Genomic DNA, 57671 nt, shown 5'->3' with positions numbered 1-57671 from the left:
CGGACCAGAAGCTGCTCAAGGGCGAGAGTACCGTCTTCCCCGTGGTCATCGACCCGGTCACGAAGACCACCACGCGCAGCGCGTGGACCGGTGTGATGTCCGGGAAGCCGAACGAGCAGGACTGGAAATTCTCCAAGGAGACGGGCGTCGGCAAGTGCCCCACGGACTACAGTCCGGCCTCCTGCAACGGTGTTGACGTCCGGCGTCTGCTCTTCACGATGTCGACCTCGTTCTACAAGGACAAGCAGATAGTCAGCACGACCTTCTCCGCCAGGGTCGCCCATATCTACAGCGCCACCCCGACCCCTGAGCCCATCCGGCTCTACCGGATCGGCGGCAAGAACCACTCGATCACCTCCTCGACCAACTGGTCGAACACCGCGAACCTTTGGGACAGCCACCTTCAGACGGTCGACAAGGCGATCTCGCCGACATCCTGCTCCAGCTCCGGTTCGGCCAACCTCCACTTCGAGGGCGGTAAGAGCGGCGCACTGACCAACCAGATGAAGACGGCGGCGGCCGAGGGCTGGTCATCGCTGACGCTGGGACTGCGCGCTTCCGACGAGAGCCGCTTCGCCGAGTGGAAGCGCATCTGCGGCAACGCCTACTTGTCGGTGGAGTACAACAACCTGCCCCGGCAGATCAAGACCTCGGACATGTCCATGAACCCCGGCGGTGTCTGCACCTGGGGCGCCGACCGTCCCTACGCCGAGGTCCGCCCGCAGCTTCAGGTCGTCGTGAGCGACCCGGACCATGGCAACGGCCGCACCGAAAAAGTCCGCGTCGAGTTCAAGGTGGAGTGGACGGAGAAGAACGGCCAGCCCGGGGGGTACTCGGAGACGACCAAGATCGCCCAGTCGCCGTCCCCCGGAACCAGGATCACTCACTCGGTGAGGTCGATTCCGGAGAACGTCACCGTCTACTGGAGTGCCCGCGCCACCGACGGCTACGGCTGGGGTCCCTGGAGCAATGAGGGCTCCGCCCAGCGCTGTGAGTTCATCTACGACAAATCCAAGCCCGGCGCGCCGAACGTGCTCTCCAAGGAGTACCCCGCCAACTCGGTTTACCACGAGGGTGTGGGCAAGTACGGAACGTTCACCTTCTCGCCCAACACGAACGACTCGATCTACGACGGCGATGTGGTGAAGTACCTCTACGCCTTCGACGGCACCGCCGGCCCGCCGAAGTCCGTCGCCGCCGCCCATCCCGGCGGCCCGGCCTCGGTGACCTGGATGCCGACCACACCCGGACGTCACTGGGTCGAGGTCGTCGCCGTGGACAAGGTCGAGAACCCCAGCACCAAGATGTACTACAGCTTCCTGATCGCCGAGGGCGCCCCGGTGACCGCTCAGTGGGACCTCGCCGACAAACCAGGATCGCCGATCGGCCATGACAGGGTCGTCCGTGGCGAGGACGAGGGCGATTTCTCGGCCGACGCCGGACCGGGCGTGACCTTCGGCGTGCAGGGCCCCGGGGGCAAGGCCGACTACGCCGCGCGCCTCGACGGCACCAAGGACGCCCATCTGGACGTCGGCGAAACCGTCATCGACACGTCGAAGAGCTTCAGTGTGAGCGCCTGGGTCCGACCGGCCGATCTGACCCGGGACATGGCTGTGGTGAGCCAGGACGGCACCGGCGAGCCCGGTTTCACCTTGGGCTATGACGCCGCCGCCAAGACCTGGGCGTTCTCCGCCCCAGTCACGGATGTCGAGACCCTCGGCAGCTGGAAGGCCGTCGCCTCCGGAATCACCGTGGTCAAGGACCAGTGGGTGATGCTCACCGGCGTCTATGACGCTCACACCACCGAGATGCGCCTCTACGTCAACGCCACGGCGAAGACGCCCGTCAAGCGAGCCTCGGTCTGGCGGTCCTACGGCGCGTTCCAGATCGGCCGAACCACCGCGAAGAGCGGCTACCGCGACCACTTCGCCGGTGACCTCGCCGAGATCCGGGTCTTCGACCGGGTGGTGCCCGCAGGCGAGGTGGCCGACATGATCACGGTCAAGCCCGAGCGCAAGGGTTACTGGCAGCTCGACCAGGCCCCCAACGGCGTCTCGCCCGAAACCGGGGGCGGCGCTCCGCTGACCCTCGCGGGTGGCGCGGCCATCCATGTCCAGAACGACGACCCGCTGTCCCAGCTCCCGCCCGCCCTGGTCGGCTCCGGCCACCTGGAACTCAAGGGCGACGGAGGCTACGCGGCCACCGCCTCGGCACCCGTCACCGGCGGCACGAGCTTCACCGTGGCCGCCCGGGTCCAACTGACCTCGCTGGACCCGACCAAGGCCCAGACCGTTCTCTCTCTGCCCGGCGCCATGGCGAATCGATTCTCCATCCGTTACGCGCCCGCGGTCGGAGAGCTGACCGTAGGCCGATGGGAACTCGCGGTCGCGGGCTCCGACACGGCCAATGCCAAGGTGAAGCGTTTCACCGACCATCAGGCACTGCCCACCACGGACGGTTCCAGTCAGCACCTCGCGGTCGTCTACGACGCCTTCGCCAATGAGATCCGGCTCTACGTCAACGGCGAGTTCGCCGAGGCACGTGGAACGGACAACACTCTGTGGCCCACCAAGAACGGTCTCCAAGTCGGCCGCTCCCTGCTCGGCGCCGACAAGGAGTACTTCGCCGGCGCGGTGGACGAGGTCCGCGTCTACCAAGGCGCGGCCGACCACACCGCTGTCGGCCAGATGGCGGTGACGCCTGCGATGCCTGAGCTGTAGCGGCACTCGGGTGTGTGTTCCGGCCCGGCCAGTTCCGGTCCGGAACACACCCCTGTTCTCCCTGTTCCACCCCCTCCCCTTCGACACACGGAGTCGTGATGTCTCGAAGCGACCGGCCGAGAAGCCGGCGCCTTCCAGGACTGCTGCTGAGATCAACAGTCCTGGGGCTCTCCCTCACCCTCGCGGGCACCTCTGTACAGGCGGTCGCCTTCGCGGTCGACCGGGGCAGCGGAAGGCCCGATGTCCAGAACTTCGGCGACCCCGCCGACGGACACGACGGCGAAGCCCTGCCCCGCCCCGCCGACCGGATGAAGAAGAACGCGGTCACCCGGCTCGACAAGGCGCTCTGGCCGACGGGCGGCAGCGCCGAACTCACGGTGGCCGCCGGCAAGACGGCCGCCGAGAAGACCGTCGGCGGACTCCCCATCACCGTCACCAAGGCCGCGAAACCGGCACCGGCACCGGCCTCCGCGCGGAGCGCCCGTGCGGCGGGCACCGCCGCCGCGCCGGGCACCGTGCGAGTCGACGTCCTGTCCCCGAAGCGGGCCGCCGACCTCGGCGCGGGCGCCGTTCTGCGGGTCCAGCGCACCGATGGCGTCGCCAACGCGGCCAAGGTGAAGCTCACCGTGGACTACGCCAAGTTCGCCGAGGGCTTCGGCGGCTCGTACGGCGCCCGCCTCAACCTCGTACAGTTGCCCGCCTGCGCGGCGATCGCCAAGCCCGGCAGCAAGAAGTGCCCGGCCCTGCCCACCCCGCTGCGCACGGTCAACGACCCTGTGGCGAAGACGGCGAGCGCCGACGTCGTCGCCGCAGCGCCTCTCTCGGGCACCCGGCCCGCCGCCGCCACGAGCGCCCCGCTGGTCGCCCTGGCGGCCGGGGCCTCCTCCCAGCAGGGCACCTTCACCTCCACGGCACTCGCCCCTTCGGCGAAGTGGAGCGTCGCCCAGTCGACCGGCGGTTTCAGCTGGTCGTATCCGATGCGCACGATCCCGGTGGCCGGTGCCCTGATGCCTCAGGTCGGGCTCGGGTACTCCTCGCAGTCGACCGACGGCCGCACCTCCACCACCAACAACCAGGGGTCCTGGATAGGCGAGGGCTTCACCTACGAGCCCGGCTACATCGAGCGCCGGTACAAGCCGTGCGCCGAGGACGGCCACAAGGGTTCGGCCGAGCAGTGCTGGGCCTTCGAGAACGCCACGGTCATGCTCAACGGCAGCTCGTCCCAGATAATCAAGGACGACGTCTCCGGCAAGTGGCGGCTCTCCGACCCCAACGGCTCCAAAATCGAGAAGTTCGAGGGCGACAAGGGATCCGTCAACGGTGACGAAAGCCGCGAGTACTGGAAGATCACGACCTCCGACGGCACCCAGTACTCCTTCGGTCTGAACCGGCTGCCGGGCTGGACCGCGGGAAAGGAGGAGACCAACTCCACCTGGACCGCCCCGGTCTTCAGCGACGACTCCGGCGAGCCCTGCTACAACTCCACGTTCAGCAAGGCGCACTGCAAGGAAGCCTGGCGATGGAACCTGGACTACGTCAAGGACCCGCACGGCAATGTGATGTCGTACTTCTACGGGAAGGAGACCAATCACTACGCGCTGAACGGCAAGACGGATGTCGACGGCACCGAGTACGACCGCGCCGGCTATCTGAAGCGGATCGACTACGGCCAGCGTGACGGGAAGGTCTACGAGGCCAAGGCCCCGGCGCGGGTCAGCTTCAACATCACGGAACGCTGTCTTCCCACCTCCGGCTTCAACTGCGCGCCGGACAAGCGGACCAAGGCGAACGCGGCCCACTGGCCGGACGTCCCGGTCGACCGGGAGTGCAAGGCCAAGACCAAGTGCGCCTCGGACCAGCTGGCGCAGACCTTCTTCACCACCAAGCTGCTGACGTCCGTCGTCACCCAGATGCGCAAGGACGCCACTGCCTACCAGGACGTAGACGCCTGGTCGTTCACTCACCGCTTCCTCGACAACGGTGACGACTCCCAGTCCCTGTGGCTCTGGAAGATCGACCACGAGGGCCGGGTCGGCACCCCCGAGAAGATGCCGTCGCTGGAACTCTCCGCCATGCAGATGGAGAACCGGGTAGACAAGGTCGGCGACAACATCGCGCCGTTCAAACGGCACCGGCTGGCCCTGGTGCTGAGCGAGACCGGCAGCCAGCTCGATGTGAACTACGCCCCCACCCAGTGCACCGTCCCCACGCTGCCCAGGCCCGGGGAGTCGACCCAACGCTGCTACCCGGTCAAGTGGGCCGCACCAGGGCATCTGGAGCCGATCGACGACTGGTTCCACAAGTACGTGGTGGAAACGATCGTCCAAACGGACCGCACCGGCGGCAGCGACAAAATGGTCACCCGCTACGCCTACGAGGGCCCGGCCGGCTGGCGGCACTCCAAGCCCGACGGCATCACCCCGGAGAAGTTCCTGACCTGGGGCGACTGGCAGGGCTACGGCAAGGTCAAGGTCACCACAGGCTCGGACACCGAGCAGAGGACCCGGGTCGACCACACCTACTTCCAGGGCCTGAACGGCGATAAGCAGCCCGATGGAAGCGGTACCCGCTCAGTCAAGATCAAGGACTCCACCGGGGCCGAGCACACGGACGACGAGGACTTCATCGGCTTCGAGCTGGAGTCCGCCGTGTACAACAACGGCACCGTCGACAGCAAGGTGATCAACAAGCCGTGGAAGCACCACACGGCGACCCAGACCAGGGACGGGATCACGACCCGGGCGACCCTGGTGGCTCCCGAGTCCACCCGCGGCTTCACCGCCCTCGCCCCCGGCGACTGGCGCGAGACCAAGTCGTCCTTCGTCTACGACACCGCATCGGGCACGGGCCGGATCGTCCGGAGCGAGGACCTCGGGCATGTGGTGCCCGCTTCCGCGACGCAGGAGGCCAAGGACGCGGCCGCCAAGGACGACACCTGCACCCGTACCTACTACGCGGACAACACCACGGGCACCTACAACTTCCTCGCGAGCATGGAGCGCGAGGAGAAGGTGGAAGGCGCCTGCACCGCCACTCCCGACCGTAAGACGCAGGTCATCTCCGATGTTCGCAACTCCTTCGACGGCAAGCCCTTCGGCACGGCTCCGACCCGTGGTCTGACCACGGCGATCGAGCGCCTGAAGTCCCACGACGGCACCACCCCCGTCTACCAGGAGACCGTCAGGAACACCTACGACGAGTACAGCCGCCCGCTGACCGCCACCATCCCGGCGACCGGCACGACGAGCACCACGTACGTCATGGCCAACGGTCTGACCGTACAGACCAGGGTGGAGAACGCGCTCAAGCACGCGGTCACCACCGACTACGAGCCCGCCTGGGGCCAGGTAAAGGGGCAGACGGACGCCAACGCCCGGCGCACCGACCTGGTCCACGACGGGCTCGGTCGCCTCGTCTCCCTCTGGAACCCGGACCGGAGCAAGAGTGGCGGCCAGACGCCGAACGTCAAGTACTCGTACCAGGTCAGCCGCGACGACGTCGTCTCGGTCAAGCGGGAGATCATCGAGACGGACGGCGCCTACACCGCCGACTACACCCTCTACGACAGCCTGCTGCGCCCCCGGCAGCGCCAGTCCGCGGCACCGAACGGCACCCGCCTGGTCGCGGACACCTTCTACAACAGCCTTGGCAAGCTGAAGACGTCCTACGACACCTACCACGCCAAGGACGCGCCGTCCGCCAGGCTGCTCAATGTGCGGCTGGGCGAAGTGCCCACTCAGACGCACCAGGAATACGACGACATGGGCCGCGACATCGCGACCGCCTTCTCCGTCGCCGGATCCGAGCAATGGCGCACCACCATCAAGTACGAGGGAGAGCGGACGCATGTCATCCCGCCGCAGGGCGGAGTGGCGAAGACCTCGCTGACGGACGCGGCCGGCCGTACCACCGAGCTGCGGCAGTACCAGAGCGGTACACCCGGATCGGCCGGGCCCGCCACGTTCACTTCCACGAAGTACACGTACACCCCCGCAGGCCAGTTGGCCACGGTCACCGATTCCGCGGCCAACGAATGGTCCTTCACCTACGACCAGCGCGGCCGCAAGACCAAGTCGGTCGACCCGGACGCCGGTACCACGGTGATGGAGTACGACGACGCGGACCGGGTCGTCCTGACCAAGCACACGGGCCGCAACACGGTCGTCAAGAACGAGTACGACAAGCTCGGCCGGCCCACCTTCACCCGTGACGAGGCCGGCAAGGCGCTCACCGAGCAGCGGTACGACCGGGCCCGTGCGCTCGGCAAGCCGTGGGCCTCGCTGCGCTGGACCAGCGCGACCGAGTACTTCGGTCAGATCGTCCAGGACTTCGACACGCTCTACCGTCCGGTGACGACCAGATATGTCGTACCGGCTTCCCAGGGGAAGCTGGCCGGCGTCTACGACTACGGCCACAGCTACAACAGAGACGGCACGCTCCAGAGCACCGGGCTCCCGGCGGCGGGCGGCCTCCCGGCCGAAGCCCTGTTCCACGGCTACGACGAGCTCCAGCGTCCCACCACTCTCACCGGCAGCACTCCCTACATCACCAGCACCATCTGGTCACCGACCAGTGAACTGCTCCAGTACGAGCAGAACACCGGCGGCAAGAAGATCTGGAACACCTTCCAGTACGAGACCGGCACCAAGCGGATCTCGCGCGCCCTGGTGGACATCGCGGGCTCGACCACCGGCCCCGCGAAGGACACCGGATACTCCTACGACCACAACGGCAACGTCCTCGCGATGGCGGAGACCGGAGGCGACCCGGCCGGCCCGGACGTCCAGTGCTTCCGCTACGACAGCAACCAGCGCCTCTCCGAGGCGTGGACCCCGCTGTCCGACGCCACCACGGCCAAGGGCTCGGGCACGGTCGGCACCACCGCTCCGGTGGACGGCTCCCGGCCGTCCGCCTGTACAGCCGCCCCCGGCGCCTCGGCGCTCGGCGGACCCGCCGCGTACTGGAAGTCCTACCGGACCGACGCCATCGGCAACCGCACGGAGGACACCACCCACGACACCGGGCTGGACTCCGCCAAGGACGTCAAGCGGACCTTCACCTACGGTGAGGGACCGGAGGCCGGTCCGCACGCCGTCACCAAAGTGACGACCACGACCCCCAACGGCGACCGGCACAACACCTACGGCTATGACACCGCGGGCAATATGACCTCGCGGAACATCGGCGGTGACACTTCCACCCTCTCCTGGGGCATCGAGGGGAAGCTGGACAAGGTCGCTCACCCCGACGACAAGACCACCCCGAACGACGAGGCGTGGGAGACGTCGTATCTCTATGACGCCGGTGGCGGCCGGATCCTGGGCAAGGACGCCAAGGGCACGACCGTCTATCTGCCCGGCATGGAACTGCACCAGCCGGCCGGCAGCACCACGGTCGAAGCCACCCGTTACTACTCGCACGCCGGCCAGACAGTCGCCGTCCGGAAGAACGACCAGAAGGTCACCTTCCTCTCGTCCGACCACCACGGCACCGGCGACCTGGCCGTCGACGCGGTGACGGGAACAGCGACCAAGCGCCGCTTCGACCCGTACGGCAATGCCCGGGGCGCCGACCCTGCCACGGCATGGCCCGGCACCAAGGGATTCGTCGGCGGCACGATGGACAAATCCACCAGCCTGACCCATCTGGGGGCGCGGGAGTACGATCCGGCACTCGGAAAGTTCATCTCCGTCGACCCGCTCATCGACTACGCCAACGCGCAGCAGATGAACGGCTACGCCTACGGCAATAATTCGCCGGTCACCTTCTCCGACCCACTGGGTCTGGCCCCCGCGGAGTGCGGCCTGGGGGAGATCTCCTGCACGCCGAACGGCAAGGGTGGCTTCGACACACGGGCGAAGGACAACAACAGCAAGAAGTCGCATAACCCCTCGCCGGCACAGCGTCGAGTCCATATGGCCCAGGCCAACGCGACCATCGCGGAGTCCGCCCCCGCCGAGGTCGTCGAGGAAATCGTCGAGCTGGTCAAGGACATCGCCGGAATCAGTGCGGTGGAGGACTGCCTCTCCAATCCAGGCATAGGTACCTGCGGCATGGCTGCCGCAGAGCTTGCCGTCACACTCGCCGGAGCGGCCGCCAAGGCCTTTTGGAAAGCCAACAAGATCTTCAAGGCGATAGATCTTCTGCCTGACCTCTGGGATGCCATCGGCAAGGGCAAACAGGCCAAGAGGGAACTCAAAAAGGCCGAGGACGCACTGGCCGAGGAAGTTTCTTCCTGCCCGAAGAAACACAGTTTCCTGCCAGGCACCATGGTCCTGCTGGCCGGTGGCGGTAAAAAGAAGATCGAAGACGTCGAGCTGGGCGACAAGATCCTGACGACCGACCCGGAGACGGGCGAGAACGTCGTCCGCGAGGTCGTCGGCACAATCGTCACCGAGGACGACAAGGAATTCGTCGACCTCACAGTCACCACCACCAAGGGCGCCTCCTCCCTCGTGTCCACGGTCAACCACCCGTTCTGGGTGGAGTCCGAGCAGAAGTGGATCGGCGCCGGCGACCTCCGCCCAGGTATGGAGCTCCACACCCCGCAGGGGGAGCGGGTCGAACTGACGGGGCAGCGCTTCTTCGAGAAGCAGCAGCGTACGCATGACCTGACTATTTCGGGTGTGCACGCGTACTATGTGCTGGCTGGGGCCACTCCGGTCCTCGTTCACAATTGTAGTAGCGCGAACGGCGGGAAATACGGAAACCTGCAACCTGCAGGGGCAGGAAACGAGATCAATCACATTCCTGCCAATTCGTCCAGTCCTCTCAGCAAGTACAGTGGGCCGTCGATTCGGATGGATTATGCTGACCATCGTGCCGTTTACAGCACAGGATCCTCTCTTGAGTCGCAGGCGTGGCGCATGAGGCAGAAGGAGCTGATAGATGGCGGCGACTTCCGGGGCGCTATGCAGATGGACGTGGATGATATTCGCTCCCGGTTCGGCAATAAGTATGACGAGGCGATCACGGAAATGTGGATGAGTCTTAGTCAGAACAAGGCCCTTCGGAAGTGGGCGTCAGGGCAAAACCCCTAGCTAGGAAATCGTACGGAACGAAATGGGACTCGCGTGTCGTCAGACTGGAAAGTAGAGATTGTGGAGTGCGGTGACCTAGTGCAAGACGATGACGAGGTCACCCCGCCCGGAGAAGCTGAGCGCCGCTGGAATCGGTACGTCGAGCTGGCCGATTCAGTGACTGGAAGTGAAGGTCCCTCTGGTGTCGCTGCGATCGTTTCTTCCTTGAAGGCTGAGGAGGATTACGGGGCCTACCAGGCGGCGCACGCCGCTTTGGGTCGCTTCCCTCATTCGGTCCTCGGTCAGGGAGTGGCCGATGCGTCCAGGGAACTTCTTTCCATCCCTCAGGATCAGAGTGGGAACGTCCTGCTGATCCTGACCCATGCTGGTCCTGCGGCAGTAAATTCCTTCAATGAAGCTATTCGGGCTGCCGATCCGGACGTTCGGGTCTCGGTTCGTGAACTTGTGGAGTTCCACGAATCCGAGGAATGGCTCTCAGAAGGTGGCGCCCAGAACGTTCTTCTGATTCCACGGGCATAGCCTAGAAGTGTGAACTCAAAAGCCCTACCGGCAATGGCGTCGGTGGGGCTTTTGGGTGTCTTGACGGCAACATCAGCGGACTACGACTGCGGCGGGTGGGTCGTCAGGGTCATCGTTCCCGCTGCCGAGGGCATCCCCCAGGGTGTCGATGGCTTGACGCTGGAGGCGGAGCCGGACGTGGGCGTAGACGCCTGTGGTGACGCCGTCGGCGGGCACACCCGGTGACCCGTCGTCGGCGGCGTGTCGGTCAGGAGTCCTGAGAACCTGCGGGACGCTGTCCGGGCACACGGCCCGTTGTAGAGTATGGGGACCGCACTTGACCTGCTAGAACGCAGGCAGGGAGCCTAGATCACAGGAGTACCGCCGTGCTGCGCACCATGTTCAAGTCGAAGATCCACCGTGCCACCGTGACCCAGGCCGATCTGCACTACGTCGGCTCGGTCACCATCGACGCGGAGCTGATGGAGGCGGCGGACCTGCTGCCGGGTGAGCTGGTGCACATCGTGGACATCACCAATGGCGCACGGCTGGAGACCTATGTCATCGAGGGCGAGCGCGGCTCCGGTGTCATTGGGATCAACGGGGCGGCGGCGCACCTCGTACACCCCGGGGATCTGGTGATCCTGATCAGCTACGCGCAGGTCGACGACGCCGAGGCACGGTCGCTGGTGCCCCGTGCCGTTCATGTCGACGCCGGCAACCGGATCGTCGCGCTCGGCTCCGACGCGTCCGAGCCCGTGCCCGGGAGCGACACCCTGCGCAGTCCGCACGCCGTGGTCTGACCGGGCAGGGCGAGCGCTCGGCGGCGGATCGGGGGAGGATGCCGTCATGCCAGACATCTCAGCGTTCGACATCCGAGACGACCGGGCGAAGGGTCTGCTGGAGGCGTACGAGGGCGGGGAGGTCACCGGGCGGATCGCCTACTTCGTCCTGGACTCCGAGCCCGCGGCCCTGGTCGCCGTGCACACGGTGGTGGAGGCGGAGCACGAGGGGAAGGGCATCGCCGGCTCCCTGGTGCGCGAGTTCTACCGGATCGCCGCGGGCGAGGGCGTCCCGGTGGTGCCGCTCTGCCCGTACGCGGCGGCCTGGGCCGAGCGGCATCCGGCGGAGGCTCCCGCGGCGCCCGCCGGGCTGGTCGAGGAGGCGAAGCGGCGGCTGAGGGCCGAACCGCACCTGTGGTGACCGGGGTCCGCGCGCGGGGGAGCGCGGACGGCGGGAGAGTGGGAGTGCACGCCCGTGAACCCTGGAGGTCAGGGATGACTCAGCCGCTCCCCGTGCCGCCCGCGCCCCCGCCGGGGCCCGGGCAGCCGGTTCCCCCGCCCGGGCCGCTGCCCGGTCCGGTGCCGACCCCGTCGCCGCCGCCCGTGCCGCCGGACCCGGTGCCGACGCCGCCGGACCCCGGGCCGGGGCCCTCGCCGGAGCCGGAGCCCGTCCCGGGCCCGGTCTGAGCCTGAGCGGGGAGGACCCGGACCCGGTCAGCCGGTGGAGACCTCCGAGCGGTCACCGCCCCAGAGGGTGTGGAACGAGCCCTCCCGGTCGGTCCGCCGGTAGGTGTGCGCGCCGAAGAAGTCCCGCTGCCCCTGGGTGAGCGCCGCGGGCAGCCGCTCCGCGCGCAGGGCGTCGTAGTACGCGAGGGAGGCCGCGAAGCCCGGCGTGGGCACACCCTGCCGGGCGGCGGTGGCGACCACCTCGCGCCAGTCGTCCTGGGCCGCCCCGATCTCGTCCGCGAAACCCTTGTCCGAGAGCAGGCTCGGCAGCTCGGGCCGGGCGTCGTACGCACCCCTGATCCGGTCCAGGAAGGCGGCCCGGATGATGCAGCCCGCCCGCCAGAGCGAGGCCACCGAGCCGAGGTCGACGTCCCAGCCGTACTCCTCGCTGCCCGCCTGGATCTGGTGGAAGCCCTGGGTGTACGACACGATCTTGGAGGCGTAGAGCGCCTGCTCCACCCGGGCGGCGAACCGCTCGGCCTCCGCCTCGTCCAGAGCCGCCGGAACCGGCCCCGGCAGCCCGCGCGAGGCGGCGCGCAGCTCCTCGTGGCCGGAGACCGAACGGGCGAAGACCGCCTCCGCGATGCCGGAGACCGGTACTCCGAGGTCGAGCGCGATCTGCACGGTCCAGCGGCCCGTGCCCTTCTGCTCCGCCTGGTCGGTGACGATGTCCACGAACGGCTTGCCGGTCGCGGCGTCCGTGTGGGCCAGCACCTCCGCGGTGATCTCGATCAGATACGAGTCGAGCCGGCCGGTGTTCCAGGTGCGGAAGGTCTCCGCGATCCGCGCGGGCGAGTACCCGGCGACCGAGCGCAGCAGGTGGTACGCCTCGGCGATCAGCTGCATATCGGCGTACTCGATGCCGTTGTGCACCATCTTCACGAAGTGGCCCGCGCCGTCCGGGCCGATGTGGGCCACGGTGGGAGTGCCGTCGGGGGCCTTCGCCGCGATCTTCTCCAGCAGCGGTCCGAGCGATTCGTACGACTGGGACGAACCACCCGGCATGATGCTCGGGCCGTGCAGCGCGCCCTCCTCGCCGCCCGAGATGCCCACGCCCACGAAGTGGATGCCGCGCTCGCGCAGCTCCTTCTCCCGGCGGCGGGTGTCGGCGAAGTGGGCGTTGCCGCCGTCGATGATGACGTCGCCCTCCTCCAGCAGCGGCGCGAACTCCTCGATCACCGCGTCCGTCGGCTCTCCCGCCTTGACCATGATCACCAGTCGGCGGGGGCGCTCCAGCGCGGCCACGAACTCCTCGGCCGACTCGGCCGCCACGAAGGATCCCTCCGAGCCGAATTCCTCCACCAGCGCCCGGGTGCGGGCCGCGGTCCTGTTGTGCACGGCGACGGTGAAGCCGTTGCGAGCGAAGTTGCGGGCGAGGTTGCGGCCCATCACCGCGAGTCCGGTGACACCGATCTGGGCTGTTCCACTCATCATGTGCTCCTGGCTGTGTGTTGCGAGTTCGTTTCCTTCAATGATCTTCAAGTGCCGTGCGCCCGCGTGCATTCCGGAATCCTGGAACTCGTCCTGATGGGTCAAGGGGACGGCGATTCCCGGCCTGGCCGGAAGCCCCGCACCGCCACCTCGGGCGACGGCGTGTCGCGGCGCGGGCACGGCGTGTCGCGGGCGTGTCGGGCGATCGCATATGCCGCAGTGCGCCCGCGATGAGCCCTTGTCACCGCCTAATTCGAGCACTTAGGTTGACCGCTGGACGTGACCTATTCGTCATGTAACAAGACTGTTCCGTGGGGGAGACTCACATGACCGCAACCGGTCGGCACCGCAAGTACCAGCCGAGCCGTTTCAATCGTGCCTCTCTCACCCTCACCGCGGGCGGCGCGGGCATAGCCCTGCCGCTCGTCGGGGCGGGCTCGGCGAACGCGGCCTCGTCGGACGCCTGGGAGAAGGTCGCGGCCTGCGAATCCACCAGCCAGTGGAAGATCAATACGGGTAACGGCTACTTCGGCGGACTCCAGTTCAGCCAGTCCACCTGGGAGGCGTACGGCGGCCGGGAGTACGCCCCGCGCGCCGATCTCGCCAGCCGCGACCAGCAGATAGCCATCGCCGAGCGGGTCCTTGAGGGCCAGGGCCCGGACGCCTGGCCCAACTGCTCGGCCGGCGCCGGTCTCACGCGCGGCGAGGACCGGGCCGATCGGCGGGCGGACACGGACCGCGCCGGCGGCCAGCGCGCCCAGGGCGAGCGCCGGGGGCCCGCGACGACGGCCCCGGCCCGGTCCGCCCCGCAGAAGGCGGCGTCGCCCACCTCGGTCCCCACCCAGCGCGAGGGGTACACGGTCGCCGCGGGCGACTCCCTCTCCAAGATCGCCGCCAAGAAGGACGTCCGGGGCGGCTGGCCGAAGCTGTACGCGCAGAACCGTACGACGGTCGGCTCCGACCCCGATCTGATCCACCCGGGCCAGCGGCTCGTCATCCGGATGGACGCCCCCAGGGCGGACGCCAGGACGCCCGCGCCGACGAAGGCCCGGGAGACGCCCAAGCCCTCGAAGAAGCGGACCCCTCCGCCGAGCCCGCCCGCGGGCACCGACCTCAAGAAGCCCGACCCGAAGCAGGAGACCCCCCGGGGCGGGCCGGGGCTCAAGCAGCAGGCCCCGAAGAAGCAGGCCGCCGCCGCGCCCGCGAAGCAGCAGACCGAGCGGCAGGCGAAACCGCAGCCGAGGCAGCAGGCCAAGCAGCAGGCCAAGCCGCAGCCCAGACAGCAGGCCAAGCCCGAGACCAAGCGCGTCAGCGACAACCGGGCCACCGGCCGCACGGCACGCATGAGCGCCCCCGTCGACGGCTCCACCGGCACCGCGTACCGCCAGACCGGCTCCTCCTGGTCCAGCGGCTACCACACGGGGGTCGACTTCCCCGTACCCACCGGCACCTCCGTCAAGGCGGTGGCCTCCGGCCGCATCGTCTCGGCCGGCTGGGCGGGCGCGTACGGCTACCAGATCGTCGTCCGGCACACCGACGGAAGGTACAGCCAGTACGCGCATCTGTCGGCCCTCACCGTCCGCGCCGGGCAGCAGGTCGCCGCCGGCCAGCGGATAGGCCGCTCAGGATCCACCGGCAACAGCTCGGGACCGCATCTCCACTTCGAGGTCCGCACCGGTCCGGGGTACGGATCCGACGTCGACCCCCTCGCCTATCTCCGCGCGGGCGGCGTCTCCATCTGAGACCGGCGGCCGGGCCTCCGCCAGGAGGTCCGGCCCGATCCGCTCCCCGATCCGCTCCCCTGACCGCGCCTCCGGCGGACCCGCCGGGGCCGGAACGCCGCCGATCGGAGCCGGTGCGGCGCCCGACGCCGGACCCGGGGGCACCGGCACCGGCTCCGGCATCGCGTCCGCCGCCGCGCCCCGGGCCTCTGACACCGCCGTGCCCGCCCCCGTACCGCCCGAAGCGGCCAGCCGCTCCGTCGTGAGGAGGACGAGCCCGGTCGCCGCCAGCGCGCCGAAGCCGAGCGCCAGCATCCCGCCCAGCACCCCGTACCGGAAACTCTCGCCGAACATGGTGATGCCGACCACCGCCGCCACGACCGGGTTGACCACCGTCACCGTCGCCAGCGGAGCCGCCAGCCCGGCACCCCGGTAGGACGCCTGGGAGAGCATCAGCCCGCCGAGCGCGAGCACTCCTATCACCACCAGGCTCGTCCCCTGCGCCACCGGCTGGGACCACTCCCAGTCCATCGCCACGTTCTTGGTGAACACCGAGCCCATGCCGAAGGCGATGCCCGCCGCCGACGCCAGCAGCACACTCCGCAGCACCGGCCGGCCGACCGTCTGCGCGACCAGGAAGACCAGCGCCACCGTGCCGAGGGTGACCGCCGTCAGCACCCCGCGCTGCCCGGTGCCCAGGGTGTGCGAGCCGGTGTCCCCGGCCACCGCCAGCAGACCGGCCAGCCCCACCGTCGCCAGCGTCGCCCCGCGCCACGCCCCGCGACCCGCCCGCCGCCCCACGAAGAGCGCCGCCATCGGCAGCGCGAACACGATCGTCAGCGCGCCGAGGGGCTGCACCACACTCAGCGGGCCGTACGCCAGCGCCACCACGTGCAGGACCGCGCCCACCCCGTTCAGCGAGACGGCCAGCCACCACCCGGCGTGATTCAGCGGGGCGTACGGACGGGCGGGGGAAGCCGCGGCGACATGCTCCTGCACGATCGCCCCGGCCGCGTAGGCGACCGCGGAGACCAACGACAGGACCACTGCCAGCACAAGGGAACTCATAGAGACCACGATCTCCCGTGTTCGGCTGTCACGTCGTCGTCCCTGAGCAGGCAATTGGACGTACTGCCGACGGAGTACGAGCGTAGGCCAAAAGTCCACCCACCGACTCTTGAGCAGCTCAGAGGGGGTGGCGGCGAATTCGGGCATGACTAGTGTGGTCACCGGCAATCACGAACGGGTGACGGACGGGAGCGAGCGGCGTGGATCTTCGGGAGCTGGGCTCGATCGGCGGATTCTTCGCCCTGCGGACCTCCGCCGACACCCCGCGGCCCGGGCCCGGCGCGGTGCCGCTGGCCCAGGTGTACGCGGGGGACCTCGCCCCCCTCACCCGGCGTGTCGACATCGTCGCCGAACGCCACACGCCCCCCGAGCGCCGGGTCGCCGCCTCCATCGCCCAGCTGGGACTGGCCGCCCGGCTGTGGTCCGTCGCCCTGGGCGCGGCCGTCCTCACCGGAGAACTCCCCGACCTCGACCCCGCCCGGCTCCACTGGTCCCCCGACCGGACGTCCCCCGACGACCTCTGGCTCGATCTGAGCGCCGCCCCCGACACCCCCCGGACCCGGCCCGCCACCGTGGACGCCCTCCACGACACCGTCCAGCTCACCCATCTCACACCGCTCGCCGAGGCCCTGCGCCACGACACCCCCGTCTCCCGCCGGCTGCTCCAGGGCAACGCCGGATCCGCGCTCGCCGGAGCCGTACGGCAGATCGACGACTGGGCGCGCGGCGCGGACCGCCCCGAGTCCGCCGCCCGGGCGGCGGCCCTCGCCGAGGGACTCCTCCGCCGCCCCGAACTGGCGGGCACCGTCCACGGCCCCCGGATGCGGCGCAGCAGCTGCTGTCTCTACTACCGGGCCCCGCGCGGCGGACTCTGCGGCGACTGCGTCTTCGACCGTCCGCCGCGCCGGGCCGAGCGCTGACGGTCCCGGCGGCCGTCTTCCCCGTACGCCCCCGGTGAGTGACCATCAGGGGGTGAAGGTGGGACTGCTCACTCGTGAATACCCCCCGGACGTCACCGGGGGAGCCGGAGCCCATGTCGAGTTCCTCGCCCGGGAGTTACGGGCCCTGACCGATCTGGAGGTCCACTGCTGGGGCGACGGAGAGGCCGAGGGCGTACTCCGCCACCGGCCCGCCGCCTCCCTCGCCGGAGCCGACCCCGCGCTCGGCGCGCTCTCCGTCGACCTGGCCATGGCCGCCGAACTGGCGGGCCGGGAGCTGGTCCACTCCCACACCTGGTACGCCTCGCTCGCGGGCCATCTCGCCAAACTCCTGTACGGGGTGCCCCATGTGATCACCGCGCACTCCCTGGCCCCGGCACACCCCCGGCCCCCCGGCGGCGACACCTTCGCGGGCTGGGCCGAGCGCACCGCGATCGGGACGGCGGACGCGGTCGTCACCGTCTCCCGGCGGATGCGGCAGGACATCCTCGCCGCCCACCCCGCCCTCGACCCCGACCGGGTACGGGTCATCCCCGGCGGCGTCGACACCCTCCTCTTCCGCCCCGACCACGAGACCGACGCACTGGAGCGCACCGGCGTCGACCCGACCCGCCCCTACGCGCTCTTCGTCGGCCGCCTCACCGGCCGCAAGGGCCTGCCGCACCTGCTGCGCGCGGCCCACGCCCTCGACCCCGAGGCACAGCTCGTCCTCTGCACCGGCCCGCCCGGCGACACCCCGGCCGACGCCGAGGCACGCGCGCTGATCGCGGAGCTGGACCGGGTGCGCGACGGCGTGCACTGGATACCCGGCACGCTGCCGCGCCCCCGGCTCGTCCAGCTGCTCAGCCACGCGACCGTGCTCGTCTGCCCCTCCGTCCACGAACCGCTCGGCATGATCAACCTGGAGGCCATGGCCTGCGGCACCGCGGTGGTCGCCTCCGCCGTCGGCGGCATCCCCGAGGTGGTCGACGACGGCACCACCGGACTGCTGGTGCCCTACGACGCCCGGCACCCCGAAGCCTTCGAGTCGGGGCTGACCCAGGCCGTCAACCGAGTCCTGGACGACCCCGGGGGAGCCGCCCGGATGGGCGCGGCCGGCCGCCGCCGCGTGGTGCGCGAATTCGCCTGGGACCGGGCCGCCAAACGCGTCTACGCGCTGTACGAGGAACTCCTCGCCCGGCCCTAGAATCCGGCCGCGACCGTGTCCTTCACCACACCCGGCCGGTGCCGTCACAGGCGGGGTGGGCGCTGGGGTCTGTCGCGCATTTGGCCGTCACCCTTTCGCTCAGTAAAGTTGCGCTTTTGAAACCCCGCAGCTCGTGAGTGATCGAGGAACGCCAACGCCATGACGGTGACAGAGGACAGCCCCATCCACGGCCCCGGAATCGACCCGGAGCGGTTGGCCGTCTGCCTGAGCGTGCTCGACGAGCTCGACAAGCTGGACGTCGACCACCCCGACGCGATCATGGTGCGCCGCGCCACCGCAGGCATCTACCGCACGGTCAAGCAGCGCCGCCGCCAGGAGCGCCGCGCCGCCAAGACCGCGCACGACCGGTCCGTCACCGAGGCCACCGCCACCGGCTCCGCCGAGCGGATCGACGACGAGACCGAGGGGCTGCTGCCGTCCTCCTCCGTCACCGGCGAGATCGCGGGCATACTCCAGCGCCCCCGGTCCTGCTACATCTGCAAGACCCGTTACACCGAGGTCGACGCCTTCTACCACCAGCTCTGCCAGCAGTGCGCCGCCGAGAACCGCGCCCGCCGGGACGCCCGTACCGACCTCACCGGCAAGCGCGCCCTCCTCACCGGCGGCCGGGCCAAGATCGGCATGTACATCGCGCTGCGGCTGCTGCGCGACGGCGCGCACACCACGGTCACCACCCGCTTCCCCAATGACGCCATCCGGCGGTTCAAGGCGATGCCGGACAGCGACGAGTGGATCCACCGCCTCAAGATCGTCGGAATCGATCTCCGCGACCCGGCCCAGGTCGTCGCGCTCGCCGACTCGGTCGCCGCCGAAGGCCCGCTGGACATCCTGATCAACAACGCCGCGCAGACCGTGCGCCGCTCCCCGCAGGCGTACAGCGAGCTGCTCGCCGCCGAGTCGGCCCCGCTGCCCGCCGGTGTGCTGCCGCCCGCGCAGATCATCGGCACCTTCGGCAGCGGCGCGGTCGACTCGGTCGCCGCGCTTCCCTCGGCCACCCGCGAGGGGCTGAGCGCCGAGGACGTCACCGGTCTCGCCCTGGTCTCCGGCTCGGCCACGCCCGCGCGGATCGAGGCCGGCACCGCGATCGACGCGGGCGGTCTCGTGCCCGACCTGCACGACACCAACAGCTGGATCCAGACGGTCTCCGAGGTCGACCCGGTGGAGCTGCTGGAGGTCCAGCTCTGCAACTCCACCGCCCCGTTCATCCTGATCAGCCGGCTCCGCCCGGCGATGGCCGCCGCGAAGGCCCGCCGGACCTACGTCGTCAACGTCTCCGCGATGGAGGGCGTCTTCAGCCGCGGCTACAAGGGCGCGGGCCACCCGCACACCAACATGGCCAAGGCGGCGCTGAACATGCTCACCCGCACCAGCGGCCAGGAGATGTTCGAGACCGACGGCATCCTCATGACCGCCGTCGACACCGGCTGGATCACCGACGAGCGCCCGCACCCCGACAAGATGCGCCTCGCCGCCGAGGGCTTCCACGCCCCGCTCGACCTGGTCGACGGCGCGGCCCGCGTCTACGACCCCATCGTGCGCGGCGAGGCGGGCGAGGACCTGTACGGCTGCTTCCTCAAGGACTACGCCCCCGCGAACTGGTAACCGCACCACCGCATCGCCTTCACCGATGGACGGCGGTACGGGCCCGGGCCCCGCGCCCGCGCCTCGTACCGCCGTCCATCGGCCGTTTCCGGGCGGCGCTCCGGCCAACGCCGTGTGTACGCGCTCCGCTCCGCTCCTCTGCGGGAGCTGGCGGACGCGCTCAGCCGGCTCGCCGAAAGCGCCGACCGGACGACCGACGGCCCGCGCGCGACCTACGACCGCTACGGGCTCAGCCTCCGCGCGGAGCGGCTCGCGGCCGAGGGGCCGGGGTGGGCCGACGGCCGCTCGTTCGCGTTCCGCCGGTCGGCACCGGGGCGTCCCGGACGGGGCCGTCGCGGAGGTGCCCGCGACCGTATGACCGGCCTCCGGAAGCCTGCGACGACGGCCCTGCCGGCGGCCGACGAGGCCGACCGGTTGGCGCTCACGGTCTTCCCGGTCTTCCTCGGCGGCGGGCCGCGCCTGTTCGACGACGGTCTCCCCGGGGCGCGATGGGCGCTCGTCGGTCAGAGCGCGGGCGAGCACGGCACCCTGGCCCTCGTCTACGACAGGATCCGCTGAGTCGGCCGACTCCGGTGGGCCGGAAGCGCCCGCGCCGGTCACCCGGACGGCCCAGAGCCGGGCCACTCCCTCGGCGGAGAAGCCGATTACTCCATCCGGGTTCCTCATCAGGCCGACAATACGACCACAAATCCCTTATAGGGATGGTTCGTTGGCCTGAATTAAGCGGAATATGAGGCCCCATCGAGCGATGCTCTGCTCATTTGGTTAACCTGAGGTGCACGGACGCCACCAAAGGGCCTCACGAAAGCCCCTTGGCCGTCCTGGGACACGTCTGCAACCAGGCCGCGATCCCGCCAGAGAGCCGGCGCCACCGCGACCGAACCGCCCCTGTCCCAGTTACGCGACACAGAGGAGTGCGCGGTGACAACTGAAGTCAAGAAGCACGACCATCGACCGCCGGAACGTATCCGCGAGCGGGTTCGCCGGCCCGATGAGCTGGGCAGTCTGGAAGTCTGGGCCCGATCGGCGCCGATCCGGCTCGCGGGGTACGAGGAAGACCTCGCCGAGCCGCACATCCTGCAGGGCATCGACTGAGCCCGCGCGCCACGAGACCGCCCCCGCCACCGCCATGGCGGGGGCGGTCCCGCGTCCGGCCCCTGTTCGTCTCTCCGCCTCCGCTCGCCCAGCGGCTCAGCGGCTCAGCCGGGTCGGCCGCAGGAACTCCCGTACGAAGGTGCGGTGCCACCAGGCCCCGGTGGTCCGCAGCTCCCGCCAGGTGGTGAACCGGTAGCGGTAGAGCCGGGCGCGGACATGGGTGGGCGGGGCGTCGGGGAAGGGGTTGTGCGCCAGCAGTCGCAGGGTGTCGCGGTCGTTCTCCAGGAGGCGTTGCACGAAGGGGCCGAACCAGGGGCGGGCGTAGGCGGGGGAGAGGGCGGCGAACCACATCATCCAGTCGAGCCGCAGATGGTAGGGGGCGAACTGGCGCGGCAGGCGGCGTAGATCCGTCGGTTTGCCCTTGAAGCCGTACTCCCGCCAGACCGTGCCCTCGTGCGGTCGGGTCTCGTCGGTGCCCTCCACCACCAGTTCCATGCGCATCCGCCCCACCGTGCCGAAAGCGCCGTAGGCGTTGACCAGATGGAGCGAGTCGTAGGAGCGGTTCATCTGCTGTCGCCGGGAGAGCAGATTGCGCGCCGGACGGTAACTCAGCACCAGTACGGCACCGGTGACCGCGATCACCGTGATCTCGTACCAGAGCGGGGACGGGGGAGGGTGTGCGGGCGGGGCGGCGAGGTGGGAGAGGTTCATGGCGGAGAGCGCGAGGGCGATGGTCAGCCAGTTCAGCCAGGAGAAATTGCCCGAGAGCACCAGCCACAGCTGGGTCAGCACGATGGCGGCGGCGGCGAAGGTCGCCACCGGCTGAGGGGTGAAGAGCAGTACGGGCAGGACGAGTTGGACCGTATGGCTGGCGGCGGCCTCGATCCGGTGGAGCGGCCGGGGCAGCCGGTGGAAGAACCAGCTCAGTGGGCCCGGCATCGGCTGGGTCTCGTGGTGGTAGTACAGACAGGTCAGATCGCGCCAGCAGCGGTCTCCCCGGATCTTGATCAGCCCCGCGCCGAACTCCACCCGGAACAGCACCCACCGCAGCAGGAGGAGGACGAGCACAGGGGGAGCGGTTCGCTCGTTGCCGAGGAAGACGGCGAGGAAGCCGGTCTCCAGCAGCAGCGATTCCCAGCCGAATCCATACCAGATCTGCCCCACATTGACGATGGACAGATACAGCACCCACAGCACGGCCCACCAGGCCATCGCCACCGCGAGCGGCAGCCGGTCCGCCGCGCCCGCGACCAGGGCGGCCGACAGTGCCGCCCCGGTCCAGCAGCAGAGCGCGAACAGCCGGTCGGAGTAGTAGGGCCAGAAGAGCCCGGGGGCGTCCCGAAAGCGCGTCCGGCGGACGAACTCGGGCACCGGAAGCATGCCCTTCTCCCCGATGAGCGCACGGAACTGCAACGCGGCGGTGAGGAAGGCGACCAGATACACGGCGGCCAGAGCCCGCTGGAAGACCAGTCGGCTCAGCCAGTAGTCACTGTCGGCGAACCACTCCATCACCACCAGTATCAGGGTGGGCGGCGATCCGGCGCACGGTGCGGCCGAGCCTTCGGGCGTACCACCGCTGGAACAGCGGGACGAGCGGCCCGGCCGCGCGGCTGTACCGGCGGGCCGGACGGCTGAAGGCCGTCACGGTGAACCACACCGAGCCGTCGTCCCGCAGCTCCACCACGAACGACTCCTCGCCGCACTCGGGATGGCCGGTGAGCGTGCCGTAGCCGAAACCGGCCCGCCGGTCGTCGTCCACCGCCCACACCACCTCGCACCGGCCGCCGAGCCGCAGCGGGCCCGCGCCCACGGAGAGTTCGACCCGGACGCCGGGATCGGCCCGCTCCGAGGAGGCGCGCAGCCGGATCCCGGAGAGCCGGTGCATCCGCCAGTCGAGCACGGCCGCCCCCGCCGCCTCGAAGACCGCCCGGCCGTGCCCCATCGGCGCGGTGAGACGCAGATGGGCGTAGCCGTCGGGGAGCGGGCCGGAGCGGGTGGCGCCGATCTCCCGGTAGCTGAGCGCCCGCCGGACGGGCGAGGGCCGTCCGGCGGACGGACACACGGGCCCGACGGCCGCCCCGACCCCCGAGCGAACGGCCCTTCCGATCAGGCTGACCAGCACTGACATCCCCCGTGCCCTCCAGATCTGAACGTGTTCAAGTGTTGTGGCCCCGAGCGTACGCACCCCGCCGAAGGCGTTCAAGTGGCGGGGGCGGCGGGAGTCCGGCAGAACTTGAGGGACCGAAGCAGGGTGAGAAGGCGGGAGAGGCACGTGCGTTCCAATCGTCGTCGCGACACCGCGACGCGTCGTCGCCGGTACCCGGAGCGCGGCCGGTGGCCGCGCCTGCCCGAAGCTCCGGGCCGCCGGCCCGTGGTCGTCGCGATCGCCGCCGGGATCTGTCTCGCGCCGCTGCTCGCGGGCTGTGGGACGGACCCCGCCCCCGCGCCCCCCGCCGGCGAGGAGGTGATCCTTCAGCCGGTCGCCGCCCGGGGCCCCGACCCGTACACGGAATCGACGGCCCGGTCCCTCTCGGCCCCCGAGCCCCGGCCGCCCGCGCCGAACGCCGGGACGCGCGGAGCGCCGCTGCGCGGACAGACCCTGCGCACCCTCTCCGGCGGCACGCCCGGCCTCTACGGCGGGGTCGAGTCCGTCGGTAGCTGCGACGCCGAACGCCAGCTCGATCTGATCGGCGAGGACCGGGGCAAGGAGCGCGCCTTCGCCCGGGCCTCCGGGGTCTCCCCGGCGGGGCTCGCGGGCTTCCTGCGCGAACTGACCCCGGTGGTGCTGCGCACCGACACCAGGGTCACCGCGCACGGCTACCGGGCCGGTTCGGACGTCGCCCGGCAGGCCGTGCTCCAGGCGGGCACCGCCGTGCTGGTCGATCCGCGCGGGGTGCCGCGCGTCCGCTGCGCGGGCGGCAACCCGCTGCGGCCGCCGGTCGCGGTGGAGGGGGCCGTGGTCCACCGGGGCAGGCCCTGGGCCGGGTACGCGCCCGAGCGGATCGTCGTCATCGAGCCGTCGGACCGGGTCGCCGGTCATCTGGTGATCGCCGACGTCCTCGACAGCGGCTGGATCGACCGGGCGACCGGGAGCGACGGGGAGCGGGACAGCAGACCCGAGGTGCTTCCGCCGGGCGATGCCCCGGACAACCTCTACAGCTATCCGCCCGCCGAATCGCTGTCGCGCACCCCCGCCCCGGCCGCGACGGCCCCGACCCCGCCGCCGGTGGCGTCCGTACCGCGTACCGCGGAGCCAGACCCGGTCCCCGCCCCCGGCGACGACCTCGAACAGGACGAGGATCCGGACGTGTACCTGGAAGAGGACCTGGGCGAAGACCTGGACCTGGGCCCGGACGAGGGCTCCGACGTCTTCGCGGGCTGAGAGACCACCGACAGTCGAAGAATCCGACAAATGATGACAGAGTGGCTCCATGGTTGAGCGGGCAGCGGGGGCCCCGTCGCTTCCCGGCGACTGGCCGGCGGGCCCGGAGGTGATCCTCGCCCTCACCCGTATCGGCAGCTTCGACTGGGACCTGGCCAGCGGGCTCTGTCATCTGGACCGGACGGCCCTCGACGTGCTCGGGCTGCGGCCGGGCGACTACGACGGCCGCCGGGCCAGCCTGACCTCCCGGATGCCCCCGGGCGAGGCCGCCCGGCTGGACGCGAAGGTGGCCAGCGCGCTCAAGGACGGCAGCGAGCACTACGGCGTGTACTTCCGCTTCCGCCACCCCGACGGCGGTCTCCGCTGGACGCACACCCAGGGCCATGTCCACCGGGACGGCACCGGCCGCCCCCTGCGGATCGTCGGCACCGTCCGCGACGCCACCGCGGAACTGGCCGACTCCGCCGCCCGGATGGAGGCCGAACCGGCCCGCAGACGGCAGACCGGGGTGGTCGAGTCCACCACCGCGGCCCTGGCCCACGCCCGGACGGTGAAGGACGTGATCGACGTCCTTCAGGACGTCCACGGCCTGGAGCACTTCGGGGCGGCCAGCCTGGTGATGGGCCTGCTGGAGTCGGGCGGCAGGATCCATCTGGTGGCGGAGGGCCCCCAGGCGGCGTTCATCCCCGGCACCCGCTACACCCATGTCGACGACCAGTACCCCATGAGCGAGGTGATGCGGACCCTCGCCCCGTGCTTCATCGAGTCCCGCGAGGAGTTCGAGCGCTCCTTCCCCGTCCTCTGGCCCCATCTGGCGGGGCTCGGCATCACCTCCGCCGCCTATCTGCCGCTGATCGCCCAGGCCCGCCCGATCGGCGCGCTCGGACTGCTCTACAGCGACCGCACCGGATTCAGCTCCGAGGAGCGCGATGTGCTCGTGGCGCTCGGCAGCAGCATCGCCCAGAGCGTCCAGCGGGCGATCCTCTACGACCAGGAGCACGATCTCGCCGAGGGGCTCCAGCAGGCGATGCTGCCGCGCCGGATCCCCGAGGTGCCCGGCGCGCAGATCGCGGTCCGCTACCGCTCGGCGCGGATGGGCCGGGACATCGGCGGCGACTGGTACGACATCATCCCGCTGCCCGGCGGCCGGGTGGGCGCCGTCATCGGCGACGTACAGGGCCACGACACCGACGCGGCCGCCGTGATGGGACAGCTGCGGATCGTGCTGCGGGCCTACGCGGCCGAGGGCCACACCCCGGCCACCGTGATGGCCCGCGCCTCCGTCTTCCTCCACGAGCTGGACACCGACCGGTTCGCGACCTGTCTCTACGCCGAGGCGGACCTCTCCACCGGGGTGATGCAGCTGGTGCGCGCCGGTCATGTCGACCCGCTGCTCCGCGACACCGACGGGAGCTGCCGCAGAATCCCGGTGGAGGGCGGGCTGCCGCTCGGGCTCTCGGCGGAGTTCGGCCGGCTGGAGTACCCGGTGTCCACCGTGGAGCTGGACCCGGGCCAGACCCTGCTGCTCTACACCGACGGCCTGGTCGAGCAGCCCGGCTTCGACCTCGACGACGGGATGCAGCTGCTGACCGCGATGGTGCGCGGCGGACCGCGCGATCTCCAGCGGCTGGCGGACCTGCTCTGCGAGGCGGTCGACGAGCGGAGCGGCGACGACGACGTGGCGATGCTGCTGCTGCGCCGACGGGGCGTGTTCACCCCGCAGACGGGCGGCCGGCTCCAGCAGCATGTCGCCCAGAACGACCCCGAGGCACTGGTCTCGGCCCGCCACATGGTCCGTTCGGCGGTACGCGCCTGGGGGGCCGGGGAGCGGACCGACGAGATCGAACTCGCCGCCGACGAGCTGATCACCAACGCGCTGCTGCACACCGACGGCGGGGCGATCGTGACGGCCCGGGTGCTCTCGGGGGTGGGGCGGCGGCTGCGGATCGAGGTGGAGGACCGCTCCAGCGCGCTGCCCAGACGGCGGGACGCGGGGGAGTCCGGGGTCTCCGGGCGCGGTCTGCTGCTGGTGGACCGGCTGGCCGACACCTGGGGTGTGGAGTCGCGCGGCACCGGAAAATGTGTGTGGTGTGAATTCCTGGTCGGAGCCCGATCGGGCCAGGGACGGTCTGGCCAGGGACGGTCTGGCCAGGGACGGTCTGGTCAGGGACGGTCTGGTCAGGGACGGGCGGAGGAGTGAATGAATATCAGCTGGATATTTTATCTGGATTGAACGTGAATTGATCATACTTGGCCGCAATCGACCGAAGGCGATTGACTGCGGTTCTCCGGCCCGATAGGACATTCCTCCTGACGGCATCGACGGACACCGTTCCCTCCGGACGCGACGTCCGAGGACATGAGGACACCGTGAACAGCGAGCTTCTCGCCCCCCTGGACCTGGCCTTCTGGCATCTGGAGTCCGACGGGCACCCCATGCACCTCGGCGCGCTCGCCTTCTTCGCCCCGGCCGACCGCTGCCGCGGCGGCCACCACGACGATGTACTGGAACTCCTGACCACCCGCACCGCCGCGATCCGCCGGCTGCGCATGCGGGTACGGGACGTCCTGCTCCCGGTCGGCGGCGCGGCCTGGCGGGCCGACAAGGAATTCGACGTACGACGCCATGTCCACCGGCTGCGGCTGCCGGGCGGCGACTTCGCCGCCGAGGCCGCCGCCGTCGCCGGGGAACTCATGGAACGGCCGCTCCCACGAGGCCTGCCGCCCTGGGAGATGCATCTGCTCACGGGCCGCCCCGGCGGGGAGTTCGCCGTGCTCGTCAAACTCCATCACGCCCTCGCCGACGGAATGCGCGCCGTCGACATCGGCGCGGGCGTCTTCGACGAGATCGCCGCCCCGCGCGCCGCCCGCCTCCGCCGGACGCGGACCGCGCCCGAAGGTCCCGGGGCCCCCGACCCCAGACGGCTCATCGGCTTCGCCCGCGACCGGATCGACGACCTGGGGCGGGCCGTCGGCGTCGGCGCGTCGATCGTCCGGGCCAGCCGCCTCGACCCGCGCGGGCTGCCCGCCCTCACGGCCGGGCCCAGCGGCACCCGCAGACTGGGCACCGCCCGGCTCGAACTGGAGGAGGTGCGGCGGGTGCGCCACCTGGCCGGGGGCACGGTCAACGACGTACTGCTCACCGTCGTGGCCGGTGCGCTCCGCCGCTGGGCGGCGGAGCGCGGCGAGCCGCTGCCCGCCCCCGGGCCGCGCGCCCTGGTCCCGGTCTCCCGCCGCCGCCCCGGCTCCCCGCCCGGCTCGGCCAACCGGCTCTCGGCGTATCTGCTGGAGCTGCCGGTCACCGAGCCCGACCCGCGCGCACGGCTGGACGCCGTCCGGACCGCCATGGACCGCAACAGGGCGGCCGGCCCGCTGCGCGGCGCGGGGGCCCTCGCCGTACTGGCCGACCAGCTCCCGCCGCTGGCGCACCGCTTCGGCGCCCCGCTCGCGGGCGGCGCGGCCCGGCTCCTCTTCGACGTCCTCGTGACCAGTGTCCCGCTGCCGCGCTCGGCGCTCTCCCTGGGCGGCTGTCCGCTGAGCGCGATCTACCCGATGGCCCCGCTGGCGCGCGGGCAGTCCCTGGCGGTGGCGCTGACGATCTACGGGCGGCGGGTGCATGTGGGGCTGGTTGCGGACGGCAAGGCCGTGCCGGACCTGGACCGGCTGGCCCAGGGCCTCGGCGACGAGGTCGCCGAACTGCTCCGCCTGACCCGGTGAACCTGCGCCCCCGCCGCCGCCACGGCACCCTGGACGCATGCCCGAACTGCCCGAAGTGGAATCCCTCAGAGAGTTTCTCGACAGCCATCTCGTGGGACAGGGGATCGCCCGGGTCCTGCCGCTGGCGATCAGTGTGCTCAAGACCTACGACCCGCCGCTGAGCGCCGTCGAGGGCACCCGGGTCACCGCCGTCGCCCGGCACGGCAAATGGCTGGACATCACCGCCGGGGAACCGCCGGACGCCCTCCATCTGGTCGTCCATCTCGCCCGCGCGGGCTGGCTCCGCTGGCAGGACGAACTCCCCGCCGCGCCGCCCCGGCCCGGCAGGGGCCCGCTCGCCCTGCGTACCGTCCTCGCCTCCGGCGGCGGCTTCGACCTCACCGAGGCCGGTACCGCCAAGCGCCTCGCCGTCCATCTCGTCCGCGACCCCGCCGAAGTCCCGGGCGTCGCCCGCCTCGGCCCCGATCCGCTGGCCGCCGGATTCGACCGGGACGCCTTCGCCGCGCTCCTCGCGGGGGAGCGGCGGCAGATCAAGGGCGCGCTGCGCGACCAGAGTCTGATCGCGGGCATCGGCAACGCCTACAGCGACGAGATCCTGCACGCCGCGAGGATGTCCCCGTTCAAACCCGTGCGGAATCTCACCGAGGACGAGATCACCGCCTTGTACGAGGCTCTGCGCGGCACCCTGGAAGAGGCCGTCGCCCGCTCCCGGGGAGTGGCCGCCGGGCGGCTCAAGGCGGAGAAGAAGAGCGGGCTGCGCGTCCACGGCCGCACCGGCGAACCGTGCCCGGTCTGCGGCGACACCATCCGTGAGGTCTCCTTCAGCGATTCCTCGCTCCAGTACTGCCCCACCTGCCAGACCGGCGGCCGGCCGCTCGCCGACCGCCGGCTCTCCCGCCTCCTCAAATAGCCCGACCGCCCGGCCGGGCGGGTGCCTTCAGCCCGCGAGCACGTCGCCGAAGTACGAAAGACCGGCGGCCCCGCCGACCTGGGCGGCGCCGAACGAGGTGGAACCGGTGGCGGTGACACCGCTCTTGTCGGACTTGAAGAGCCAGACCGAACCCGCTCCGTCGTTCTCGGCGAACGCGCCGACGACCAGCTCCGCGCGGCCGTTCCTGTCGCTGTCCATGAGCCTGACGGCGGTGCCGAACTGGTCGTGGGCCTCGGAGGCGCCGGGGACCTTGTCGGTGTTCTGCGTGAAGCTCTTGGCGCCGGTGCCGGTCAGCCCGCCGCGAGAGCCGCGCAGCACGGTGACCGTGCCCGTCGCCCGAAGGCTCCCGGTGGCCTCGCCGATGGCGCCGATCGCGACATCCGCGTACCCGTCGCCGTCGGTGTCACCGGCGGACAGGCTCCAGCCGAAGCGGTCGCCCTTCGCGGCGGTGCCGGGGACCTTGGCGGTGTCCTGGGTGATACGGACCGGGGTACGGGTGGACAGCCCGGCGGCGCTGCCGTAGGTCACCGTGATCGCGCCCCCGGGGCCGCCGTTCGGTTCGTCGGCGGACTTCTCCATGAAGTTGCCGGTGATGATGTCGCCGAAGCCGTCCTTGTCGACATCGGCCATGGCCGCCTCGTAGCCCCCGGCGACCCTGCCCGCCTTCTTGAGGCCGGTCTTGCCCCCCTTGTACAGGAAACCGCTTGTCGGGTAGTTGTCGCCGCTCGACCGCTGGCCCATCACCAGGAGGTCGGCCGCGCCGTCGCCGTTGACGTTCCCCGCGAAGATCTGGTCCGCGCTGACGCCGGTCTCGTTGTCGGTGTCGATATTGGTCCGGCCCGCCGCCTTCCCGGACCGGGAGACCGGGCCCTTGAAGATGTTCAGCGTGGGCATGGAGTTGTTGACGGCGGCGAGGTCGGTCCGTCCGTCCCCGTCGAAGTCACCGGCGGCGACGCTCCAGCCGAGCGCGTTCCGGTACTCGGGCAGCGGCGAGGCGAGGTCGACGCCCGACTTCAGCCCCTTCGGGCCGCCCCAGACGACGGTGAGGACGCCGGAGGAGTCCGTGCTCCCGATCCGCTCGGAGTGCACACCGACCACGAGATCGGTGTAGCCGTCACCGTCCAGGTCGCCGGTGGTGAGACGGTCGCCGAAGTGGTCGCCGTTCTCGGGCGTCCCCGGAATGCCCTCGGTGGCCTGGCTGATGATGGCGCGCTTGGACTTGTCGAGGCCGTTCTTGGTGCCGTAGACGACGGCCACGTACCCCGCGTTCGCCTTCCCGCCGGCCTTCCCGAGCGGCGCGGCGATCGCGAGGTCGCGGTATCCGTCGCCGTTGAAGTCGCCCGGCGTCCCGGCCGGCGCGGCGACGGCCCCGCCTCCCGAGGCGAGGATCAGTCCGCCGACGAGAGCGGCGGACACGGCGGTCGCGATGGTGGTGCGGAGGTGCTGTCGCATAGGTGTCTTCATTCTTCCTGCGCTGTGGTGGCGGACGCCTCGGCGGCCGCCGGAGAAGCCCTTGTCCGGATGTGACCGCCGAGAGCCCCCGGAGGTTGTACGGAATCCAAAAGGGCGGGACCGTGAAGAGACGACCTAGACTCCGCACCATGCTGCGCGTACTGGCCGTGGACGACGAGAGACCGGCACTTGAGGAACTGCTCTATCTGCTGCGGTCGGACCCCCGGATCAGCCGTGCCGAAGGGGCCACCGACGCCACCGAGGCCCTGCGCCGCATCAGCCACGCCCTCGACGCGGGGCCCGACGGCGACGAGGGGATCGACGTCGTCTTCCTCGACATCCACATGGCCGGGCTCACCGGGCTCGACGTCGCCCGGCTGCTCGCCCGCTTCAGCGAACCGCCGCTGATCGTCTTCGTCACCGCCCACGAGGGCTTCGCCGTCCGGGCCTTCGACCTCAAGGCCGTCGACTATGTGCTCAAGCCGGTCCGCAGGGAGCGGCTCGCCGAAGCGGTGCGGCGGGCCGGGGATCTCGTCGGAGCGGCGCGCGAGCCCCGCCCGCCGCGTGCCGAGCCGCAGGTCACCGCACCGGTGCACAGCGCCGCCGAGCAGATACCCGTCGAACTGGGCGGGGTGACCCGCTTCATCCCGATCGACGCCGTCACCTATGTCGAGGCCCAGGGCGACTACGCCCGGCTGCACACCGAGAACGGCAGCCATCTGGTCCGGATCCCGCTCTCCACCCTGGAGGAGCGCTGGGCCTCGCGCGGCTTCGTCCGCATCCACCGCAGCCATCTCGTCGCCCTCGCCCGGATCGACGAACTCCGCCTGGACGCGGGCACGACCACCGTACGGGTGGGCACGGCGGAACTGGCCGTCAGCCGCCGGCACTCCCGGCAGCTGAGGGAGCTGCTGATGCGCCACCCCCGGAGCTGACCGGCCGCCGGCCGCCGGACGCCGCCCGCCGGTCGCCGGTCGCCGTTCGTCGCGGAGCGGCGACCGCTCACCGCGCCCCGGCCGCCGTTCACCACCCCGTACACCCGCCCGGCGACCGGCGTCCCCCGTCGGCCGAGCCGCCCGGCCCATTCGCCGTGCGCCGACTCGCCGGAGGCATAGCCTTGATCAGGGAGTGAGGGGTCCGATGACCGACATCGAAGCGCTGCTGGAGGAACTCCGGAACCTGCCGGCGACCAGGGTGTCCGGAGCCCATGACGTCGAAGCCCTGCTGACCCGCGTCAGAAGTGCCGCCGGGCGCTGGGCCGATGTGCTCTACGAGATCCATGAATCCGCCCAGGGGCTCGTCGGCCCCCGCGCCGAGGCCGCGCTCGCGGTCGCCTTCCGGCGGGCCGAGGAGTCCTATGTCGAGCTGGAGATCGCGCTGAGCGCCTGCTCCCCGCCGCCCCGGCACTGAACCGGGTCTTCCGCCCCCGGCGAATCCCCTGCGTAGACTCCCCCATGCCCCGGGAGCCCCCCCGGGAAGAACCGCCGAGAGACGCTGGAGCGGACGGACGATGTCTGCGGAACAACGCCCCCGCCGCGAGGTGGTCACCGGTGTGCCCCGCGCCGCCGGACGGGCCCCGGGCCACGCCCACGCCAGGTCCGAGATCACCGAACACACCACCCTCGGCACCACCTACGTCCGCTCCCTGATGCGCAGTCAGCTCCGCACGGCGCTCTGCGCCCTCGCCTCGCTCGCCCTCCTCGTCGGCACACTCCCCCTCTTCTTCGCCCTCCCGGCGGCCTTCGACGACGGCTCCCCGGCGTCCGGCGCGGTGCTCTGGGCGGCCCTCGGCGTCGCCGTCCACCCCCTGATGTGGCTCACCGCCCGCTGGTACGTCCGCCGGGCCGAGCGCAACGAGCGCGACTTCCTCGGGCTCGTCGAAGGGCGCTGACCCATGCACCGCACCCACCGGCCCGAAGGCGGCGACCGCCGGTGAACCAGGCGTACGCGGTGACCGCCGTCGCCGCCGTGGTCCTCGCCACCCTCCTCATCGGCGGGCTCGGCCTGCGAATATCCCGTACCACCTCCGACTTCTACGTCGCCTCCCGCACCGTCAACCCCGGCCTCAACGCCGCCGCCATCAGCGGCGAGTACCTCTCCGCCGCCTCCTTCCTCGGCATCGCGGGACTGGTCCTGCTCCAGGGCCCGGACATGCTCTGGTACCCCGTCGGCTACACCGCCGGCTATCTTGTCCTGCTGGTCCTGGTCGCCGCCCCGCTGCGCCGCTCCGGGGCCTACACCCTCTCCGACTTCGCCGAGGCCCGGCTCGAATCCGCCGCCGCCCGCCGGATCGCCAGCCTCTTCGTCGTCGGGATCGGCTGGCTGTATCTGCTGCCGCAGCTCCAGGGCGCGGGACTGACCCTGGAGATCCTCACCGGCGCGCCCGGCTGGGCGGGCGGCGTGATCGTCGCCCTGGTCGTGGCCGGGGCGGTCGCGGCGGGCGGCATGCGCAGCATCACCTTCGTCCAGGCCTTCCAGTACTGGCTCAAACTCACCGCGCTCCTGGTCCCCGCCCTCTTCCTGATCGCCGCCTGGACCGGCGACGACGCGCCGCGCGCCCGCTTCGACGCCCCCGCCGTTCTGCGCGAGCACACCGAGGTGCGGATCGACGACACCGTACGCATCGAACTCGACCGCCCCCTCACCCTCACCGTCTCCGGCTCGGTCGACGGCCAGGAGCACCACGGGCGCGCCCTCACCCTCGCCGAGGGCGGCCACCGCGTCGGAGCGGGAACCGTGCTCGGCCTGCCCGCCGGCGCGCGGGTGCCCACCCGTGTCACCTCGGAGGCCGACCCGGCGAGCTGGTCCCAGCCGCTGTCGGCCGGGGACGGCCACGGCCTGTACGCCACCTACGGACTGATCCTCGCGACCTTCCTCGGCACGATGGGACTGCCGCACGTCGCCGTCCGCTTCTACACCAGCCCCGACGGCCGCGCCGCCCGGCGCACCATCCTCGCGGTCCTCGGCATGGTCGGCGTCTTCTATCTGCTGCCGCCCGTCTACGGCGCGCTGGGCCGGATATACGCCCCCGAGCTGGCCCTCACCGGAGACGCGGACGCCGCCGTGCTCGTCCTGCCCGAACGGATCATCGGCGGGACGGCGGGCGAACTCCTCGGCGCGCTGCTGGCGGCTGGCGCGTTCGCCGCGTTCCTGTCCACCGCCTCCGGGCTGACCATGTCGGTCGCCGGAGTCATCTCGCAGGACGTGCTGCCCTCGCGCGGGGTACGCCACTTCCGGCTGGCGACCCTGCTCGCGATGGCGGTGCCGCTCGCCGTCAGCGTCGTCGCCACCCATGTGCCGGTCGCCGACGCGGTCGGGCTCGCGTTCGCCGTCTCCGCCTCCTCCTTCTGCCCGCTGCTGGTGCTCGGCATCTGGTGGCGGCGGCTCACCCCGCCGGGAGCCGTGGCGGGCCTCATCGTCGGCGGCGGATCCGCGCTCACCGCCGTGATGGCGACCCGGGCCGGAATCGCCCCCGAGGGCTGGGCCCACACCCTGATGGCCTGGCCCGCCGTCTGGTCGGTGCCGCTGGGCTTTCTCACCATGATCGCCGTCTCGCTGGCCACCGCGCGCAGACTGCCGCCCGGCGTGGACGCGACCCTCGCCAGACTCCACCTCCCGGAAGATCTCACCGGCCGTCACCGGCCAGAAGGACCGGAAAGACCAGAAGGAGCGGGACGATGACAGGCACGGCGATCGCGGCGCTGACCGCCGCCGGACTGGTCCTGCTCGTCGCCGGAGTCCTCCTCGGCAGAGTGCTGGAGCGGCGCGCCGCCGGACCCGACCTCGACCTCGGCACCCCCGTCGAACGCGCCACCTTCCACACCCTGCACACCGCCTCCCTCGCCGCGCCCCCGCTGCGCGCCGGGCTCACCGAGGACACCGCGCGCAAGGCCGTCCGCCGGCTGCGCCCCCTGCTCGGCACCGAGGCGCTGTGCCTCGCTGACCGCCGGTCCGTGCTGGCCTGGGACGGACCGGGCCGGGACCACCACGAACAGCTGGTCATGGCGAGGGTGGCGCAGATGCTCGACTCCGGCCGCAGCCAGAGCGTGCAGAGCGAGTGCGAGGATCCGCAGTGCCCGCTGCGGTGGGCCGTCATCGCGCCGCTGACCGGCGAGGAGGGGGTACTCGGCGCGCTCGTCGCCCATGGCTCACGCGAGTCGGCGGTGCTGGTCAGGGCGGCCACCGAGGTGGCCCGCTGGGTCTCCGTACAGCTGGAGCTGGCCGAACTCGACCGTTCCAGGACCCGGCTGATCGAGGCCGAGATCAGGGCCCTGCGCGCCCAGATCTCCCCGCACTTCATCTTCAACTCGCTCGCCGCGATCGCCTCGTTCGTCCGCACCGACCCGGAGCGGGCGCGGGAGCTGCTGCTGGAGTTCGCCGACTTCACCCGCTACTCGTTCCGCAGACACGGCGAGTTCACCACGCTCGCCGACGAACTGCGCTCGATCGAGCAGTATCTGGCGCTCGCCGGGGCCCGCTTCGGCGACCGGCTGAAGCTCACCCTCCAGATCGCTCCGGAGGTGCTGCCGGTGGCCCTGCCGTTCCTCTGTCTGCAACCGCTCGTGGAGAACGCCGTCAAACACGGGCTGGAGGACTCCCCGGGCGTCTGCCGCATCACCATCGCGGCCCAGGACGCCGGGGCGGAGGCCATGGTGACCATCGAGGACTCCGGGGTGGGCATGGACCCGGCCGTGCTCCGCCGGATTCTCGCGGGGGAGCGGACCGGTTCCTCGGGCATCGGCCTGTCCAATGTGGACGAGCGGCTGCGCCAGGTGTACGGGGACGATCACGGGCTGGTGATCGAGACGGGCGTCGGGGCGGGGATGAAGATCACGGTGAGGGTGCCCAAGTACCGCGCAGGGGTGCACTCCTCGCCCGGCTGCCGGGGACCGGGCGGAGCGGACTGAGAGCGGGCCGGTCCCGGCGGTCTCCTTCGGCGTCCGAAGAGTCAGAAGAGATGGATGGCGAGATGGCTCAGCGGCAGTCCCAGCTGCCAGGCCGGTGTCCAGATCTGCTCGTACTCGTCCACATGGGCGTCGAGCGGCACCGCCGGGTGCCAGGGCTCCTCGTCGCCGAGGTCGGTGGCGAGCAGCTCGGTGGCGCGCAGCCACCGCCACGACTCCCGGGCGAACGCGAGATCGGGGTCGTACCCGCCGTCGAGGTCCCGCTCGGACTCCTCCCGGGCGGCCATGCGCTCCCGTACCCAGTCCGACCAGGGATGGCCGTAGGAGGTGAGGGTCAGCCACTCCTCGATCCTGGACATCGCGCGGACACCGGCGAGTTCGTCGGAGGTGTCGCAGAGGTAGATGGTCAGGGCCAGCGTCTCCCGGCCCGCCCGGTATTCGAGCGATCCCCCCTCCACGAGCGCTCCGGTGCGGAGCATCTCGTCCGCCACGTATTCGGCGCAGAACCACGCCATGGGGATCGCCGGCGCGCCACCGCCGGTGCCGTCCGTACCCTCGGGGTGCACCCGTCCCACCTTCTTCCGTGCGCGTGCTCGTACGGGCCTCGTCGTCTCGCGCCCAGAGACGAGCCTCCTCCGACTGGCATGGTTCGCGGCGGGTCTTTACCCAACTTCGGCGTGTCGATTCGCCCGGGACCGCGCCGTTTCCGTGGCCCGAGGGGGAGGGGGGTACGGGCGGGATGTCCGGGGCGCCGGTGACGGAGCCGCCGGGCGGGTGCGGGGCCGCTCGCGCTCATGCCCGTCCGTGCCGGGGGGAGCGGTGCGGGCGCGCGTAGCCGGGCAGCGACCGGGAGAGGGCGCGCAGGGCGTAGTGCGAGCGCGACTTGACCGTGCCGGGCGGTATGCCGAGCGCCTCGGCGGCCTCGCTGACGCTCAGCCCGTGGAAGTAGACGCTGATCAGCACCGCCCGGTGCTCGGGGCTCAGGGAGTCGACCGCCGCGCGGACGTCGAGCGCTGCGACGGCCTTCTCGGCGGGGTCGGCGGGGTCCGGGGTGGCGGCCAGCGCTCCGTCGCCGATCTCGGCGGGGCGGGCCAGCCGGGAGCGGCGCGCGTCGATCGCCAGCCGCCGGCCGACGGTGAAGAGCCAGGGCCGCATGGACTCGTACGGGCGGCGGAACGCCTCGGGGTGCTGCCAGGCGCGGACGAGCGTCTCCTGAAGCAGATCCTCGGCGCGCTGCTGGTCGCCGTAGGTCAGCCCCTGGAGGAAGCTGAGCAGCGCGGGGCCGTGCTCGCGCTGGACCTCCGCCATGGTCTGCTCGTCGGTGGTCCGCTCGGCTGTGGTCGCTGAAGCGGGCGCGGGCGCTGTCGCGGTCGCCATGGCCAAACATCCTTTCGCGCGGAGTCGCTGTTACCTGGCTCACTGGTCTGGGGCGTATCCGAACGCATCGGGGCGCTCGGGGACAGACGGGCTCGCCGGGCCGTCGGCGAGCGGTCGCGGTGGAGCGGCGAATGGTGCGCCGAACGGTTGGCCGGATCGGGACGGCCGGGGAACGGGCCGTCGAGCGGCAGTGAAATGGATGGTTGAGGTCCGTTTCAGTGACCGTGGCGGCTGTGTCGCTTGACTCCGTACCCTCGGCGCTGTGCATTCACATGGTCATATTTAATGTGAATTGCACCGATTGGGAGTCCCCATGGCACGGCAGCCGATCCGGCAGCTACGACGAAGCCGTTCACCGCGCGCCCGCCGGAGGGCCGCCGCCCTCACCGCCGCCGCGCTCCTCGCGGCCACCGCCTGCGCGGGCCCCGGACGGCAGGCCGACTCCTCCGCGCGCCGCTCCTCCCCGCCCGCCGCCGCCGAACCCGCGCCCGCTCGCGAATTCACCCTCGTCGCCAGCGGAGACGTGCTCCCGCACGACTCGATCATCGACCAGGCCCGGACGGACGCGGGCGGCGACGGCTACGACTTCGCCCCCATGCTCGCGGCGGTACGCCCGGTCGTCTCCGCCGCCGACGTGGCGATCTGCCACATGGAGACCGTGTACGGCGCGGACGGCGACTACAGCGGCTACCCCGCCTTCACCTCCCCGCCCGAGGTCGCGGCGGGCCTCGCCGCCACCGGCTACGACGCCTGCTCCACCGCCTCCAACCACTCCCTGGACGACGGGGCCGAGGGCATCCGCCGCACCCTGGACGCCCTGGACGCGGCGGGCGTCGCCCACCACGGCTCCGCCCGCACCGCCGCCGAGGCGAACACCCCGGCATGGCTGAGGGCGGGCGACGCGAAGGTGGCCCAGCTCGCGTACACCTACGGCACCAACGACTATCCACTGCCCGACGGCCGCCCCTGGGCGGTCAGCCCGCTCGACGAGGAGAAGATCCTCGCGGACGCCCGCGCCGCCCGAAGGGCCGGGGCGGACGTGGTCGTCACCAGCCTCCACTGGGGCACCGAGTGGCAGACCGACCCCGACGAGCGGCAGCTGTCCCTGGCCCGCTCGCTCACCGCCGCCACGACGGCGGGCCGCCCCGACATCGACCTGATCGTCGGCACCCACGCCCATGTCCCGCAGGCGTACGAGAAGGTGAACGGCACCTGGGTGATCTACGGCATGGGCGACCAGGTCGCCGGGCCGATGTTCGACTACACGGGCGGCTACGACGCCCGTGGCAACCAGGGCTCCATCGGCCGCTTCACTTTCGCGCCGCCCGCCCGGCCCGGCGGGCGCTGGACGGTCCGGAAGGCCGAATTCATCCCCCAGTGGTTCGACACCTCCACCGGACGGCTCGTCAATCTGCCGGACGCGCTGGAGCGCGAGGGGGAGCGGGACGACTACCGGGAGACCCAGGAGTCCATCGCCGCCGCCGTCCTCGGCCGGGGCGCGGCCGCCGACGGACTCACCATGGCGACCCGCTGACCGACCGCCCGCCCCACCCGGTCCGCCGCACAGCAGTGGGCCCTTCGCACGACTGCTCCCATCGGGTGCTTTCGTCCACCGGCGCGTGTTGATCATCATTCTGGCGCGAACACCGTGCGAGCTGTTGGTCATGACGAAGGATCAGAGACCGCCGGACCGCCGATCGGTGCTCCGCTTCACCGCGTTCCTCGGCGCAGCCGCCACGGCGGGCCTGCTGCTCCCCGAAGGGCCCACCCCGGGGGCTGCCACCCGCCCCGGCGCCGCCTCCGGGGGAGCGGCCGGGGCCGCCGGGCCCCCGATGGCCGCCGGACAGGCCGTACGGGCCTCCGCCTACCGGCTGGAGCCCATGACCGCCCAGCTGCCGGGGCGGCGCAGGGCCCTGCCCCCGGTGCGCCGCCGCCCCTTCCACCGACTGCCCGAGTCCACCGGCCGCACCATGGTCCTGACCTTCGACGACGGGCCCGACCCCCGCTACACCCCCGCCATCCTCCGCACGCTCCGCCGGTACGACGTCCGCGCCATGTTCTTCCTCTGCGGCGAGATGGCCACCGTCCACCGCGACCTGGTGCGCGAGATCGCCGACGACGGCCATGTGATCGGCAACCACTCCTGGTCCCATCCGCTGATCCCCGGCCTCGCGCCGTCCGGCATCCGCGCCGAACTGGGCCGTACCAGCGAGGTCATCGAAGAGGTGACCGGCCTCCCCCCGCTCTGGTACCGCGCCCCCTTCGGCGCGTGGAACCGGCACTCCTTCGAGATCGGGGCCGAACTGGGCATGGAACCGCTCGCCTGGACCCTCGACACCCTCGACTGGACCGAACCCGGCACCGGCACCATCGTCAGCCGGGTACTCGACGGCGCGGCCCCCGGAGTCGTGGTGCTCTCCCACGACGCGGGCGGCGACCGCTCCCAGAGCGTCGCCGCCATCCGCAACTACCTCCCAGAACTGCTGGAGGAGGGCTACCGGATCACCGTGCCGCGCCGCTGAACCGCCGCTGAACCGCCGCGCGCGGGCCGGTCGGTCGGCGGCCGGCCGGTGGTCAGTCGCTGGTCAGTCGCTGGTCAGCGCGGTGGTGAGCAGTCTCGCGGCGCTCTCGACCAGGGAGTTGTCCCAGGGTGCGTCGGCGGAGTCCTTGGCGGTGAGGACCGAGAGCACCACCGGGACGCCGTCCGGGGTCCAGGCGACGCCCACGTCGTTGGCGACGCCGTAACGCCCGGATCCGGTCTTGTCGCCGAGGGCCCAGTCGGCGGGGACACCGGCCCTGAGCCGCTTGCCGCCGGTGGTGTTGGTGAGGAGCCAGCCGGTGAGCAGGCTGCGGGCCGCGCCGGTGAGCGCGTCGCCGAGGACGAGCCGTTCGTAGCTCCGGGCGATGGCGTACGGGCTGGTGGTGTCGGTCGTACGGCCCGGCTCGGCCGAGTTCAGCTCGGGCTCCCAGCGGTCCAGGCGGGTGACCGGGTCGTCGATCGAGCGGCAGAAGGCGGTGATGGCGCCCGGGCCGCCCAGCTCTCGGAGGAGCAGATTGGCGGCGGCGTTGTCGCTGTGGTTGACGGTGGCGGAGCACAGCTCGTACACCGTCATGCCGCCCGTGACGTTCTTCTGCTCGCCGGTGACCGGCCCGCCGCCCGAGGTGTCGACGAACTCCCTGGTGTACCGGATGCGACGGCCGAGGAACCGGCCGTCCTGGTTCAGATCCCTCAGCACGGCCGCCACGGCGAGCGTCTTGAAGACCGAGCACATCGGGAAGGTCTCGTCCGCCCGGTACCGCACGGTCCGTCCGGTGGCCGTGTTCCGGGCGAAGACGCCGAGCCGTCCGCCGTGCGTCCGCTCCAGCTCCCGCAGCCGCCGCCGGACCTCGCGGTTCGCACCGGGCCGGGGTCCGGGGCCGGGCGCGGCGGAAGCCGCCGACCCCGCGCCGAGGGTCAGCGCCGCTCCCGCGCCGAGACCGAGGACCGCCCGTCGGACGGGTCCCCCGTCCGATGCCGTCACGGGTTCGTCCCTCTGGTGCCCAGGCTGTTCGGCGCGCCTCACGCTCACTCCTTCGACGGTCCGCGGTGAGCCCACAGTCTGTGCCGACGAAGGGCCCGGGGACATGAGTACGCGTACTCAGGCACCCGGGGGAGGGGCCGTCAGCCGGCCTTGACCAGCCGGGCGAAGACGACGACGTTCGCCTCGTAGCCGTCCGCCTTCGAATAGCCGCCGCCGCAGGTGATCACCCGGAGTTCCGCGTGACCGGTGTCCCCGTAGACCTGGGCGGCGGGGAAGTCGTTCTTGGCGAACACCTCCACCCCGTACACCTCGAAGACGGCCTCCGAGCCGTCGAACCGAGGCACCTCGATCCGGTCGCCCCTGCGGACGGAGCCGAGGCCGTAGAACACGGCGGGCCCCGAGCGGTTGTCGACATGGCCCACGACGACCGAGGTGCCGCGCTGGCCGGGGGCGATGCCGTTCTGGTACCAGCCCGCGATATTGGGATCCTTCGCCGGCGGGGCCTCGATCCAGCCGTCGGCGTCCAGACCGACGTCCATGATCGGAGCGTCGATCGAGAGGGCGGGGACACGGATCCGCTCGGCGGGGGCGAAGTCCATGGACTTCGGGGGGACCAGCGGGGCGAAGGTCTCCCCCGCCGTACGGCCGAGGGAGGCCGCGGCGGCGGGCTGCGGAGGGCCGAGCGAGACATCGACGCCGTCCTTCATCAGCGCGATCCCGGTCAGCATCACCAGGGCCAGCACCCCCCAGGGCGAACGTCCGCGTGACTTCGAGTCGGGGTACCCCTCGCCCATGATTCTCCTTTTGTCCTATTTCCCTGGCGTCCAGGGGGCACGCTAGGCGAGCGACGGGGGAGCGGCGAGAAGGGAAGGGCGAACGGGTGGCGTCGGCCACTCGGGGTGGTCCATCCGTGTCATCGGCCGGACAGAATCCCCGAAACGTCCATGACCTGCGCCTCCGTCAGATCGCTTCGGCGTGTCGCCGGTGTGTCGTCTCACTGGGGTGGACCAGCGCCGAAATGCGGGGAATGTCGGGCCCAGTGAGGGTTCGTCATGGAAGGCGTACTCGTCGAATCCCCGGAGCGCCGCTTCGGTGCGTCTTCCTCTGGAGGTTCACGATGCGTGCTTCACGCGCTCTCGCAGTGGCCGCCGCCGCGTGCGCTGCCGTAGGGCTGTCCGCCCCGGTGGCCGCCGCGGGCGGCGACAGTCAGGAACATGAATCGCTTCATGTCTCCGTCAGTCCGCACGCCGTCCATCAGGGCGCCACTCTCACGATCACCGTGCGCGGCTGTGGACGCGGGGGCACCATCACGTCCAACGCCTTCCCGCGCATCAGCCTGCACCGGGGAGAGAACCGCGAGGGCGGCCGAGGGGACGACCGGGGCGAGGACCGGGGGGACGGCCGGGAGAACCGCGAGGAGGACCGGGGCGGCGAGAACCGGGGCGGCGACAACCGGGGTGAGAACCGGGGTGAGAACCGGGGCGACGCGCGCGGCGGCGACGCGCGGGGCGAGGACCGGGGCGACGGCCGGGACAACCGGGGGAACTCCCTCAGCGTCGGCGCGCGGATCCACGACCACGCCTCACCCGGCCGCTACCATCTCGCGGTCCGCTGCCAGAGCGACTCGCAGGTGGAGACCGCGCGGTTCACCGTGCTCTCCGGCCGCGGCACCCATGGCGGCCTCGGCGGCTCTATGGGCCCCACCTCGGCCGAGATGGCCGTCGGCGCGGGCCTCGTCACCACGGCCGCCGTCGGCGGAACCCTCTTCATCGCCCGCCGTCGCCGCACGGTCGGCGGACGCGTCTAGGCCGCTTCGCCCCGGTTCCCGGCCGGGAACCGGGGCGAAGGCCGGTGGCTGTGAGGGGCGGTCGGCGCCGGTCAGTGCCGGTGGTCGTCCGCGGGCCGTCTGCGGACGGCGAGTACGGCCCCGCCGGACGCGGCCAGCACCAGCGCCGCGCCGATCACGATGTCCCAGGTGTCCATCTCCCCGACGCTGCCGCCGAGCCCGCCCCTGACGCCCCGCGGAGTGGCCGGGGCGCTGGAGCCGGGTGTGGCGCGGACGGTCGAGGCGGGAACGGCGCTCACGGTGGAGCTGACGGTCGGGGTCGAGCTGCCGCCCGCGATGGTGAGATTGAACGAGCCGCGCCGGCTCCCGCAGGTGAACTGGACCGAGTGCTGGGTCCCGGGCCGTGCCCCGGCGGCCACGGTGACGACCGACGAGGTCCCGGGCTGGATGGTCACGGCTTCGAAGACCCCGGACGACGCGGTGGCCGTGGTCTCGCACCCGCTCGCGGAGAGGAAGACCCGCCCGCCCGGCGTCACGGTCGAGGGGCTGACGGTGAAGAGGGGCGATGCCTTTCCGTCGGCCGCGGTGGCGGCGGGAGCGGCCAGGGCGAGGGCCGCCGCTCCCAGCGCGGCGGCGGACGCGGCACATATCGCGCGCATGGTGAGTCCTCCGGGTTCCCCGAGGAGCTGTCGCGGAACCGATTTCCACACAAGACAGGGAATGCCCCTCGATATCCGGAACGCTAAGAGCGCCGCCGCGGGCCCGCGATCCCTGCCGGGCGAATGGGTCATCCGCTTGGGCCGTGCGGAGGACACCCCCGGCATGTCGCCCCCATCTCCGCCCCCGCCCCCGCCTCCTGCCCCCACCCCCACCCCGCCCGCCGAAAACCTCCGGCGCCGTTGAACCCGTACCCGCCCTTCGTCCGTTCCCGTGACGAACAGGAGCGGACAGACACGGACGAGCGGCGAGGCATCTCACTCGCGGTCACCGCGGTGTTCGTCCCCGTGCTCGCGGCGGCGCCGGCGGACCGGCTGACGTGAGGGTTGTGTGACCAAGAACGGACCGCGAATTTCCGTTTGGACTCGCCCAATTGGCGGGCGATCAGTAGCCTCGGCTCGAACAGCGGCCATGAGCATGGCCGGACTTCCCCCGTGGCGACCCTGGCGACTTGGTTGGAGACATCGATGGAGCGTCCCGTCTGGGCCGCGCCCGGCATCGACATATCGATGCCGAGCGTGTCCAGAATGCACGACTTCTACCTGGGCGGTTCACATAACTTCGAGGTCGACCGGGAGGCCGCTCGCAGGGTCCTCGCACTCCTGCCCGGCCTGCCGAAGGTCATGCAGGCCAACCGCGCGTTCATGAGCCGCGCGGTGCGATACGCGGCGGCCCGGGGCGTCACCCAGTTCCTCGACATCGGCTCCGGCATCCCCGCCTTCGGCGGCGTCCACGAGGTCGCGCTGAAGGCCGACCCCGACTCCCGGGTGCTCTGCGCCGACCGTGACCCGGTCGCCGTCGCACACGGCCGGGCCGCCCTCGGCAAGGGAGCGGCCGCCGCCTTCATCGCCGCCGACCTGCGCAGACCCAGACAGATCATCGACAGTCCGGAATTCGCCGGACTGTTCGATCCCGACCGGCCGGTGGCGCTTCTGCTGCTCTCCGTGCTCCACTTCGTCGAGGACGCGGACGACCCGTACGGCGCGGTGGCCGAACTGCGGGACGCCCTCGCGCCCGGAAGTCTGATCGTCATCAACCACGCGGCGTACGACGGAGTCCCGGTGCCGGAGGAACAGGCGGCCCGCGCGGTCGACGTCTACCGTGAGATCCGCAACCCGCTGATCATGCGTTCACAAGATCACATAGCTAGGTTCTTCGAGGGGTACGAGATGGTCGAGCCCGGACTGGTGTCGCCGCCCGACTGGCGGCCGGACGCCCCAGCCGAGCAGGAAGACCCATATGCCTTCACAGGCTTCGCCGGGGTGGGGCGCAAGGCGTGATGACGCCCTCGCAGATCGTGCACCCCGCGGCGGACCCGGACGGACTTGAGGACAGACTCCGCCGGTTCGCCACCATCTGGAGCCGCGCCGTCTTCCCCGTGACGGCGACCTCGCTCACCCGGGCCGAGGTCGAGGAGCATCTGCTGCCGCTGGCACGGATGCTGAGCGAATCGCTGCACGCCCGGGTCTTCGACCCGAGGGCGGCCCAGCGGATCGGCGCGGCACTCGTCGAGGCCCACTGCACCGACCCCGAGGCGCTCAGCCGTACGCTCGGAGTCGTCGACGCCTATCTGGTGCTCTACTGCGGCCTCGGACCCGCGCAGAGCACCGACCCGGCGGCCGAGGACGGCCGGGCCCGCTGCGCCCGGCTCCAGCACGCCGTCGCCGCCGGCTTCGCCGGCGCGCTGCGCACCCGCACCCTCGGCGAGCAGGAGGCCATCGCCCGCTCCGCGCTCCAGGCCCGCTCGGACGCCGTGAGCGCGCTGCACGCCACCGAGACCCGGCTGCGGGCCGTGTTCGAGGGCGCGGCGATCGGCATCGGGATCGCCGATCTCGACGGCAATGTGCTGGAGCTCAACGAGACCCTGACCCGGATGTTCGGCGGCCTCGAACACCATGTGCGCGGCAAGAAGGTCACCGACTGGGCCCACCCCGAGGACCGGCCGCACGTCTGGCAGCTCCACCGCGAGCTGATCCGGGGCGAGCGCGAGCACTTCCGGGTGGAGAAACCGTTCTTCCGCAACGACGGCACCGTGCTGTGGACCAATCTGACGGTCTCTCTGCTGCGCGACACCGAGGGCCGCCCGCAGTACCAACTGGTGCTGCTGGAGGACACCACCGAGCGCCGGCTGCTCAATCTGCGGCTGCGGTACGAGGCCACCCACGACGCGCTGACCGGACTGCCCAACCGGACGCTCTTCTCCGAACGGCTGGAGAAGGCGATCTCCGGCGGCGAGAACCGCCGTTTCGGCCTCTGCTATCTCGACCTTGACGGTTTCAAGGTCATCAACGACAGCCTCGGCCATGCCACCGGCGACCGGCTGCTGGTGGAGGTCGCCGACCGGCTCCAGAGCTGCGCCACCGCGCCGGGCGAGATGGTGGCCCGGCTCGGCGGCGACGAGTTCGTGGCGCTGACCACCGGTCCCGACACCCAGCACGAGGTGCGCGAGCTGGCCTCCAGGATCCTCGGCGTGCTCGCCGCGCCCATCCGGGTGGACGGGCGGGAACTCTCCGTCCGGGGCTCCATCGGCATCGTCGAGGGCCCGGCGGGGGAGCGCACCACGGCCGAGGTGCTGCGCAGCGCCGACATCACCATGTACCGCGCGAAGTCCGCGGGCGGCAACCGCTACGAGATCGCCGATCCCGAGCTGGACGCCCGCGCCATCACCCGGCACGGACTGACCACCGCGCTCCCCGCGGCGCTGGAGCGCGGCGAGTTCTTCATCGAGTACCAGCCGCTGGTGCACATGGACGACGGCAGCGTGCACGGCGCGGAGGCGCTGGTGCGCTGGCACCACCCCCAGCACGGGGTACTCGGGCCGGACCAGTTCATTCCGCTGGCCGAGCACACCGGTCTGATCGTGCCGCTGGGGCGCTGGGTGCTCCAGGAGGCGGTACGCCAGGCGATGTACTGGCAGGAGAATCACGCCGACGGCGGCCCGCTGCGGATCAATGTGAACCTCTCGCCCACCCAGCTGCACCACCCCGGTCTGGTCACCGACACGGTCGCCGTCCTGGAGGGCTCCGGCCTCGCGCCGGGCGCGCTCTGCCTGGAGGTCACCGAATCCGCGCTGATCGGCGCGGACGAGCAGCTGCTGAAGCCGCTGCGGCAGCTCGCCGACATGGGCGTCGACATCGCCCTGGACGACTTCGGCACCGGGTACTCCAATCTGGCGAATCTGCGCCGGCTGCCGGTCAGCGTCCTGAAGCTGGACCGGTCCTTCACCCAGGGCATGCAGCATCTGCCGGTGGACCCGGTCGACGTCAAGATCGTGGAGGGGATCGTCTCGCTGGCGCACAGCCTGGAGCTGGCCGTGACGGTGGAAGGAGTGGAGACGGGGGCACAGGCGGAGCAGCTGAGGGAACTGGGCTGCGACACGGCCCAGGGCTGGTACTACGCCCGCCCCGGACCGCCGGACCGGCTCCACGCGCTCTCGCTCGCCGACGCCGTCTGACCCGCCCGCGACCGTCCCACCGGCCCACCCCGGCCGACCGGCCCGTACGCACGTACGCACCGCCCGCCCCTGCCCCACCAGGGGCGGCGTCCCCCGCCGCGCGCCGGTCCGTCCCACTGGGGGAGCCGCCGTCTCACTCCCGGGAGTCCAGCAGCACCCGCTGCAACTCCCTCGCCGCCCTCGGCGGAGCCACATCGCTGCGATGGGCGAGCGCGATCGTCCGCCGCAGCCCCGGATCCGCGAGCGGGGTCACCCGGAACCCGGGCCCGGCCCGCCCCGCCACCATGCTCGGCACCACCGCGACCCCCAGCCCCGCCCGTACGAACCCCAGCACCGCGTCCATCTCGCCGCCCTCCACCGTGAAGCCCGGCTCGAAGCCCGCCGCCCGGCACGCCGCCACCGTCAGCTCCCGCAGGTCGTACCCGTGCCGGAACATCACCAGCGGCTGATCCCGCAGATCGGCGATCCGCGCCGGCCGCCGGGGCGGCTTCCCCGACGCGGCCGAGACCACCACCAGATCCTCCTGGAGCAGCTCCACCGTCGTCAGCGCCGGGGACCCCGGCGGCAGCGGCAGCACGATCAGCGCGAGATCCAGCGCCCCCCGCGCCAGCTGGCGCACCAGATCGTGCGACCCGCCCTCCTCGATCAGCAGCCGGATCCCCGGATGGCGGTCGTGGAAGACCCGCAGCACCTCCGGCAGCAGACCGGTGCAGAGACTCGGCGTCGCCCCCAGCCGCACCCGCCCCCGCCGCAGCTGCGCCAGCTCCTGCACCTCCTGCCGGGCGGTGTCCGCGTCCGCCAGGATCCGGCGCGCCAGCGGCAGCAGCGCCTCCCCCGCCTCGGTCAGCCCGATATTGCCCCGCGCCCGGCTGAACAGCTCCGCCCCCAGCTCCGTCTCCAGCGCTCTGATCTGCTGCGACAGCGAGGGCTGGGAGACATGGACCCGCTCGGCGGCATGGGTGAAATGCCGGGTCTCGGCGACCGCCACAAAGTACAGAAGCTGCTGAAATTGCATGCTTCACGGTAGCGCACCATAGGCTTTGACTATGGAGATCAGCTGAATCATGTCTTGGACCTCTGAAGACTTCCGGCCATACCGTTCCTCCCATGGTTCTGGCAACGCGTACCGAAAAGGGACCGGCGGATCGGAAGACGCCACCCAGACGCACCTTCTGGGGGTCGACGCTCGGCAAGAAGACCGTCATGGCGGTGAGCGGCCTGATGATGCTCGGCTACCTCGCCGCGCATGTGCTGGGCAATCTCAAGGTCTTCTTCGGCCCGCAGGAGTTCAACGAGTACGGTCACTGGCTGCGCACCATGGGCGCACCCGTGCTCCACCAGGAGTGGGCCCTGTGGATCGTCAGGATCGGCCTGCTCGCGGCGGTGGTCGCGCACGGCGTCGCCGCGTACCAGCTGAGCAGGCGCGACATCCGGGCCCGGCCCGTCTCCTACGCGCACAAGCGCAAGCGGGCGAGTTACGCCACCCGCACCATGCGCTGGGGCGGCATCATCCTCGCGCTCTTCATCGTCTGGCACATCCTCGATCTGACGACCCTCACCGTCAACGAGAACGCCCAGCCGGGACGCCCGTACGAGAACGTCGTCGCGACCTTCTCCACCTGGTACGGCAACGTCATCTACCTCACGGCGATGCTCGCCCTGGGCCTGCACATCCGCCACGGCTTCTGGAGCGCCGCCCAGACGCTCGGAGCCGGCAGCGCCACCCGGGACCGCGCGCTCAAGGCGGCCGCCAACGGTCTCGCCCTGGTGCTGACCGCGGGCTTCGTCGCCGTACCCGTCGCCGTCATGACCGGAGTGGTGAGCTGAGCATGGACTTCACGCAGTACACGACCGGCGCGCCGATCGCCGACGCCAAGGCCCCCGAGGGCCCGATAGCCGAGCGCTGGGACCGCCGCCGCTTCGAGGCCAAGCTGGTCAACCCGGCCAACCGCCGCAAGCACACCGTCATCGTCGTCGGCACCGGTCTCGCGGGCGGCGCGGCCGGAGCCACCCTCGGCGAGCAGGGTTACCACGTCGAGCAGTTCTGCTACCAGGACTCCCCGCGCCGCGCCCACTCCATCGCGGCCCAGGGCGGCATCAACGCCGCCAAGAACTACCGCAACGACGGCGACTCCATCCACCGTCTCTTCTACGACACGGTCAAGGGCGGCGACTTCCGGGCCCGCGAGTCCAATGTGCACCGCCTCGCCCAGATCTCCGTGGAGATCATCGACCAGTGCGTGGCCCAGGGCGTGCCCTTCGCCCGGGAGTACGGCGGACTCCTCGACACCCGCTCCTTCGGCGGCGTCCAGGTCTCCCGTACCTTCTACGCCCGGGGACAGACCGGACAGCAACTGCTCCTCGGCGCGTACCAGGCGCTCTCCCGGCAGATCGCGGCGGGCACGGTCACCCTGCACGCCCGCACCGAGATGCTCGATCTGATCGTCATCGACGGACGGGCCCGCGGCATCGTCGCCCGGGACCTGGTCACGGGCGAGATCTCCAGCCACTTCGCGGACGCGGTGGTGCTGGCGACCGGGGGCTACGGCAATGTCTTCTATCTGTCGACCAACGCCATGAACTCCAACGCCACCGCGATCTGGCGCGCCCACCGGCGCGGCGCGTACCTCGCCAACCCCTGCTTCACCCAGATCCACCCCACCTGCATCCCGCGCACCGGCGACCACCAGTCGAAGCTGACGCTGATGAGCGAGTCGCTCCGCAACGACGGCCGGATCTGGGTCCCCAAGGCCCAGGGCGACCAGCGGCCCGCGAACGAGATCCCCGAGGACGAGCGCGACTACTACCTGGAGCGGATCTACCCCTCCTTCGGCAACCTCGTCCCCCGCGACATCGCCTCCCGCGCGGCGAAGAACGTCTGCGACGAGGGCCGGGGCGTGGGCCCCGGCGGGCAGGGCGTCTATCTCGACTTCGCCGACGCCATCGAGCGGATGGGCCGGGCCAAGGTCGAGGAGAAGTACGGCAATCTCTTCGACATGTACGCACGGATCACGGCGGAGAATCCGTACGAGGTCCCCATGCGGATCTACCCCGCCGTCCACTACACCATGGGCGGCCTCTGGGTCGACTACGACCTCCAGACCACCGTCCCCGGTCTCTTCGCCGTCGGCGAGGCCAACTTCTCCGACCACGGGGCCAACCGGCTCGGCGCGTCGGCGCTGATGCAGGGGCTCGGCGACGGCTACTTCGTCCTCCCCTCCACCATCAACGACTATCTGGCCCGGGCCCCGCTCGGCGACCGGCCCGACGCCTCCCACCCCGCCGTCGCCGAGGTGCTCGCGGAGACCGAGGACCGGATCCGGCTGCTCCTCGCCGTCGACGGCGACCGCACCCCCGACTCCTTCCACCGCGAACTCGGCGAGCTGATGTGGGAGTTCTGCGGAATGGCCCGTACCGAGGAGGGGCTGCGCAAGGCGCTCGACCGCATCCCGCAGATCCGCGAGGAGTTCTGGCGGCGGATCAAGGTCCCGGGCACCGGCGAGGAGTTCAACCAGTCCCTGGAGAAGGCCAACCGCGTCGTCGACTATCTGGAACTGGCCGAGCTGATGTGCCTGGACGCCCTTCACCGCGCCGAGTCCTGCGGGGGCCACTTCCGCACGGAGTCCCAGACCCCGGACGGCGAGGCGGCCCGCCGGGACGAGGAGTTCGGCTACGCCGCGGCCTGGGAGTTCACCGAGACCGGCGCCGCGCCCGTCCTGCACAAGGAAGACCTCGTCTTCGAGTACGTCCACCCCACTCAGCGGAGCTACGCATGAAGCTCAAACTGCGTGTCTGGCGTCAGCGCGACGCCGGCGCGTCCGGCACGATGGCCACCTACGAGGTGGACGGCATCTCCCCGGACATGTCGTTCCTGGAGATGCTCGACACCCTCAACGAGGACCTCATCCTGCGCGGCGAGGATCCCGTCGCCTTCGACCACGACTGCCGCGAGGGCATCTGCGGAGCGTGCAGCCTGGTCATCAACGGCGACGCGCACGGCCCCGAGCGGACCACCACCTGCCAGCTCCATATGCGGTCCTTCGCGGACGGCGACACCATCGACGTCGAGCCCTGGCGGGCCGCCGCCTTCCCGGTCGTCAAGGATCTGGTGGTGGACCGCTCCTCGTTCGACCGGATCATCCAGGCCGGCGGCTATGTCAGCGTCCCGACCGGCGCGGCCCCCGAGGCCCACGCCACCCCCGTGCCCAAGCCGGACGCCGACTTCGCCTTCGAGCACGCCGAGTGCATCGGCTGCGGGGCCTGTGTGGCCGCCTGCCCCAACGGCTCGGCGATGCTCTTCACCTCGGCGAAGATCAATCACCTCAATGTGCTGCCGCAGGGCGCGCCCGAACGCGAGACCCGGGTGCTCGACATGGTCGCGACCATGGACGAGGAGGGTTTCGGCGGCTGCACACTGACCGGGGAGTGCGCCACCGCCTGCCCCAAGGGCATTCCGCTGCCGTCGATCACGGCCATGAACAAGGAGTGGCTGCGGGCGAACCGCAAGGTCAAGCGGTAGTCGGACGGCAGTCGAGCGAATCGGTGAATCGCTGAATCGGATGTACCCGACAAATGGTTGCTCGCTTTTCGGCCATGTTCACCCCTCGTATACAAGGCGTCAAGGCGTGATGACCTCAGAAGGATCTTCACGTGCAGGGCACACATTCAATGGAATCTCCTCTTCCGGACTGATGTGGCGCTTGCCCGCAGCAAGATCGAAGAAGTCGGTCCCCGTGTGACCCGCCAGGACATGTCCGTATGACAGCCAACCGACGGGCACCCTCTATTACGGGTGATCACTGTCCGTGTAGGCATGGTCAAGGCGGCCCCGACACCCGGGGGCCGCCTTCAGCCATGTCTCTCTGGGGGTTCTCTGTCATGTCCAAAATCACCCGCCGTCAAGCCGTGGGAGCCGTCACCGGCACCGCCGCCGGCCTGGCGCTCGTCGGTGTGGCCAGCGCCTGGGCGGACTCCACGCCCGCCGAGGGCGGCAAGAACAAGGCGGCCCCGCCCGGCGGCAACGGCGGGCCCGTGGCCTTCGACGAGGTCTTCCAGGGCCGCCGCATCCAGGGCGAGCCTCTTGAGGGAGCCGCCGCCCACGCCCGCGGGCACGCCGGACACGGCTCCCCCTTCCGCGTACTGATAGACGGCCGCGAACTCCATGTGATGCACCACGGGAAGAGCGGCTGGAGCAGCGCGATCAACCACTACGAGAGGTTCGCCTCCCCGCTGGAGACCGCGCGCACCGCCGTCACCACACTCAAGGGCGCCTCCGTCGTCCCGTTCAACCCCACCGTCTGAGCCGGGAGCAGTCGCCATGACCGTACGCAAGAACCAGGCGAACCTCACGGCCGCCGAGAAGAAGGCCTTCGTCGACGCGGTGCTGGAGGTCAAGCGCATAGGCGTGTACGACGAGTTCGTCGCCGCCCACCGCCTCCGCTTCGCACTGGACATGAACACCGGGGTCTATGTGGGGCACTTCGGCCCCTCGTTCCTGCCCTGGCACCGCAAGTTCCTCATCGACTTCGAGAACGAACTCCAGAAGATCGACGCGTCGGTGTCGATCCCCTACTGGGACTGGACCGTCGACAACTCCGTCGCCTCCTCCATCTGGGCGCCCGACCTCCTCGGCGGCACCGGCCGCCCCCTGGACGACCAGGTGATGGACGGCCCCTTCGCGTACTCCGGGGGCAAGTGGCCGATCAACATCCAGGTCGACACCCGCCCCTTCCTCGCGCGCAATCTGGGCTACCGCGTCCCCACGCTCCCCACCCGCGCCCAGGTCGACGCCGCCCTCGCCATCCCCACCTACGACTCCGCGCCCTGGAGCGACGCCTCCGCCGGCTTCCGCTCCACGCTCGAAGGCACGGCGTCGTACATGAGCATGCACAACCGGGTGCACACCTGGATCTGGGGCCAGATGGAGACGAGCGTCTCCCCGAACGACCCGGTGTTCTGGCTGCACCACTCGTTCGTCGACAAGCTCTGGGCCGACTGGCACGCGCTCCACCCGACCAGCGCCGAATACCTCCCGGCCGGGACCACGCCCAATGTGATCGACCTCAACGACACCATGCCGCCCTGGACCAACACGACTCCCCAGAGCATGCTGGACCACACCCAGTTCTACACCTACGCCTGACGGCCTTCGAGGGCGGACGCCAGAAACGGCGCCGTACGGCTCCCCGCCGCCGAGGCCACCTCGGCCGGGGTGCCCGCGGCGACGACGCGTCCGCCCTCGTCGCCACCGCCGGGCCCCAGATCGATCACCCAGTCCGCGCCCGCCGCCACCGCCATGTCGTGCTCCACGACGACCACCGAATGACCGGCGTCGACCAGACCGTTCAACTGGCGCATCAGCACCTCCACATCGGCGGGGTGCAGACCGGTCGTCGGCTCGTCCAGGACGTACAGAGTGTGCTCGCGGCGCGGACGCTGAAGCTCCGTCGCCAGCTTGATCCGCTGGGCCTCCCCGCCCGACAGCTCCGTCGCGGGCTGCCCGAGACGGAGATAGCCCAGCCCCACATCGAGCAGCGCGGCCGGCGCGCGGGACGCCGCGGGCACATCGGCGAAGAAGTCCGCGGCCGCCTCGACGGTCAGGTCCAGCACCTCGGCGATGCTCAGCCCCCGGTACCGCACCTCCAGGGTCTCCGGGTTGTAGCGAGCGCCCCGGCACTCCGGGCACGGCGCGTATGTACTGGGCAGAAAGAGCAGCTCGACGGTGACGAACCCCTCGCCCTGACAGGTCTCGCACCGCCCGCCCGCCACATTGAACGAGAATCTGCCCGCACGGTAGCCGCGCCGACGTGCCTCGTCGGTGGCGGTGAACACCTTCCGCACCACGTCGAACAGACCCGTGTAGGTGGCGAGATTGGAGCGGGGCGTACGCCCGATGGGCCGCTGGTCCACCGTCACCAGCCGGCCGACCCCCGGCGAATCCGCGGTGACCGCCCCCACCAGGGTCGACTTGCCCGAACCGGACACCCCGGTGACCGCCGTCAGCGCCCCCAGCGGCACCCGCGCCGTCGCACCGCGCAGATTGTGCCGGGTGACCGGGCCGATCCCCAGCCAGCCGGCCGGCTCCCGGACCGCCCGGACGGGCGCGGGGGAGCGGTCGAAGAGAAACCGCCGGGTCGCCGACTCTCCGACGTCCGCGAGCCCCGCCACCGGGCCGGAGTACAGCACCAGACCGCCGTGCTCGCCCGCGCGCGGCCCCACATCGACGACCCAGTCCGCGCCGCGCACCACCTCCAGCTGGTGTTCCACCACGAACACCGAGTTCCCCGCCGCCTTGAGCCGCTCCAGAACCACCAACAGTGCCTCGGTGTCCGCCGGATGCAGCCCGGCCGACGGCTCGTCCAGCACATACACCACCCCGAAGAGCCCGGCCCGTAGCTGGGTCGCGAGCCGCAGCCGCTGAAGCTCCCCGGCGGAGAGCGTCGGAGTGGCCCGGTCCAGACTGAGATAGCCGAGGCCCAGTTCGGTGACCGTGCCGATCCGCGCCAGCAGATCGGCGGCCAGCACCCGGGCCGTCTCGTTCCCGCCCCCGTGCCCGCCGTCCCCGTGCCCGACGCCCTCCCCGCCGCCGGATCGCAGCACCCGGGCCAGCTCGGTGAGCGGCAGCGCCGCCAGGGCGGCGATCGTCCGCCCCGCGAAGGTCACCGCCAGCGCCTCGGGCCGCAGTCTGCCGCCCCCGCAGGACGGGCAGGGCTCACTGGTGAGGAAACGTTCCGCCCTGGCCCGGAGCGCCGGGCTCTTCGAATCCGCGAAGGTGTGCAGCACATACCGCCGGGCACTGGTGTACGTGCCCTCGTACGGACGCTGGATCCGGCCCGCGTCCCGCACCGGGTGCACCGTGACCACCGGCCGCTCGTCCGTGAAGAGGATCCACTCCCGGTCCGCCGGATCCAGCTCGCCCCAGGGCCGGTCGACGTCGTACCCGAGCGCGTCCAGCACATCGCGGAGATTCTTCCCCTGCCACGCGCCGGGCCAGGCCGCGATCGCGCCCTCGCGGATCGACAGCGAGGGATCGGGGACCAGCAGCCGCTCCTCGGTACGGTGCACCCGGCCCAGACCGTGGCATCGGGGACACGCCCCGGCGGCCGTGTTCGGCGAGAAGGCGTCCGAGTCCAGCCGCTCCGCGCCCTTCGGATACTCGCCCGCCCGCGAGAACAGCATCCGCAGCGAGTTGGAGAGCGTGGTGACCGTGCCCACCGAGGAGCGCGAGGAGGGCGCCGAACGCCGCTGCTCCAGCGAGACGGCCGGGGGCAGCCCCGAGATGTCGCCCACCTTCGGCGCGCCCACCTGGTGGATGAGCCGCCGGGCGTAGGGCGCGACGGACTCGAAGTAGCGCCGCTGCGCCTCGGCGAAGAGCGTGCCGAAAGCCAGCGAGGACTTGCCCGACCCCGAGACGCCCGTGAAGACGACCAGCGCGTCGCGCGGGATGTCCACGTCGACGCCCCGGAGATTGTGCTCCCGGGCCCCGCGGACGCGGACGAAGGGGTCATGAGGGCTGTGCATAACGGACAATTCTAGGCAGTGGTGCTGGTCAGGCGCTCACTCGGGGTCGGCGGCCCGGCGGCGGTCCCCGCGATCCCGGCCAGCCTGCGATAGGAGTCCAGCAGCGCGTCACGCTCGTACGCACTGGTGGTGACCAGCACTTCGTCCGCCTCCGTGGCCTCCAGCACCGACTCCAGCTCGGCCGCCACCTGCTCCTCGGTCCCCGCGATGTGGCCCCGCAGCGCCGACTCGTAGAACCCCCGCTCCCGCGCCGTCATCGCCGTCGACTCGACCCGCCCGGCCGGGGCGAGCGGCGGGAAGACCCCATGGGTACGGGAGTGGGCCAGCGCCCAGGCCTCGGAGACGAGCAGCCTGCGGGCGGCCTCCTCGGTGGCGGCGACGGCGACCGTGCCGGAGTAAATCACCCGGGGATGCCCGGACCTGGCCCCGACCTCGCCCCCTGTCCCTGGCCCGGACCCGGCCCCGGACTCCGGCTGGGCGGCGCGAAAGCCTTCGCGATAGCGGTCGATGGCCGCCAGCATCCGGTCCCGGCCCTGGAACCCGCTGATGACCAGGGGCAGCCCGGCCCGTGCCGCGATGTCCGCACCCGACCCGGTGGCCAGCACATACGCAGGGACCCGCAGCCCCTCGGCGGGATGCGCGTGCACCCCGGGGTGCGCCGGCGAGCCGCCCGTACCGTGCCCGTCCGGGCCCCGGAAGAAGTCGAGCAGCTCGGTGAGGCGCGCCTCGAACTCCTCCGCGTCCGAGGCGTCCCGGCCCAGCGCCCGGCGTATCCCGTCGGTGAAGCCGATCGAGCTGCCGAGCCCCATGTCGATGCGCCCGGGGAAGAGCGAGGCGAGCACGCCGAACTGCTCCGCCACCACCAGCGGCTGATGATTGGGCAGCATCACCCCGCCCGTGCCCACCCGGATCACCGAGGTCGCCGCCGCGACGGCCGCCGCGAGGACGACCGGCGCGGACCCGGCCACCCCGGGCACACTGTGGTGCTCGGCGACCCAGAACCGGTGGTACCCGAGCGCCTCGATCCGCTGCGCGAACCGCACGGTGTCGCGCAGCGCGGCCGGTCCGTCGTACCCCTCCCGGGTACGGGACCGGTCGAGCACGGACAGCGGCGTGGACGCGAGTCGTGAGGTCACACTCGATTCAACGCTCCGCCGCCGCCAGGATTCCCGTACGCGGACCCTGGGCCGGTCGGGTGACGCCCGGAGCAGGAAGATGCCACGGGAGAGGGAGGGGCGGGGGATCCCGGCGTGCGCCACCGGCGCGCGCCCGACCCGTGTACGCGCCGCGTACGCCCTGTCAGTCGCCGCCCTCCAGCCGGAAACCGACCTTCAGTCCCACCTGGTAGTGCTCGACGGATCCGTCGACGATTCTGCCGCGCACCTGCGTGACCTCGAACCAGTCGAGTTCGCGCAGGGTCTGGTTCGCCCGGGCGAGGCCGTTGCGAATGGCTTGATCCACTCCATCGGGAGATGTGCCGACAATCTCAGTGACTCGATAGGTGTGATTGGACATGTTGTCGTACTCCTCTCGCTACACTCTCTCCACACGCTCTCCACCGTGCCCCACCAGGAGGCGGTGCGCGAGGCGTCGATATAGGGCTTGACCGGCCACTTTGGTACATACCAAAATCCAGCCACACCCGTGCGAGCCTGGAGCGCGCTTCCCCCCATCGGGTACACGTTTCCATGCCCTCGAAGGTGAACGCTGTGAAAATCCGCCGCCCGCTCTACACCTCTGTCGTACTCGTGTCTGCCCTCGCGCTCACCTCCGGCTGCGGCCTGATTCCGGGCAGCGGTTCCGAAAAGCGGACCGTGAAGATCTGGCTGATGCAGGAAAGCGTCTCTCAGGACTTCCTCGACCGCTTCACCAAGGCGTACGAGAAAGAGCACCCCTCGGTGAAGCTTCAGTTCAGCTTCCACTCCTGGACCGGCATCGGGAAGAAGGTCACCTCCGCCCTCGAAGGCAAGAACACCCCCGACGTCATCGAGGTCGGCAACACCCAGGTCGCCCAGTACGCGGAGAGCGACGCCCTCGTGGACCTCACGCTGGAGGCCGTGCGGGACCTCGGCAGCGAGGACTGGCTGGAGGGTCTCGCGGAGCCCGGCAACATCAACGGTTCGCAGTTCGGCATACCCTGGTACGCCGCCAACCGCGTCGTCGTCTACAACAAGGACATCTTCAAGGACGCCGGGGTCGACAAGTTCCCCAAGACGCGCGAGGAGTGGGTGGACCTCTCCCAGCGGCTCAACACCGACGGAACCCAGGGCATCTACCTCCCCGGCCAGGACTGGTACACCCTCGCCGGCTTCATCTGGGACGAGGGCGGCGACCTCGCGGTGGAGAACGCGGGCGACTGGGAGGGCCGTCTCCACACGGAGGAGGCGCTGCGTGCGATGGAGTTCTACAAGGAGCTCCAGGCGCAGGGCAAGGGCCCCAAGGACTCCGACGAGCAGAAGCCGCCGCTGGTCGACGTCTTCGCCAAGGGCAATATCGCCCAGATCATCGCCACCCCGGGCACGGCGGCCGTCATCGAGAAGAACAACCCGCAGCTCAAGGGCAAGCTCGGCTACTTCACCATCCCGGGCAAGACGGCCGACAAGGCCGGCGCGGTCTTCACCGGCGGCTCCGACCTGATCATCCCGGAGAAGGCGGACCAGCGGAGCGCGGCGATCGAGGTCGTCAAGGAGATGGCGGGCGAGCGCTGGCAGACCGAACTCGCCCGGACGATGAACTACGTGCCCAACAAGAAGGCCCTCGCCCACGTCATCAAGGGCCAGGAGTCCGCTGCCGCGATGGCGGCCGGCGCGGCGGCCGAGGGCAGCAAGGCCACCCCGAACACCGTCAGGTGGGCCGAGGTCGAGGTCGACAACCCGATCAAGCCCTTCATGACCAAGGTGCTGCTGGGCGGGGACGCCGAGCGCGCGGGCAAAGAGGCCTCCGACCGCATCAGCTCCATCCTCGCTCCCTGACCCCGCCGACGGGCCGCCCCCCCCCCCCCCCCCCCCGCCCGCGCCGGGGCCCCCCGGGGGGGCCGCCCCCGGCCCCGCCCCCGCCCCCCCCCCCCCCGGGCCCCCCGGCG

Annotated in this window: 45 protein-coding genes and 1 pseudogene (1 of these 46 cut by a window edge); 31 read left to right on the top strand and 15 right to left on the bottom strand. The window is 71.1% G+C overall.

Translation table 11 applies throughout. The features are described from left to right. From IE247_RS17170 to IE247_RS17160, 3 genes are all read left to right on the top strand, one after another. On the top strand, positions 1-2720 hold the 3' portion of the coding sequence (locus tag IE247_RS17170) for a LamG domain-containing protein (protein ID WP_190124006.1). 958 nt of this gene lie to the left of the window's left edge; the window shows 2720 of its 3678 coding nt (coding positions 959-3678); its start codon lies beyond the left edge, outside the window; it ends in the stop codon at positions 2718-2720. Positions 2721-2818: 98 nt separating this feature from the next. Beyond that, entirely contained in the window at positions 2819-9760 is a 6942-nt protein-coding gene (locus tag IE247_RS17165; RefSeq protein ID WP_190124005.1) for an RHS repeat-associated core domain-containing protein, read from the top strand. A gap of 33 nt (positions 9761-9793) precedes the next feature. Continuing rightward, the gene (locus tag IE247_RS17160) at positions 9794-10279 is read left to right on the top strand and encodes a hypothetical protein (protein ID WP_190124004.1); all 486 of its coding nucleotides are present in this window, start codon (positions 9794-9796) and stop codon (positions 10277-10279) included. A gap of 72 nt (positions 10280-10351) precedes the next feature. On the opposite strand, the pseudogene IE247_RS35150 reads toward IE247_RS17160, so the two are convergent. Further along, positions 10352-10483, bottom strand: a pseudogene (locus IE247_RS35150) (site-specific integrase); the annotation flags it as partial. Positions 10484-10644: 161 nt separating this feature from the next. Here IE247_RS35150 and panD point away from each other — a divergent pair. Both panD and IE247_RS17150 read left to right on the top strand, forming a co-directional pair. After that, positions 10645-11061: an aspartate 1-decarboxylase gene (gene panD, locus IE247_RS17155; protein WP_190124003.1), complete on the top strand. Its 417-nt coding sequence runs from the start codon at positions 10645-10647 to the stop codon at positions 11059-11061. Between the two features lie 46 nt (positions 11062-11107). Then, on the top strand, positions 11108-11461 hold the full coding sequence (locus tag IE247_RS17150) for a GNAT family N-acetyltransferase (protein ID WP_190124002.1): 354 nt from the start codon (positions 11108-11110) through the stop codon (positions 11459-11461). 293 nt (positions 11462-11754) lie between these two features. Here the strand turns inward: IE247_RS17150 and gnd are convergent, their stop codons facing one another. After that, positions 11755-13197: an NADP-dependent phosphogluconate dehydrogenase gene (gene gnd, locus IE247_RS17145; protein WP_190124001.1), complete on the bottom strand. Its 1443-nt coding sequence runs from the start codon at positions 13195-13197 to the stop codon at positions 11755-11757. A 326-nt stretch (positions 13198-13523) separates the two neighbouring features. Between gnd and IE247_RS17140 the strand changes: the two genes are divergently transcribed. Continuing rightward, entirely contained in the window at positions 13524-14939 is a 1416-nt protein-coding gene (locus IE247_RS17140) for a transglycosylase family protein (protein WP_190124000.1), read from the top strand. Here IE247_RS17140 and IE247_RS17135 read toward each other — a convergent pair. Then, positions 14820-15986: a DMT family transporter gene (locus tag IE247_RS17135; RefSeq protein WP_190123999.1), complete on the bottom strand. Its 1167-nt coding sequence runs from the start codon at positions 15984-15986 to the stop codon at positions 14820-14822. The two genes, IE247_RS17140 and IE247_RS17135, sit on opposite strands and share 120 nt — an antisense overlap. A gap of 200 nt (positions 15987-16186) precedes the next feature. Between IE247_RS17135 and IE247_RS17130 the strand changes: the two genes are divergently transcribed. From IE247_RS17130 to IE247_RS17105, 5 genes are all read left to right on the top strand, one after another. Next, a complete protein-coding gene (locus IE247_RS17130; RefSeq protein ID WP_190123998.1) occupies positions 16187-16906 on the top strand; it encodes a (2Fe-2S)-binding protein in 720 nt (239 codons plus the stop codon). A gap of 58 nt (positions 16907-16964) precedes the next feature. After that, complete coding sequence (gene glgA, locus IE247_RS17125) at positions 16965-18110, top strand: glycogen synthase (RefSeq protein WP_190123997.1); 1146 nt, start codon at positions 16965-16967, stop codon at positions 18108-18110. Between the two features lie 159 nt (positions 18111-18269). Next, positions 18270-19733, top strand: a complete 1464-nt coding sequence (locus IE247_RS17120; protein ID WP_190123996.1) for an SDR family NAD(P)-dependent oxidoreductase — start codon at positions 18270-18272, stop codon at positions 19731-19733. A 114-nt stretch (positions 19734-19847) separates the two neighbouring features. Further along, the gene (locus tag IE247_RS34885) at positions 19848-20291 is read left to right on the top strand and encodes a dihydrofolate reductase family protein (RefSeq protein ID WP_308433241.1); all 444 of its coding nucleotides are present in this window, start codon (positions 19848-19850) and stop codon (positions 20289-20291) included. Positions 20292-20654: 363 nt separating this feature from the next. Beyond that, complete coding sequence (locus IE247_RS17105) at positions 20655-20828, top strand: hypothetical protein (protein ID WP_190123995.1); 174 nt, start codon at positions 20655-20657, stop codon at positions 20826-20828. Between the two features lie 96 nt (positions 20829-20924). Here the strand turns inward: IE247_RS17105 and IE247_RS17100 are convergent, their stop codons facing one another. Beyond that, entirely contained in the window at positions 20925-22337 is a 1413-nt protein-coding gene (locus tag IE247_RS17100; RefSeq protein ID WP_190123994.1) for a lipase maturation factor family protein, read from the bottom strand. After that, positions 22315-22956, bottom strand: a complete 642-nt coding sequence (locus IE247_RS17095) for a DUF1990 domain-containing protein (protein WP_190123993.1) — start codon at positions 22954-22956, stop codon at positions 22315-22317. The genes IE247_RS17100 and IE247_RS17095 overlap by 23 nt, the downstream gene beginning before the upstream one ends. Before the next feature lie 144 nt (positions 22957-23100). Here IE247_RS17095 and IE247_RS17090 point away from each other — a divergent pair, with 144 nt between their 5' ends. The 4 genes from IE247_RS17090 (at position 23101) to IE247_RS17075 (ending at position 28837) form a co-directional block, all read left to right on the top strand. Continuing rightward, a complete protein-coding gene (locus IE247_RS17090; protein ID WP_190123992.1) occupies positions 23101-24210 on the top strand; it encodes a DUF6777 domain-containing protein in 1110 nt (369 codons plus the stop codon). Between the two features lie 49 nt (positions 24211-24259). Next, on the top strand, positions 24260-26410 hold the full coding sequence (locus IE247_RS17085; protein ID WP_190123991.1) for a SpoIIE family protein phosphatase: 2151 nt from the start codon (positions 24260-24262) through the stop codon (positions 26408-26410). Between the two features lie 170 nt (positions 26411-26580). Next, positions 26581-27927 carry a wax ester/triacylglycerol synthase family O-acyltransferase gene (locus IE247_RS17080; protein ID WP_190123990.1) on the top strand — a complete coding sequence of 449 codons (1347 nt, stop codon included), beginning with the start codon at positions 26581-26583 and terminating at the stop codon, positions 27925-27927. Positions 27928-27964: 37 nt separating this feature from the next. Then, positions 27965-28837 (top strand): Fpg/Nei family DNA glycosylase, encoded by an 873-nt coding sequence (locus tag IE247_RS17075; protein ID WP_190123989.1) that lies wholly within the window; start codon positions 27965-27967, stop codon positions 28835-28837. 27 nt (positions 28838-28864) lie between these two features. Here IE247_RS17075 and IE247_RS17070 read toward each other — a convergent pair whose 3' ends face one another. After that, positions 28865-30310 (bottom strand): FG-GAP-like repeat-containing protein, encoded by a 1446-nt coding sequence (locus IE247_RS17070; protein WP_190123988.1) that lies wholly within the window; start codon positions 30308-30310, stop codon positions 28865-28867. 149 nt (positions 30311-30459) lie between these two features. Between IE247_RS17070 and IE247_RS17065 the strand changes: the two genes are divergently transcribed. The 5 genes from IE247_RS17065 to IE247_RS17045 all read left to right on the top strand — a co-directional run bounded on the left by IE247_RS17065 (position 30460) and on the right by IE247_RS17045 (position 35217). Then, complete coding sequence (locus IE247_RS17065) at positions 30460-31245, top strand: LytR/AlgR family response regulator transcription factor (protein WP_190123987.1); 786 nt, start codon at positions 30460-30462, stop codon at positions 31243-31245. Positions 31246-31450: 205 nt separating this feature from the next. After that, a complete protein-coding gene (locus IE247_RS17060) occupies positions 31451-31720 on the top strand; it encodes a hypothetical protein (protein ID WP_190123986.1) in 270 nt (89 codons plus the stop codon). A gap of 100 nt (positions 31721-31820) precedes the next feature. Beyond that, positions 31821-32201, top strand: coding sequence for a DUF485 domain-containing protein (locus tag IE247_RS17055; protein ID WP_190123985.1), 381 nt, complete (start codon positions 31821-31823; stop codon positions 32199-32201). Between the two features lie 41 nt (positions 32202-32242). Next, on the top strand, positions 32243-33991 hold the full coding sequence (locus IE247_RS17050; RefSeq protein WP_190123984.1) for a sodium/solute symporter: 1749 nt from the start codon (positions 32243-32245) through the stop codon (positions 33989-33991). Beyond that, the gene (locus tag IE247_RS17045; RefSeq protein WP_190123983.1) at positions 33988-35217 is read left to right on the top strand and encodes a histidine kinase; all 1230 of its coding nucleotides are present in this window, start codon (positions 33988-33990) and stop codon (positions 35215-35217) included. Before IE247_RS17050 ends, IE247_RS17045 begins: the two co-directional genes overlap by 4 nt. A gap of 41 nt (positions 35218-35258) precedes the next feature. Here the strand turns inward: IE247_RS17045 and IE247_RS17040 are convergent, their stop codons facing one another. Both IE247_RS17040 and IE247_RS17035 read right to left on the bottom strand, forming a co-directional pair. Beyond that, entirely contained in the window at positions 35259-35780 is a 522-nt protein-coding gene (locus IE247_RS17040; RefSeq protein ID WP_229869167.1) for a hypothetical protein, read from the bottom strand. A gap of 226 nt (positions 35781-36006) precedes the next feature. After that, positions 36007-36591 (bottom strand): sigma-70 family RNA polymerase sigma factor, encoded by a 585-nt coding sequence (locus tag IE247_RS17035; protein ID WP_190123982.1) that lies wholly within the window; start codon positions 36589-36591, stop codon positions 36007-36009. Between the two features lie 313 nt (positions 36592-36904). Here IE247_RS17035 and IE247_RS17030 point away from each other — a divergent pair, with 313 nt between their 5' ends. Beyond that, entirely contained in the window at positions 36905-38125 is a 1221-nt protein-coding gene (locus IE247_RS17030; RefSeq protein WP_190123981.1) for a CapA family protein, read from the top strand. A 130-nt stretch (positions 38126-38255) separates the two neighbouring features. Next, positions 38256-39113, top strand: a complete 858-nt coding sequence (locus IE247_RS17025; RefSeq protein WP_190123980.1) for a polysaccharide deacetylase family protein — start codon at positions 38256-38258, stop codon at positions 39111-39113. A gap of 63 nt (positions 39114-39176) precedes the next feature. Here the strand turns inward: IE247_RS17025 and bla are convergent, their stop codons facing one another. Next, positions 39177-40112 carry a class A beta-lactamase gene (gene bla / locus IE247_RS17020; protein ID WP_229869166.1) on the bottom strand — a complete coding sequence of 312 codons (936 nt, stop codon included), beginning with the start codon at positions 40110-40112 and terminating at the stop codon, positions 39177-39179. Between the two features lie 140 nt (positions 40113-40252). Continuing rightward, entirely contained in the window at positions 40253-40906 is a 654-nt protein-coding gene (locus IE247_RS17015) for a class F sortase (protein ID WP_190123978.1), read from the bottom strand. A gap of 323 nt (positions 40907-41229) precedes the next feature. Here IE247_RS17015 and IE247_RS17010 point away from each other — a divergent pair, with 323 nt between their 5' ends. Continuing rightward, positions 41230-41919 carry a hypothetical protein gene (locus tag IE247_RS17010; protein WP_190123977.1) on the top strand — a complete coding sequence of 230 codons (690 nt, stop codon included), beginning with the start codon at positions 41230-41232 and terminating at the stop codon, positions 41917-41919. Positions 41920-41990: 71 nt separating this feature from the next. Here IE247_RS17010 and IE247_RS17005 read toward each other — a convergent pair whose 3' ends face one another. Continuing rightward, positions 41991-42557, bottom strand: coding sequence for a hypothetical protein (locus IE247_RS17005; protein WP_190123976.1), 567 nt, complete (start codon positions 42555-42557; stop codon positions 41991-41993). Positions 42558-43082: 525 nt separating this feature from the next. Here IE247_RS17005 and IE247_RS17000 point away from each other — a divergent pair. Beyond that, positions 43083-43895, top strand: a complete 813-nt coding sequence (locus IE247_RS17000) for an SAM-dependent methyltransferase (RefSeq protein ID WP_190123975.1) — start codon at positions 43083-43085, stop codon at positions 43893-43895. Next, positions 43895-46069 carry a putative bifunctional diguanylate cyclase/phosphodiesterase gene (locus IE247_RS16995; protein ID WP_190123974.1) on the top strand — a complete coding sequence of 725 codons (2175 nt, stop codon included), beginning with the start codon at positions 43895-43897 and terminating at the stop codon, positions 46067-46069. The genes IE247_RS17000 and IE247_RS16995 overlap by 1 nt, the downstream gene beginning before the upstream one ends. Before the next feature lie 133 nt (positions 46070-46202). Here IE247_RS16995 and IE247_RS16990 read toward each other — a convergent pair whose 3' ends face one another. Further along, positions 46203-47084, bottom strand: coding sequence for a LysR family transcriptional regulator (locus IE247_RS16990; protein ID WP_190123973.1), 882 nt, complete (start codon positions 47082-47084; stop codon positions 46203-46205). A gap of 92 nt (positions 47085-47176) precedes the next feature. Between IE247_RS16990 and IE247_RS16985 the strand changes: the two genes are divergently transcribed. From IE247_RS16985 to IE247_RS16965, 5 genes are all read left to right on the top strand, one after another. Continuing rightward, positions 47177-47896, top strand: coding sequence for a succinate dehydrogenase (locus IE247_RS16985; protein WP_190123972.1), 720 nt, complete (start codon positions 47177-47179; stop codon positions 47894-47896). A gap of 2 nt (positions 47897-47898) precedes the next feature. Next, on the top strand, positions 47899-49845 hold the full coding sequence (locus tag IE247_RS16980; protein ID WP_190123971.1) for a fumarate reductase/succinate dehydrogenase flavoprotein subunit: 1947 nt from the start codon (positions 47899-47901) through the stop codon (positions 49843-49845). Beyond that, positions 49842-50588, top strand: a complete 747-nt coding sequence (locus tag IE247_RS16975; protein WP_190123970.1) for a succinate dehydrogenase/fumarate reductase iron-sulfur subunit — start codon at positions 49842-49844, stop codon at positions 50586-50588. Before IE247_RS16980 ends, IE247_RS16975 begins: the two co-directional genes overlap by 4 nt. 359 nt (positions 50589-50947) lie before the next feature. Beyond that, positions 50948-51370 carry an apotyrosinase chaperone MelC1 gene (gene melC1, locus IE247_RS16970; protein ID WP_190123969.1) on the top strand — a complete coding sequence of 141 codons (423 nt, stop codon included), beginning with the start codon at positions 50948-50950 and terminating at the stop codon, positions 51368-51370. A gap of 16 nt (positions 51371-51386) precedes the next feature. Then, the gene (locus tag IE247_RS16965) at positions 51387-52211 is read left to right on the top strand and encodes a tyrosinase family protein (protein WP_190123968.1); all 825 of its coding nucleotides are present in this window, start codon (positions 51387-51389) and stop codon (positions 52209-52211) included. On the opposite strand, the gene IE247_RS16960 is transcribed toward IE247_RS16965, so the two are convergent. The 3 genes from IE247_RS16960 to IE247_RS16950 form a co-directional block, all read right to left on the bottom strand. Beyond that, positions 52202-54589 carry an ATP-binding cassette domain-containing protein gene (locus IE247_RS16960; protein ID WP_190123967.1) on the bottom strand — a complete coding sequence of 796 codons (2388 nt, stop codon included), beginning with the start codon at positions 54587-54589 and terminating at the stop codon, positions 52202-52204. The genes IE247_RS16965 and IE247_RS16960 overlap by 10 nt on opposite strands. Before the next feature lie 11 nt (positions 54590-54600). After that, positions 54601-55725, bottom strand: coding sequence for an MsnO8 family LLM class oxidoreductase (locus IE247_RS16955; protein ID WP_190123966.1), 1125 nt, complete (start codon positions 55723-55725; stop codon positions 54601-54603). Positions 55726-55888: 163 nt separating this feature from the next. Then, entirely contained in the window at positions 55889-56104 is a 216-nt protein-coding gene (locus tag IE247_RS16950) for a dodecin (RefSeq protein ID WP_190123965.1), read from the bottom strand. A 194-nt stretch (positions 56105-56298) separates the two neighbouring features. Here IE247_RS16950 and IE247_RS16945 point away from each other — a divergent pair, with 194 nt between their 5' ends. Next, positions 56299-57561, top strand: a complete 1263-nt coding sequence (locus IE247_RS16945; RefSeq protein ID WP_229869171.1) for an extracellular solute-binding protein — start codon at positions 56299-56301, stop codon at positions 57559-57561. The last annotated feature ends 110 nt before the right edge of the window (positions 57562-57671 follow it).

This window comes from Streptomyces inusitatus (genome assembly GCF_014651115.1).
In the GTDB taxonomy this organism is placed as follows: Bacteria; Actinomycetota; Actinomycetes; order Streptomycetales; family Streptomycetaceae; genus Streptomyces; species Streptomyces amakusaensis.
The sequence above is the reverse complement of the archived record's forward strand: the minus strand, read 5'-3'. Positions and strand labels throughout refer to the sequence as shown.

Bases quoted from the DNA above. Each gene is read 5' to 3' on its own strand.
- IE247_RS16995 (WP_190123974.1), top strand. From the start codon at position 43,895: ATGACGCCCTCGCAGATCGTGCACCCCGCGGCGGACCCGGACGGACTT.
- IE247_RS17025 (WP_190123980.1), top strand. From the start codon at position 38,256: ATGACGAAGGATCAGAGACCGCCGGACCGCCGATCGGTGCTCCGCTTC.
- IE247_RS17085 (WP_190123991.1), top strand. From the start codon at position 24,260: ATGGTTGAGCGGGCAGCGGGGGCCCCGTCGCTTCCCGGCGACTGGCCG.
- IE247_RS17165 (WP_190124005.1), top strand. From the start codon at position 2,819: ATGTCTCGAAGCGACCGGCCGAGAAGCCGGCGCCTTCCAGGACTGCTG.
- IE247_RS16965 (WP_190123968.1), top strand. From the start codon at position 51,387: ATGACCGTACGCAAGAACCAGGCGAACCTCACGGCCGCCGAGAAGAAG.
- IE247_RS17075 (WP_190123989.1), top strand. From the start codon at position 27,965: ATGCCCGAACTGCCCGAAGTGGAATCCCTCAGAGAGTTTCTCGACAGC.
- IE247_RS17065 (WP_190123987.1), top strand. From the start codon at position 30,460: ATGCTGCGCGTACTGGCCGTGGACGACGAGAGACCGGCACTTGAGGAA.
- IE247_RS17120 (WP_190123996.1), top strand. From the start codon at position 18,270: ATGACGGTGACAGAGGACAGCCCCATCCACGGCCCCGGAATCGACCCG.
- IE247_RS17095 (WP_190123993.1), bottom strand. From the start codon at position 22,956: ATGTCAGTGCTGGTCAGCCTGATCGGAAGGGCCGTTCGCTCGGGGGTC.
- IE247_RS17030 (WP_190123981.1), top strand. From the start codon at position 36,905: ATGGCACGGCAGCCGATCCGGCAGCTACGACGAAGCCGTTCACCGCGC.
- IE247_RS17045 (WP_190123983.1), top strand. From the start codon at position 33,988: ATGACAGGCACGGCGATCGCGGCGCTGACCGCCGCCGGACTGGTCCTG.
- IE247_RS17140 (WP_190124000.1), top strand. From the start codon at position 13,524: ATGACCGCAACCGGTCGGCACCGCAAGTACCAGCCGAGCCGTTTCAAT.
- IE247_RS16980 (WP_190123971.1), top strand. From the start codon at position 47,899: ATGGACTTCACGCAGTACACGACCGGCGCGCCGATCGCCGACGCCAAG.
- IE247_RS17035 (WP_190123982.1), bottom strand. From the start codon at position 36,591: ATGGCGACCGCGACAGCGCCCGCGCCCGCTTCAGCGACCACAGCCGAG.
- IE247_RS16990 (WP_190123973.1), bottom strand. From the start codon at position 47,084: ATGCAATTTCAGCAGCTTCTGTACTTTGTGGCGGTCGCCGAGACCCGG.
- IE247_RS16950 (WP_190123965.1), bottom strand. From the start codon at position 56,104: ATGTCCAATCACACCTATCGAGTCACTGAGATTGTCGGCACATCTCCC.
- IE247_RS17060 (WP_190123986.1), top strand. From the start codon at position 31,451: ATGACCGACATCGAAGCGCTGCTGGAGGAACTCCGGAACCTGCCGGCG.
- IE247_RS16985 (WP_190123972.1), top strand. From the start codon at position 47,177: ATGGTTCTGGCAACGCGTACCGAAAAGGGACCGGCGGATCGGAAGACG.
- melC1 (WP_190123969.1), top strand. From the start codon at position 50,948: ATGTCCAAAATCACCCGCCGTCAAGCCGTGGGAGCCGTCACCGGCACC.
- IE247_RS17005 (WP_190123976.1), bottom strand. From the start codon at position 42,557: ATGCGCGCGATATGTGCCGCGTCCGCCGCCGCGCTGGGAGCGGCGGCC.
- IE247_RS16960 (WP_190123967.1), bottom strand. From the start codon at position 54,589: ATGCACAGCCCTCATGACCCCTTCGTCCGCGTCCGCGGGGCCCGGGAG.
- IE247_RS17070 (WP_190123988.1), bottom strand. From the start codon at position 30,310: ATGCGACAGCACCTCCGCACCACCATCGCGACCGCCGTGTCCGCCGCT.
- IE247_RS17000 (WP_190123975.1), top strand. From the start codon at position 43,083: ATGGAGCGTCCCGTCTGGGCCGCGCCCGGCATCGACATATCGATGCCG.
- IE247_RS17150 (WP_190124002.1), top strand. From the start codon at position 11,108: ATGCCAGACATCTCAGCGTTCGACATCCGAGACGACCGGGCGAAGGGT.
- gnd (WP_190124001.1), bottom strand. From the start codon at position 13,197: ATGAGTGGAACAGCCCAGATCGGTGTCACCGGACTCGCGGTGATGGGC.
- IE247_RS17010 (WP_190123977.1), top strand. From the start codon at position 41,230: ATGCGTGCTTCACGCGCTCTCGCAGTGGCCGCCGCCGCGTGCGCTGCC.
- IE247_RS17015 (WP_190123978.1), bottom strand. From the start codon at position 40,906: ATGGGCGAGGGGTACCCCGACTCGAAGTCACGCGGACGTTCGCCCTGG.
- IE247_RS17100 (WP_190123994.1), bottom strand. From the start codon at position 22,337: ATGGAGTGGTTCGCCGACAGTGACTACTGGCTGAGCCGACTGGTCTTC.
- IE247_RS17135 (WP_190123999.1), bottom strand. From the start codon at position 15,986: ATGAGTTCCCTTGTGCTGGCAGTGGTCCTGTCGTTGGTCTCCGCGGTC.
- IE247_RS16975 (WP_190123970.1), top strand. From the start codon at position 49,842: ATGAAGCTCAAACTGCGTGTCTGGCGTCAGCGCGACGCCGGCGCGTCC.
- IE247_RS17055 (WP_190123985.1), top strand. From the start codon at position 31,821: ATGTCTGCGGAACAACGCCCCCGCCGCGAGGTGGTCACCGGTGTGCCC.